At 46.7% G+C, this 57,671-nt stretch carries 47 protein-coding genes and 1 riboswitch (2 of these 48 only partly in view); of the genes, 6 read left to right on the top strand and 41 right to left on the bottom strand.

Annotated elements, in window-relative coordinates; all coding sequences use genetic code 11:
* From JNUCC31_RS09800 to JNUCC31_RS09820, 6 genes are all read right to left on the bottom strand, one after another.
* A protein-coding gene (locus JNUCC31_RS09800; protein WP_192270797.1) for an ABC-F family ATP-binding cassette domain-containing protein crosses the window boundary here: on the bottom strand, positions 1-174 show its start. It extends 1,452 nt beyond the left edge of the window; only the first 174 of its 1,626 coding nucleotides appear in the window; it begins with the start codon at positions 172-174; its stop codon lies beyond the left edge, outside the window.
* A gap of 214 nt (positions 175-388) precedes the next feature.
* Positions 389-1,390, bottom strand: a complete 1,002-nt coding sequence (locus JNUCC31_RS09805) for an MBL fold metallo-hydrolase (protein WP_192270799.1) — start codon at positions 1,388-1,390, stop codon at positions 389-391.
* A gap of 71 nt (positions 1,391-1,461) precedes the next feature.
* On the bottom strand, positions 1,462-1,671 hold the full coding sequence (cydS, locus tag JNUCC31_RS34070) for a cytochrome bd oxidase small subunit CydS family protein (RefSeq protein WP_379385812.1): 210 nt from the start codon (positions 1,669-1,671) through the stop codon (positions 1,462-1,464).
* Complete coding sequence (locus JNUCC31_RS09810; protein WP_192270801.1) at positions 1,668-2,702, bottom strand: cytochrome d ubiquinol oxidase subunit II; 1,035 nt, start codon at positions 2,700-2,702, stop codon at positions 1,668-1,670. Before JNUCC31_RS09810 ends, cydS begins: the two co-directional genes overlap by 4 nt.
* Positions 2,699-4,045: a cytochrome ubiquinol oxidase subunit I gene (locus JNUCC31_RS09815; protein ID WP_192270803.1), complete on the bottom strand. Its 1,347-nt coding sequence runs from the start codon at positions 4,043-4,045 to the stop codon at positions 2,699-2,701. The genes JNUCC31_RS09810 and JNUCC31_RS09815 overlap by 4 nt, the downstream gene beginning before the upstream one ends.
* A gap of 326 nt (positions 4,046-4,371) precedes the next feature.
* Positions 4,372-7,182, bottom strand: a complete 2,811-nt coding sequence (locus JNUCC31_RS09820; protein WP_192270805.1) for an ATP-binding protein — start codon at positions 7,180-7,182, stop codon at positions 4,372-4,374.
* Positions 7,183-7,566: 384 nt separating this feature from the next.
* Between JNUCC31_RS09820 and JNUCC31_RS09825 the strand changes: the two genes are divergently transcribed.
* Complete coding sequence (locus tag JNUCC31_RS09825; protein ID WP_192270807.1) at positions 7,567-8,268, top strand: response regulator transcription factor; 702 nt, start codon at positions 7,567-7,569, stop codon at positions 8,266-8,268.
* On the opposite strand, the gene JNUCC31_RS09830 is transcribed toward JNUCC31_RS09825, so the two are convergent.
* Positions 8,262-8,732, bottom strand: a complete 471-nt coding sequence (locus JNUCC31_RS09830) for a hypothetical protein (RefSeq protein WP_192270809.1) — start codon at positions 8,730-8,732, stop codon at positions 8,262-8,264. The genes JNUCC31_RS09825 and JNUCC31_RS09830 overlap by 7 nt on opposite strands.
* Positions 8,733-8,959: 227 nt before the next feature.
* On the opposite strand from JNUCC31_RS09830, the gene JNUCC31_RS09835 reads away from it, so the two are divergent.
* Both JNUCC31_RS09835 and JNUCC31_RS09840 read left to right on the top strand, forming a co-directional pair.
* On the top strand, positions 8,960-10,102 hold the full coding sequence (locus tag JNUCC31_RS09835; protein ID WP_192270811.1) for a virulence factor: 1,143 nt from the start codon (positions 8,960-8,962) through the stop codon (positions 10,100-10,102).
* Positions 10,103-10,243: 141 nt separating this feature from the next.
* A riboswitch (Lysine riboswitch) is annotated at positions 10,244-10,463 on the top strand.
* Positions 10,464-10,587: 124 nt separating this feature from the next.
* The gene (locus tag JNUCC31_RS09840; protein WP_192270812.1) at positions 10,588-12,054 is read left to right on the top strand and encodes an amino acid permease; all 1,467 of its coding nucleotides are present in this window, start codon (positions 10,588-10,590) and stop codon (positions 12,052-12,054) included.
* A 140-nt stretch (positions 12,055-12,194) separates the two neighbouring features.
* On the opposite strand, the gene JNUCC31_RS09845 is transcribed toward JNUCC31_RS09840, so the two are convergent.
* The 8 genes from JNUCC31_RS09845 to xylA all read right to left on the bottom strand — a co-directional run bounded on the left by JNUCC31_RS09845 (position 12,195) and on the right by xylA (position 24,419).
* Complete coding sequence (locus JNUCC31_RS09845) at positions 12,195-13,322, bottom strand: transglutaminase domain-containing protein (protein WP_192270813.1); 1,128 nt, start codon at positions 13,320-13,322, stop codon at positions 12,195-12,197.
* A 205-nt stretch (positions 13,323-13,527) separates the two neighbouring features.
* Positions 13,528-15,927 (bottom strand): YcdB/YcdC domain-containing protein, encoded by a 2,400-nt coding sequence (locus JNUCC31_RS09850; protein ID WP_192270814.1) that lies wholly within the window; start codon positions 15,925-15,927, stop codon positions 13,528-13,530.
* 201 nt (positions 15,928-16,128) lie between these two features.
* Positions 16,129-17,079, bottom strand: coding sequence for an alpha/beta hydrolase (locus JNUCC31_RS09855; protein ID WP_228469600.1), 951 nt, complete (start codon positions 17,077-17,079; stop codon positions 16,129-16,131).
* 173 nt (positions 17,080-17,252) lie between these two features.
* Positions 17,253-17,885, bottom strand: a complete 633-nt coding sequence (locus JNUCC31_RS09860; RefSeq protein WP_192270815.1) for a bifunctional 4-hydroxy-2-oxoglutarate aldolase/2-dehydro-3-deoxy-phosphogluconate aldolase — start codon at positions 17,883-17,885, stop codon at positions 17,253-17,255.
* A gap of 260 nt (positions 17,886-18,145) precedes the next feature.
* Positions 18,146-19,216 (bottom strand): glycosyltransferase family 2 protein, encoded by a 1,071-nt coding sequence (locus JNUCC31_RS33910; RefSeq protein WP_192272910.1) that lies wholly within the window; start codon positions 19,214-19,216, stop codon positions 18,146-18,148.
* A 974-nt stretch (positions 19,217-20,190) separates the two neighbouring features.
* Positions 20,191-20,907 carry a glycosyltransferase gene (locus tag JNUCC31_RS09870; protein WP_228469602.1) on the bottom strand — a complete coding sequence of 239 codons (717 nt, stop codon included), beginning with the start codon at positions 20,905-20,907 and terminating at the stop codon, positions 20,191-20,193.
* 277 nt (positions 20,908-21,184) lie between these two features.
* Complete coding sequence (gene xylB, locus JNUCC31_RS09875) at positions 21,185-22,678, bottom strand: xylulokinase (protein WP_192270816.1); 1,494 nt, start codon at positions 22,676-22,678, stop codon at positions 21,185-21,187.
* A 424-nt stretch (positions 22,679-23,102) separates the two neighbouring features.
* Positions 23,103-24,419, bottom strand: coding sequence for a xylose isomerase (xylA, locus tag JNUCC31_RS09880; protein WP_062325883.1), 1,317 nt, complete (start codon positions 24,417-24,419; stop codon positions 23,103-23,105).
* Positions 24,420-24,618: 199 nt separating this feature from the next.
* On the opposite strand from xylA, the gene JNUCC31_RS09885 reads away from it, so the two are divergent.
* On the top strand, positions 24,619-25,785 hold the full coding sequence (locus JNUCC31_RS09885; protein ID WP_192272912.1) for an ROK family protein: 1,167 nt from the start codon (positions 24,619-24,621) through the stop codon (positions 25,783-25,785).
* A 144-nt stretch (positions 25,786-25,929) separates the two neighbouring features.
* On the top strand, positions 25,930-26,127 hold the full coding sequence (locus JNUCC31_RS09890; RefSeq protein ID WP_053779005.1) for a hypothetical protein: 198 nt from the start codon (positions 25,930-25,932) through the stop codon (positions 26,125-26,127).
* Positions 26,128-26,407: 280 nt separating this feature from the next.
* Here the strand turns inward: JNUCC31_RS09890 and JNUCC31_RS09895 are convergent, their stop codons facing one another.
* The 3 genes from JNUCC31_RS09895 to trxB all read right to left on the bottom strand — a co-directional run bounded on the left by JNUCC31_RS09895 (position 26,408) and on the right by trxB (position 28,413).
* Positions 26,408-26,896, bottom strand: coding sequence for an NUDIX hydrolase (locus JNUCC31_RS09895; RefSeq protein WP_192270818.1), 489 nt, complete (start codon positions 26,894-26,896; stop codon positions 26,408-26,410).
* Between the two features lie 285 nt (positions 26,897-27,181).
* A complete protein-coding gene (locus tag JNUCC31_RS09900) occupies positions 27,182-27,412 on the bottom strand; it encodes a glutaredoxin family protein (RefSeq protein ID WP_056693307.1) in 231 nt (76 codons plus the stop codon).
* 59 nt (positions 27,413-27,471) lie between these two features.
* Positions 27,472-28,413, bottom strand: a complete 942-nt coding sequence (gene trxB, locus JNUCC31_RS09905; RefSeq protein ID WP_192270820.1) for a thioredoxin-disulfide reductase — start codon at positions 28,411-28,413, stop codon at positions 27,472-27,474.
* Between the two features lie 253 nt (positions 28,414-28,666).
* On the opposite strand from trxB, the gene JNUCC31_RS09910 reads away from it, so the two are divergent.
* Positions 28,667-29,398 (top strand): ZIP family metal transporter, encoded by a 732-nt coding sequence (locus tag JNUCC31_RS09910; protein ID WP_062325905.1) that lies wholly within the window; start codon positions 28,667-28,669, stop codon positions 29,396-29,398.
* Between the two features lie 286 nt (positions 29,399-29,684).
* Here JNUCC31_RS09910 and JNUCC31_RS09915 read toward each other — a convergent pair whose 3' ends face one another.
* The 23 genes from JNUCC31_RS09915 to cyoA form a co-directional block, all read right to left on the bottom strand.
* A complete protein-coding gene (locus tag JNUCC31_RS09915; RefSeq protein ID WP_192270822.1) occupies positions 29,685-31,697 on the bottom strand; it encodes a heavy metal translocating P-type ATPase in 2,013 nt (670 codons plus the stop codon).
* Positions 31,698-32,068: 371 nt separating this feature from the next.
* Positions 32,069-33,376, bottom strand: coding sequence for a homocysteine synthase (locus JNUCC31_RS09920; RefSeq protein ID WP_192270824.1), 1,308 nt, complete (start codon positions 33,374-33,376; stop codon positions 32,069-32,071).
* 247 nt (positions 33,377-33,623) lie between these two features.
* Positions 33,624-34,469: a sugar phosphate isomerase/epimerase family protein gene (locus JNUCC31_RS09925; protein ID WP_192270826.1), complete on the bottom strand. Its 846-nt coding sequence runs from the start codon at positions 34,467-34,469 to the stop codon at positions 33,624-33,626.
* A 35-nt stretch (positions 34,470-34,504) separates the two neighbouring features.
* Positions 34,505-35,257, bottom strand: coding sequence for a 2-dehydro-3-deoxy-D-gluconate 5-dehydrogenase KduD (gene kduD, locus JNUCC31_RS09930; protein WP_192270828.1), 753 nt, complete (start codon positions 35,255-35,257; stop codon positions 34,505-34,507).
* 82 nt (positions 35,258-35,339) lie between these two features.
* Positions 35,340-36,098 carry a DeoR/GlpR family DNA-binding transcription regulator gene (locus JNUCC31_RS09935; protein ID WP_192270830.1) on the bottom strand — a complete coding sequence of 253 codons (759 nt, stop codon included), beginning with the start codon at positions 36,096-36,098 and terminating at the stop codon, positions 35,340-35,342.
* 37 nt (positions 36,099-36,135) lie between these two features.
* On the bottom strand, positions 36,136-36,975 hold the full coding sequence (kduI, locus tag JNUCC31_RS09940) for a 5-dehydro-4-deoxy-D-glucuronate isomerase (RefSeq protein WP_192272913.1): 840 nt from the start codon (positions 36,973-36,975) through the stop codon (positions 36,136-36,138).
* A gap of 229 nt (positions 36,976-37,204) precedes the next feature.
* Positions 37,205-37,873 carry an ABC transporter ATP-binding protein gene (locus tag JNUCC31_RS09945; RefSeq protein WP_323374370.1) on the bottom strand — a complete coding sequence of 223 codons (669 nt, stop codon included), beginning with the start codon at positions 37,871-37,873 and terminating at the stop codon, positions 37,205-37,207.
* Positions 37,870-39,138 (bottom strand): ABC transporter, encoded by a 1,269-nt coding sequence (locus JNUCC31_RS09950; RefSeq protein WP_228469603.1) that lies wholly within the window; start codon positions 39,136-39,138, stop codon positions 37,870-37,872. The genes JNUCC31_RS09945 and JNUCC31_RS09950 overlap by 4 nt, the downstream gene beginning before the upstream one ends.
* Positions 39,139-39,194: 56 nt before the next feature.
* The gene (locus JNUCC31_RS09955; protein ID WP_228469604.1) at positions 39,195-40,220 is read right to left on the bottom strand and encodes a hypothetical protein; all 1,026 of its coding nucleotides are present in this window, start codon (positions 40,218-40,220) and stop codon (positions 39,195-39,197) included.
* A gap of 86 nt (positions 40,221-40,306) precedes the next feature.
* Positions 40,307-40,717 carry a hypothetical protein gene (locus tag JNUCC31_RS09960; RefSeq protein WP_192270836.1) on the bottom strand — a complete coding sequence of 137 codons (411 nt, stop codon included), beginning with the start codon at positions 40,715-40,717 and terminating at the stop codon, positions 40,307-40,309.
* 658 nt (positions 40,718-41,375) lie between these two features.
* On the bottom strand, positions 41,376-42,359 hold the full coding sequence (locus tag JNUCC31_RS09965; protein WP_192270838.1) for a zinc-dependent alcohol dehydrogenase family protein: 984 nt from the start codon (positions 42,357-42,359) through the stop codon (positions 41,376-41,378).
* Between the two features lie 120 nt (positions 42,360-42,479).
* Positions 42,480-44,123, bottom strand: coding sequence for a glycoside hydrolase family 13 protein (locus JNUCC31_RS09970; protein ID WP_192270840.1), 1,644 nt, complete (start codon positions 44,121-44,123; stop codon positions 42,480-42,482).
* A gap of 58 nt (positions 44,124-44,181) precedes the next feature.
* On the bottom strand, positions 44,182-44,883 hold the full coding sequence (gene pgmB / locus JNUCC31_RS09975) for a beta-phosphoglucomutase (protein WP_192270842.1): 702 nt from the start codon (positions 44,881-44,883) through the stop codon (positions 44,182-44,184).
* Positions 44,884-45,099: 216 nt separating this feature from the next.
* Positions 45,100-47,295, bottom strand: coding sequence for an alpha-L-rhamnosidase-related protein (locus tag JNUCC31_RS09980; RefSeq protein ID WP_192270844.1), 2,196 nt, complete (start codon positions 47,293-47,295; stop codon positions 45,100-45,102).
* Between the two features lie 64 nt (positions 47,296-47,359).
* The gene (locus JNUCC31_RS09985) at positions 47,360-48,202 is read right to left on the bottom strand and encodes a carbohydrate ABC transporter permease (protein WP_179265769.1); all 843 of its coding nucleotides are present in this window, start codon (positions 48,200-48,202) and stop codon (positions 47,360-47,362) included.
* Between the two features lie 14 nt (positions 48,203-48,216).
* A complete protein-coding gene (locus JNUCC31_RS09990; protein WP_179262973.1) occupies positions 48,217-49,113 on the bottom strand; it encodes a carbohydrate ABC transporter permease in 897 nt (298 codons plus the stop codon).
* Between the two features lie 59 nt (positions 49,114-49,172).
* Positions 49,173-50,459, bottom strand: a complete 1,287-nt coding sequence (locus tag JNUCC31_RS09995) for an ABC transporter substrate-binding protein (RefSeq protein ID WP_192270846.1) — start codon at positions 50,457-50,459, stop codon at positions 49,173-49,175.
* A gap of 27 nt (positions 50,460-50,486) precedes the next feature.
* On the bottom strand, positions 50,487-52,817 hold the full coding sequence (locus tag JNUCC31_RS10000) for a glycoside hydrolase family 65 protein (RefSeq protein ID WP_192270848.1): 2,331 nt from the start codon (positions 52,815-52,817) through the stop codon (positions 50,487-50,489).
* A 162-nt stretch (positions 52,818-52,979) separates the two neighbouring features.
* Positions 52,980-53,996, bottom strand: a complete 1,017-nt coding sequence (locus tag JNUCC31_RS10005) for a LacI family DNA-binding transcriptional regulator (protein WP_192270850.1) — start codon at positions 53,994-53,996, stop codon at positions 52,980-52,982.
* A gap of 207 nt (positions 53,997-54,203) precedes the next feature.
* Positions 54,204-54,533, bottom strand: coding sequence for a cytochrome o ubiquinol oxidase subunit IV (gene cyoD / locus JNUCC31_RS10010; RefSeq protein ID WP_192270852.1), 330 nt, complete (start codon positions 54,531-54,533; stop codon positions 54,204-54,206).
* Positions 54,534-55,154 carry a cytochrome o ubiquinol oxidase subunit III gene (gene cyoC, locus JNUCC31_RS10015; RefSeq protein ID WP_192270854.1) on the bottom strand — a complete coding sequence of 207 codons (621 nt, stop codon included), beginning with the start codon at positions 55,152-55,154 and terminating at the stop codon, positions 54,534-54,536.
* The gene (locus JNUCC31_RS10020) at positions 55,154-57,124 is read right to left on the bottom strand and encodes a cbb3-type cytochrome c oxidase subunit I (RefSeq protein ID WP_192270856.1); all 1,971 of its coding nucleotides are present in this window, start codon (positions 57,122-57,124) and stop codon (positions 55,154-55,156) included. Before JNUCC31_RS10020 ends, cyoC begins: the two co-directional genes overlap by 1 nt.
* A 21-nt stretch (positions 57,125-57,145) precedes the next feature.
* Positions 57,146-57,671, bottom strand: the 3' portion of a protein-coding gene (gene cyoA / locus JNUCC31_RS10025) for a ubiquinol oxidase subunit II (protein ID WP_192270858.1). The gene runs 440 nt beyond the window's last position; the window shows 526 of its 966 coding nt (coding positions 441-966); its start codon lies beyond the right edge, outside the window; it ends in the stop codon at positions 57,146-57,148.

Genomic DNA, 57,671 nt, shown 5'->3' on the forward strand with positions numbered 1-57,671 from the left:
CACCTCTCCCGAGTTTGCTTCAATTTCACCGGACAAAATTTTCAAGAATGTTGATTTGCCGGCTCCGTTGGCGCCGATCAGACCGTAACAGTTGCCTGGCGTGAATTTGATATTCACATCTTCAAAAAGTGCACGTTTTCCGTAGCGGAGCGTGATGCCGCTTGTACTAATCATTAAGCATACCATCCTTTATTAAATATTCTGCATACTGCATGAATAGCAACTAATTCAATCATGGATTCAATATCCCGAAGCCTATTCTGGCACCATATTATAACACAAAAAAGCGGCAAATTCGAAAATTGGCCGCTTTTTAATCGTTAAAGATTTGGTAAATGTACCGTTCATGCGGGTATACCCTTACATTAGCATATCTGGCTCACTTTTGTTAGTCTTGTTTACTTTCTTCGTGACGAATGCGGAGCGTCTCGCCATGTCCCAGTACCCGAATGCGTTCTGCGTTGATTCCCAATCGTTCTCGTTCCACTTCCATTCGATCGAGTGCTTCCTTCGGTGTGTCATCCGCCAGCTTGAACGTTCCATAATGCATGGGGACCATAAGCTGGGAACCCGTTTCTACAAAGCCTTGCAATGCTTCTTCCGGGGTCACATGTTGGGAGGTCATAAACCATTCCGGCTCGTACGCGCCAATCGGCATCAAAGTAACACCGATGTCGAACCGTTCACCAATCGTTTTGAATCCCTGAAAGTATCCTGTATCCCCTACAAAATAAATCACTGGCGGACCGCCAGGAGGACGAACATCCGACGAATCTAATGAATCATCCGTCCTTGCTACGGGGTGATTCTGTTCCAACACATAACCGCCCCAATGGGACGTGTTGGTGTCAAATAAGGTTCGGCGCGTCCAGTGCTGCGCAGGTACGAAGGTTATTTTGACCCCGCCAAGCGTAGTATGTTCCCACCATTTCATCTCATGACACCGATGGAATCCTTTGCGCATCATTTTGCGCTTCAGCCCATCGGGAACGATAATCAGCGTCTTGGCCGTTACCAATTTTCGCAGCGATGCGAGATGCAAATGATCATAATGGGAGTGTGAGATCAGAATGATATCCAAAGGTGGAATATCCTGAATCGGAATGCCAGGGGCACCGAGTCTGCGTTGAAATCCCATTTTTTCGGCCCAGACCGGGTCTGTCACGATATTTAATCCATGATATTGTATAAAAAACGTGGAATGCCCAATCCAGGTAATCGTGGTTTCCGCCCGGTTGGCGTGCAGATAATCCAGTTCAGGTGGGTGCTTGGGCACGGAGTAGGAATAATCCTTAACCTTACTGCGCCGCTGCTCCCTCCATTGCTTGAATTCCTTCAGCGTTTTGTCCGTACTTACATTATCAATATTGTTATAACGGATTTTCGGCATGAAAGGGCCCTCCTCCCCTCCTTGTATCTTAACAAAAGATTACCCCGAATTGGAAAGTGCGTACCAACGAATCAGTCCTTTGGATTTTTGCACTTTGCCAAATAAATGAACAAAAACGCAATTGCAGCCACAATGATCAGTGGTGGGGCATACATAATGGTAAAGGTCTCAAAAAAACTCAACCCTGTTATACCGGGGATACCTGTCACTCCTGCAGGCGAAATAAAAAACAAACACGAAAAGATATTAAAAAGCATGTTGGGAAGCATGAACGGTCTCATCCTTTCTTTTTGCCAGCATTACCCCGTACATAATTGGCATCAAACAGAAACAGCTTCATAATGAGCACGAGTGAAGGAATGAGCACCAGCAGTCCCAGGCTGAACGCCGTAATGAGCGCAATACCCATCGTCTTGTTGGTGAAGCTGTCGTAAACATTAATGTAGGGATACAGAATGTATGGAAGATGCGAGCGCCCATAACCGTACCAGGCAAAGGCGAACTGCAGCATGACGGCGATAAAGCACCAGCCCATATATTTACGTTTCCATACCAGCGAGACGGCGATCACAAAACAAACAAACGATGCGATGAACATCCATGAGATATTCAACATCTGCTCAAAGTGTGCGGGATTCTGTTTGTTGATTTGCAAAAACGCCAGAAAGCTGGCAAAGATGGTAGGCAGACTCCATAGAAGCGCATACTCCCGCAGGACTTCAAATGCTGTCTCATCCTCTGCCCGCATGGCATAGTAGGAAAGAAACATCGCTGAAATATATAGCACGCTTACCAAAGCAAGCAATACAACAGACCAGGTGTACGGATTTGTCAGAAACTCACGCCAGCGAAAAAATACCTGATCGCCCACCTGCTCAATAATTCCACCTTCGGATATTGCCAAAATAGTGGAAAACACCGCTGGGATCAACAATCCGGTCGCCCCGTATAGTGCCATATAGATCCGGCTGTTCTGCCCATGGTTTCCATAGGTATTATAGGCGTAATACACGCCCCGAATGGCAAGCAGTACAATCGCCAATGATCCTGGAACAAGCAATGCTGTCCCATAATAAAAAGCGCTATCCGGATAAAATCCGACCAGCCCGACAACAAAAAAGATCAGAAACACATTCGTCACTTCCCATACAGGTGAAAGATAGCGCTGAATAATGTTATGAATTTTGTTCTCGTGTCCGGTTAATATGCTGTAGAAGCTGAAAAATCCAGCGCCAAAATCAATCGAAGCCACGATCAGGTATCCAAACAGAAACGTCCATAAAATCGCAATGCCTGCAATTTCAAAGCTCAATGGAGGATCCCTCCTTCCAGGCCAAGAGACTCCAGTTCCTTCTCTGCTTCCTTGTTACGGAACAGCTTGCTAAGCACCCGAATCGCCGAAAAGCAAAGGATCAGGTACAGCAGGATAAACAGAACCAGCATCCAGCCTACGGACGTAGACGTTGTCGCCGCTTCCGACACTTTCATGTAACCGCGCAGTATCCATGGCTGTCTGCCAACTTCGGCGAACATCCATCCCAGCTCAATCGCAATCATCGCGAGCGGCCCCAGAAACACAATCCCGAGCAGCAGCCATTTGGGATAAGGCTTGCGCCCTGGCAGCCAGCGGCGGAATACATAGAGCACCGGGATCAGCAGTATGATCACGCCGGTCGTTACTTTCAGGTCAAACATATAGTGAATGGACAACGGCGGCCTCAGATCAGCCGGAAATTCTTCAAGCCCTTTCACTTCCGTGTCTGGTCTATTCCCGGCCAGTATGCTCAGTGCATAGGGAATCTCAATGGCGTATTTGACTTCATTGTTCTCGTCAAGAATCCCCCCATAAACCAGCGGCGCCTTCGTCATCGTTTTAAAGTGCCACTCTGCCGCTGCAAGCTTCTCCGGCTGATACTTCGCCAGAAATTTACCGGAAGAATCTCCGATCATAACGGTGCTGACCGCAAATACGAGCGCACATACCGTTGTGAGTTTCAGTGCTTTTTTGTAATAGACATGATCCCGACCCCGAAGCAAACTGAACGCGGCGATGCCCGCCAAAATACCTGCGCTTAATGTATACGACGAGGCGAGCACATGAGATACCTTGGTTGGCGTAGCCGGATTCAACATAGCAGCAATCGGATGGATGTCCTTCATGATGCCATTAATCAGGGTAAACCCTTGAGGCTGGTTCATGAAAGAATTCACCGTTGTAATGAATATCGCAGAAGCGGAGGATCCCAGAGCCACCGGAATCAGCAGCAGCATATGCGTATATTTCTTTTTGAAACGGTCCCATGTGTAAAGGTAGATCCCAAGAAAGATGGCCTCCACAAAAAAGGCGAACGTCTCCATGAACAGTGGCAAGGCAATCGCCTGCCCCGCTACTCGCATAAACATGGGCCACAGCAGGCTGAGCTGCAAACCAATCGAGGTGCCTGTAACGACACCAACGGCAACGGTGATGACAAAACCACGCGCCCATCTGCGCGCCAGCAAGGTGTAATGAATATCATTGGTGCGCAGTCCGCGCCATTCAGCCAAAGCGATCATGAGTGGAACACCTACGCCGATAGAGGCAAAAATGATGTGCACAAACAGGGTAAGACCGGTCAGTATCCGGCTGAGCAGAACAGGGTCCAGGGATGACATGGGTTACACTCCTCTTTCACATAATCGTTATGTACGACTTCAATCGCCTGTGTGATGATATGCCTCAATAACTCATGATCCGAATAATACTTTTGACAACGGCATACAGCACGATTACGGCTGCGACCAGGCAGACGATAATAAGGGTTTTCTCTTGTTTACGGAACATAGACCTGCCGTCCTCCTTTTGCATGTAATGCAAATTATGGCTCTATAGACAGTTTGCAAAAGAACCTGTTTTTTTATCCGGGAAATTCTGAAAAAACAAAAAAAGGCCTCTATCTTTTAAGATGCAAGCATCCTATCCAATAAAGACCTTTCTTGCCTTATACCAATTCATCCAGCTTGGGCAGTCGAACCTTAAAGGTACTTCCTTTATCTGGCGCAGATATAAAAGTGAGGGTACCGTGATGATCCTCTACAATGTTGCGAGAAATGTAAAGCCCTAGACCGGTTCCACCAATCTGACGATGACCCGAATTGTCCACACGATAAAACTTCTTGAACAGCATGTCCTGTGCGTTCTCGGGAATACCTATTCCATAATCACGCACGTCGATGCATAACCATTCCTGTTCTTCCCATAGTGTAATGTCAATTCTCTCCGCTCCAGGTGAATACTTGACAGCATTGCCGATCAGGTTATGTAACACCTGAATCATCCGATTCCGGTCGGCATAAGCAAAAAAGTCCCCATTAAACGCATGCACATGGATGCGCTGAATGGATGTCATGTTCCATTGCTCAGCCACCCCCTCAACCAGTTCAAGCAATGGCACATATGTCATGTGGTAGGTCATGCTTTCGTTATCCAGACGCTGGATATCCAGCACATCATCCAGCAGGCTGCTCAGTCGTGCTCCTTCCGAAGAAATGGTATCCATGAATTCCTGACGTTGCGAGTCCGGGAGATCATACATCATCATTAACTCCACATAACCCATAATGGTCGCTACAGGCGTACGAAGTTCATGCGACACCACACTGATCAGTTCGTTTTTCATACGATTCAGACGTTCTTCCTCTGTACGATCACGGAACACCAGGAGAAATCCATGGTTCTTACCCGGGACGTCCATTTGTTTCATATACAAGGAAAATACGCTTTTCCCGGCGTCATTAAAGATAAACTCAGTCTCAACAAAGGCCCTTTCTCCGTTCAGAAATGCGCGAGTCTGTTCTGCCAAATTAAAATCAGCAGTTAATACTCTGGTATCAATAACTTGAGCCAAGTCTTCAATCGATCTGCCCGAAAAATTCCCAAGGCCAAACATCTCTTCAACTCTTCTGTTGACGATTGTGATTGTACCTGAACGATCTGACATGACCAAGCCTTCTCGAACAGATTCAATGAATTGCTCGCTAATATCTCGCTGTTCCTGAATAGCTACTTTTTCATTAAGCAGCTCTGCATTCAGTTTTTCCAAAGCAAGGGCATGACGGACACGGTCTTCCTCGGCCCTTGTACGCTCGGTAATGTCCTTAATAAACAAGTTATAAAGCGTTTCGTTGTTGCCTAACTGAATTTCCACAATTTTGTATTCTATTGGAAATACGGAGCCGTCCCGGCGAATACCTGAAATCTCCTCGACAATAACATGCCTTTTGCCACGAATATACTCGAATTGATTCAGCATTCCCTTGATTTCGACGCAACTCGCTCCCTGAAAAAGGGATGGGGCTTCCTTCTCGAATACAACCTCTTCCCTTTTCAGTCCAAACATTCTTTCGGCTTCGGGATTAAACTCTATAATCAACCCGTTTAAATCCACAGCAATAATGGCATCAATCGATGAATCAATAATGGCACGTTTAATTTCCTCACTATTCTTCAACTCTTTGGTCCGTTCTCTGACCCGGTCCTCCAGCGTGAGCTTGTCCTGACGTATCTGCTCGAATTGTCCAAGGAGCACATCGGCCATTTTACGCAAATTGCCTATCAGAATCTGCACTTCGGTTACGTGGCTGGTCGGCCAATCCATCTTGCCATTCCGAAATAGCAGCCGAGGAAGAGAACCCGTCATCCGGGTAAGCCGTTTCAAAGGACTTACGACTTTTTTGCTGAGCGGAGCAGCCACGATCATGGAGGCCACAAAGATAACAAACAGAGATTGAAGCGTAGTCAGATAAATCGACTCAATCCGCGTGTAATAATTGGCTGAGTTGGTCTCAACCAACACCCGATATGGGGTACTTGTTGTCCTATCTGCTTCATACATAAACGAAGCCTGCCTCCAATGCGTTAGGACATCGCTATAATAAACATCCCCGGAACGAAATAGGATGGTGCTTTCTCCCGGCTTCAGTATATGGTATCTGTTCATATCCAGATGCTCCCCGACTTGAAGAGTATCCAGTCCTGAAATAATTACGTTATCATATTGATCGAGAATAATGACGTTTACATCGAGCAGATAACGATAGCGTTTCATACTTTGATGCATGTTTTCATTGGTTAGATATTGTTCATTCAAGTCCTGGATAACCGCATTCGCGGCATGCTTCAGATTGAATAGTATCGTATCGTTCATTTGACTTAGTTGTCTGCGGCTATCCGCCGATAACAGGGCAAGGGAAACAACGACTACAAAGGCAACCACATATTTGAAAGCAATCCTTTTGAGCGGGATGGTTCCAGTCCGCTTCGACTTTTGCTCCCCGTTTGTGATCCAGAAATCCACTACAATGCCTGCAATCAGCGCGTTGACCATGCTGATCACAGCGATATGCATATAAGCATACTTTATTTCTTCGAGCTGCATGCCCATCATGAAATACCCATAACAGGTTACAGGCAGTAACATTACAACCCAGAACGATGTATTGGCTTTCATGATACTCCCGTTTTTCCAGCGCAGCTGCCATCCCAGCATCCAAATCAATTCAATGAAGTGAGCACCTAGGATAAACAAGCTGTTCGGGAGCAGACCCGTGCATAATATATTCAATGAAGCAATCGCTGCCATGGCGATGAATCCGTATACACCTCCATGTAAACGCAAAGCAATCAGTGCGGCTGCACTGCCAAACATCAGTTGGACTCCGTAAAATAGAGTCAGCGGATAAATACTTCCCATAGTCCCAAGAACAATAAGTATCGCAGTAGAGAACCAGGGTATCCGAAGTTTGAAGACCATCCACTCCAACACCTTTTTTGCCTTTATATGGAGCATAAGCAGTTGCCCTCGTGACTGGTTTCTAGATTAGCATTCAACAAAACGTTGGTTCCTCCTATGAATTAAAGCTCGTAAATCTACTTTTTTCCCCTTAAATCGTTCTGATACATTATACTGTAATTAACACCCCATGTAGCTTTGGGAAATTTTGAATGATCGGCAAATCAGCTACATTCATGGTAATATACTGAAGTTTGGCTCAACCATTATAGTTCAAACTACATAGCATCCTATATTTTGGAATACAAACATTAAAAAATTAAAAATTTGCAGTATTTCTAAACAAATTACGACATTTATATAAAAGTATCTTAATAAATTCTTTTCATCAGGAGTGTGACCCCAATGTCTATCAAAGTACTTCTTATAGAAGATGAGAAAAATCTGGCCGATATGATTGCTTTCTTTCTTGAGGAGGAAGGTTACATAACTGAACGGGTTCATCATGCAGGCGAAGCACTAGAGCTTTTCCCACGATTCCAGCCCGATATAGTGGTGACTGATCTAATGCTGCCTGAGACGGACGGCAATGATCTGGTTGAAGCGTTTCGTCAACACTCGACTGTACCCATACTGATGATATCGGCCAGCACCTTGTTGAATGATCGGCTGCGAGCATTACACAATGGTGCCGATGATTTTCTATGCAAACCTTTTAGTCTTAAAGAGCTTGATGCACGAATGAAAGCATTGCTGCGAAGATCAGCCATTTCCTACCCGGATCAACCTGCCAAAATGGATAAACCTGCTGAGGTCGCCGGGCATGTCAGTGTGAATGAGTACAGAAGAACCTTATTTGTCGATGGCATTGAAATCGAGGTCACTCATATTGAATTTGAAATTATGAAGGAATTGTACAGGAATCCAGGCAAAGTATTCACCCGTAACGAACTTATGGATCGAATCAAAGGCTCCGAGCGGGCGTATCTGGATCGTACAATCGATGTGCATATTTCCAGCCTGCGTAAAAAAATTGAATCCGACCCCAAAAACCCGAGATATATCAAGACGGTTTGGGGAACGGGATATAAATATGTCATTCAATAATTGAAGGGCCCTGTCCTCTCTGTCATTGTCGCATCGATAGGGTTGAGGATAGGGCTGTTTTTTGTTTCATATGCACAGGAATGCAGCCACCGCTGTATTTCCATGACCAGCTTTTGAGGCTCTTTTTCTTGCCATAGGACCATCTTCATTACACCTGTACCCGTAATACGCTGCAAATGACGCTTGCGAATCAGGGATTTAAAATCCGTAATCACCAGTAACGGAATATGGGGCATAAATGCCCGGATTGCATTTGCTGCCGAGACGGCTTGCCCGGCGTCCTGATAATCAATAATACAGTAACGGGATGCGCCCCACTCCGACCAGGCCATCTCCCTTGTGTTCTTTCTTATGTTGATTGCCGAATCGCCTTGCTTGTCTGACATGTATTCATAATACATTTGAATAATAGGGTCATAGGCAATACTACGGTTTCCATCCGAAAGTACTGTAATTGGTTCCATCGATTATAACCTCCAGTTATTTCTTTCTTTTTAATTATGTCAGCTTCCGTTTAAAAATGTTTGTGCGTGAACATGAAAGAAGTGTTAACTACCTACGTATTTCTTCACATAACGTGTAAATTTCGCCCAACTATTTCGTAGTTTCAACACAATCATGTAAAATAGATAAATACCCGTGCGATGACGGGAAGTTTATGGATGAATCCGGTACAGGAGGTTATGAACCGATGAATATTGTTTCCATTGAACCAACACCCAGTCCAAATACGATGATGCTGCATCTGGATGAGCGTCTGGAGGACGGGATCCGCAAAACATATACGCTGGATAATGAGCGATCTGCTCCAGCATTTATTCGGCAGATGCTTCATATCCCCGGTGTAAAGAGTGTATTTCATACCACCGACTTCGTAGCCCTGGACCGCAAGGGAAATGCGGACTGGTCCGTTATCCTTGGCGAAGTCCAGAGCCGTCTGGGTCAGCAAGGCATGGATCTGGACTGGATCGAATCGGAAGATGCCTCTGGTGAGCACTTCGGAGAAGCCCAGGTATTTGTTCAATTCTTCAGAGGTGTGCCTATGCAGATTCGGGTCAAAGCGGGCACAAAGGAAGAACGAATCTCGCTCTCGGATCGGTTCGTCAAGGCCGTGACCGAAGTTGCCAGCGCAACGCTGATCAAGGAACGGAAACTAAGTGATTACGGCGTTCGTTACGGAGAGTTGCCTGATATCGCAAGAGAAGTCGAACAGGAGTTAGAGGCAGCGTATCCACCGGAGCGACTGGAGCGAGTGATTCAACAAGCCATCGAGCATGGAACCAATACGGAAGAATTCGTGGAACGTCGCCGCCAGTTAGATGGCGCTGAGCTTGAAGTGGCCCTGCAAAGTGAAGACTGGAATGTTCGCTACGCAGCATTGGATGGCATGGAGCCTACAGCGGAAAGGCTGCCACTCGTTGCCCGTGCCCTGCATGACAGTAAAATGCAGATCCGCCGCCTTGCTGTCGTATATCTTGGTGATATTCGTACACCGGAAGCCATGGAGCTACTGTACGAAGCGCTGAAGGATAGTTCACCCGCTGTTCGTCGCACTGCCGGGGATACCCTCTCCGATATCGGTGACCCTAAGGCAACGGCAGCCATGACAGCCACGCTAACCGATAAAAGCAAGCTTGTACGCTGGCGTGCTGCCCGTTTCCTGTACGAAGTGGGAACGGAAGAAGCAGAGCAGGCATTGCGGAATGCAGCCGAAGACCCTGAGTTTGAAGTCAGCCTGCAAGCCAAGATGGCCCTGGAGCGGATTGAATCCGGGGAACAGGCCGCTGGAACCGTGTGGCAGCAAATGGCTGGACGTAACAAGAAGTCCGAATAGGCCTTTTGATTCACATCCAACAATTGTTATTGCACTGGAATACCATGAGCGTTATACTGATTGTCTGTTTACTATACAGAACATGGAGTGTTACGTTCTGTTATTTAATTTCATAGACAATAGATACACCTCATCCATTGATGGTGAGGTAGAGGTCGCGGGTGCGATCAGTACGCTGAAGGAGGCGCTAAGGAGCCGCTTATGAATTCAGCCGAAAGGTGCACCCGCCGAAGCCCGCAGGACGGTTCCTTACGTTGTCCAGCGCGGCTGGGGCTGTTGCCGAAAGGCGCAGAACTGTCACGGAAGAATAAGATGCCTTCTCCGGAGGGTATGAATTCTTCTGTGTTGAGCTATCTTAAACATTTGGGACAAGGTGCGGGCGATTGATATAGAGACCGCGGGCTTATGCCTGCGGTCTTTTGTGTTATATCGTTATATCGTCATAGATCTGATATTATCAGTACGCTGAATGAAGGAGTGTTTCCATGCAAGACCGCAACAACCAAACAACAAAAGGACCTTCCTTGAAAAAAGGGCTACGCGCACGTCATATGACCATGATTGCCCTGGGTGGCTCCATCGGTACAGGACTGTTCCTCGCCAGCGGCACCGCCATCTCCACGGCTGGACCCGGCGGTGCACTGATTGCATACGCGGCTGTCGGCATCATGGTCTATTTCTTAATGACCAGTCTCGGGGAACTGGCTACCTTCATGCCCGATTCCGGTTCATTCAATACGTACGCTGCCCGGTTTGTCGATCCAGCTCTTGGGTTCGCCATGGGTTGGAACTTCTGGTACAACTGGGCCGTTACCATTGCGGCTGAGCTTGCTGCCGCAACCGTGCTCATCAAATACTGGTTCCCTGACAGCTCATCGATGTTGTGGAGTCTGTTGTTTCTTGTTTTGATCTTTGCCTTGAATGTGCTGTCCGTTAAAGGATACGGCGAATCCGAATACTGGTTCGCTATTATCAAGGTCGCGACGGTCATCATCTTTCTGACTGTTGGCGTGCTCATGATCTTCGGTATTATGGGTGGAGAAGCAGTTGGGTTTAGCAACTTTACGATAGGAGATGCACCCTTCCATGGCGGATTCTTCGCGGTTCTTGGGGTATTTATGGCCGCCGGGTTCTCTTTCCAGGGAACAGAGCTCATTGGTGTTGCAGCCGGTGAAAGTGAAAACCCGCGTGAAAATGTTCCCCGTGCCATTCGGCAGGTGTTCTGGCGTATTCTGATTTTTTACATTCTGGCGATTACAGTCATCAGTCTGATCATTCCTTACACCCATCCGAATCTGCTCAAAGGGGACCTGAATAACATCGGGGTCAGTCCGTTTACTCTTGTCTTTGAAAAAGCAGGTTTGGCCATTGCTGCTTCGGTCATGAATGCTGTTATTCTGACTTCTGTGCTGTCTGCCGGGAATTCAGGCATGTACGCTTCCAGCCGGGTCCTGTACGCTCTTGCCCGTGACGGCAAGGCACCTCGCTTCCTGGCACGGCTGAACAAAAAGGGCATTCCAATGAACGCCCTGCTCTTGACTACAGCAGTGGGCATGCTGGCATTTCTGGCCTCCCTGTTCGGTGATGGTATTGTATACACATGGTTACTCAATGCATCCGGTATGTGTGGCTTTATCACCTGGCTTGGCATTGCCATCAGCCATTACCGCTTCCGCCGTGCCTATGTGGCTCAGGGACGTGATCTGAACGACCTGCCCTACCGTGCACGCTGGTTCCCGTTTGGTCCGATCTTTGCCTTTGTACTCTGTATCATCGTGATCATCGGGCAGAATTATCAGGCATTCACAGGCGATCAGATTGATTGGAGCGGAGCACTCGTTGCTTACTTGAGCGTACCCTTGTTCCTTGTGTTATGGCTGGGTTATAAATTTATTAAAAAAACCAAAGTCGTTCCGCTTCAGGAATGTGACTTTACACCGTCAGCGGAATGATGATCCACGGGCAGCATTCTTTCCAAAGGAGAGCATGTTGCCCGTTTGGTTTGCCCAGGCTCCATCTGCTCACCAAAAAGGACGCTCATCCTCTGAGCGCCCTTGTTCAACGTTATATACAATCATGACACAACCTGCTACTACATGGTCCAGGTAATCTTCACACGCAGATCGACGGTGCCCTCTATTTTGGACACGTAATACGATATCGATTTCATGCCAAGCTGATACAAATTCTGCAAGTCCTCCACCAGTCCCGTCTCGGTGCCTTTGTACCTGAACGTCAGTGAAGTTCCTCCATCCTTGAGCACACCCTGCACTTTGGTCTTGAGTGCGGAATGGCCACTGACAGCATCACTCTCGTCATAGAGCGAGTATTCCAGGGTATGATACAACTTCTGATACACAGCTGCTTTGCTTCCACTGGTCTTCACCAGATTTTGCAAAGCTTCCCGATAAGGATCAGGTGCAGCAGGATACCTGCTTTTGGCCGTCCAGACATGGTCTCGTGCCATCTCCTCATCACTGAGTAAATAGTAACTGTGACTTACCTTCCCTTTGCGGTCAGGAGTAGGATCATCCCACGTCGTGTCCATATGGTACCACTTACCATCCAGCTTCACGAGATTCCAGGCGTGCAGTTGCCCGCCAGCCGTTCCCTCCACGATCCGATTGTCTATACCCACCTGCTCCAGCATGCGATAAGCCAGCAATGAATATCCCTGACATACGGTGCTGCCAGTAACAAGCCCGTCATACGCAGTATATTTCTTCAAGGATGTATCGTAGGAAAGATGAAGCACAATCCAGTCATGAATGGCTTTGACCTTCTCATGATTGGTCATGCCAGGCACGATGATTTCTTTCAGCACATTGGTTACTTTACGGTTGACATAATCGGTCTGTTCCTTCGTTTCCCGATATGCCAGTTTCACATGTACCTCAGCGGATACGTTGGAGCCTTTATAGTTAAATGCATAGCTTTTAACGGTATATTGAATGTAGGGATCGCTGGTCATCGCTTCGTCAATGGAACTCTGCAACTGCTTCTTGAGGCCTTTCACATTGCCTTTGTATGTAAAAACAAGTTCCTCCGTTCGCTGTGACATCGCGGTAAGCAACGTCTCTCGAAGATCGGTATTCGTGGATATATCTGATGTTCCCGACGCCGCATATAGCTGATCCAGATCAATCGCATGCGGCAGCGCCACAGCAACCAGACAGCCAGCCAAAAGCAGGGTTATCACTCGTTTTCCATGCTTGCCCATGAAAGGATACCACCTCTCTTCGCAAAATTCTCATGCCTCATTGTATCACAAAACGGTATGACGGCAGGGTTCTAGTTTTGTCGAAAAGCATCAAAAGAGACCTTCCGCAGAAGGTCCCCCTTGTCTTCAGCAAAATAAACTGAATCTGCCCGTTATTCTCATCTTATGATCGTTCCGGGCAAATATGCTGCTCGCTTCGATTCACTCAATACAGGCGATTTCCGTTCATAAAGGTATCCGTCTTGCCTTGAAGCTTGGCAAGTCGTTCCAATACCTGTGCCGCTTCGGCAACTGTCACTTTACGCGCAGGCATAAAGCGGCCATCGATCGAAGGCAACAATCCCAGCTTGATACTGAGGGAGACAGCTCCCTTATTGTTGACCGCGCTGGCATCTGCCAGGTTCGGAAGATCTGAAGGCAACGTGTAGAATCCGGCTAATTTCTCATAGCGCAATATGCGCACGAGCAATACTGCCAACTCTTCACGAGTCATCTCCTCTTCTGGATTCAACTTCGACTTGGGATCGGCACCCGCTAACCAGCGCTGATCGATCAATGTACGAACAGCTTGGTAATATGGGCTTTCCGGGGTGATGTCAGCATACAGATTGCCTTCCCCGTCTCCGCTGTAATACACATCCAAATTTGGATTAACTGCTCTTGCCAGATAGGTGAACCAGTCTCCCTTGGTAATGACTCGGTCCGGGAAAACACGTCCCTGTTCATCTGCAATAAGTACACCATGCTGTATCATATTCTGAAGATCAGATTCGGCGGCATGCCCCTTAATATCGCTGATTGTAACCTGGACTGTCCCACTTGTGCTGCCGTACATCGGTTTCCATTCTCCTGTGTTGGCATCAAGCACTTCATACGTGATGCCAGTCAACGGACTGTCGGTACGAGTAGGCATGTAAGCAAGCTTCACACCCACAGGAACGGCTTCACCATTGCCCATGCCGAACCCTCCATAACGTGAGTAGGCCAGTACCAATTTGAATTCTTCAAGGTAGGTCGCCCTGGCCTTCTCATAGCTGATGGCCGGTTTGACATCCGTCGGCAGTTGCTCTGGCGCTGCAGCAACCATCGAATAATATTCAGTGATCGTTCCATCATTGGAAACTTGTACCTGAACCGTATCATCCTTAACCACAATTCCGTTTAGGTACCGCTGGAATATAAACGTGCGTGCATCGTCCAATTCAAGCACCGTTGAAAGTCGGAATTGCTTGCTTGCATCCGGCACAAGGGAGATGACTGTATTGACAGCCAATTTCTCCGCCTGAGATTTGGTCACGGTCTTGCCCTTCACTTCCGTATCGGACTTCTCCTGCTCCATGCCGGGCATTATACGCTGATAAATATTCACACTGTAGATCTGTCCGGTTGCCGCATCCACTTGTGCTGATATGTCTCTCATGAACATATAAGACGCACTTGCATTGCGATTGCTCCAGCTTAGGCTCCAGACCTGATGGTTAGGGCTTGCAAAACTCCCTTTGGTTAACTGGCTATACTCTAATTTATAACTTTCCGGAATATTAAAACTCTTTTTGACCAGCTTCTCTGCCTGCTGAGCATTCAGTTTCGATCCCGTATTCGGAGTAAAAGCAGCTACACTGCCTTTCAGAGGTTTGTCCTCCTGGGAAACGTCCTGGACAATGGCGTCACCTGTCATACTGTTGATCCGATCCAGTGTATTCGCATCAAGTGCATTAACAGTTGAGTTCTTCGGCGTGTATCCCAAGTAATACTTCTGGCCGTTGCGAGAAGAAAAACGCTCTTCGCTAATATAGGCCAATTGAATATCGAACTCTTCCTCGAACTTCTGCTGAGCCTGATCCGCTGGAATTACCGCCTTTGATGAAGGATATTCAGCTCCAATGGTAGTTCGTGAATAGCCCGTCACCAATCCGCTCTGATCTACACTTATGTAGGCTGTTTCAGCCTCGGATACCAAGCCTTCATGCTTCAACTGATAGCTGTAGGTATACTCTGTTCGGCCAAACAGGGATTGCTGCACACTGTTCGCATACGGCTCAGCAACGGCAACAAAACTATCTTCCTTCAGATTCGGGATAGCCTTGTACAGAAACTCATCTGCCTGCTTTTTCGCTTCGGTCTTTGTCAATTTCTTCTCTGAATCGGAAAACTGTTTTTCCAACAACTCCGAAGGCAAATGTACACTCAGCACTTCCCCTGTGACTGCATGTACTGTTGCGCTGAATCCGGTGGAACGGTTTCCTTCACGCAGTTCAAATCCAATATCCCATGCCTTATAATCCGGTGGCGGAAAAGAATTGGGTGAATCAAATCGTGCGGATGAGATCGTCGCCTTTTCTAGCAACGGAAATAATTTCAGTATATTCTCGCTCGCTTGCTTGGAGGAGATGTTGGCTCCTTCAGGCACCTCGTTGTCTAATAGTCCAAGTTGTTTTTCATTTTCCCCCGCTGCGGCTTCTGTCACCTGTTCCGCTGTCGCTGCCGACACACTGCCTGAAAACCCTGGTGTCTGTGATGCCAGGAGCAATGTGGCCATGGCTGCTGTAGCCGCTTTGGCTGTAAACATTTTGAATCGCACATTAAAATTCCAATCAAAGCTCAAATCTGGACCTCTCCCTTCAATTTCATACAAGGATGCATGAAAATAACCTCGCATGAATATTGCCAGTCTATTCTATGATACCATAAGCTTCCTTTTTAATCGTCGTTTTCCCAACAATTTTACAAATGAGAATTTTTGCAAATCGTCCTGAACAGCAAAAAAACGCCAACCGGGTTGGCGTTTCAACAATCAGCCTGAGCATCAAGTGGGCTGGATTTTCTCTATATTGACGTTCGGTATAACCAATTCATTTGACTGAGACTGCACCTGAACATATTTTTTCAAAAATGGAATGACTGCTTCCCAGAATGCAGGATCTTCTTCAGAACAGCTATGTCCTCCACTATTGACCCACAAATGTTCCACAGGCGGATCGGCCTTGGACATAAAATATTCAAGTTCGCTCGGGGGAATAAAATTGTCTCCTTTGGAATGAACCATAAGCATCGGCAGCTGCACTCCCTTACGCCGCTCATTCAGCATCATCACCGGATCGCGCTGGCGATACGTTTTCAGAGATTCACCAAGCCGCCAGAACCAGATTCGCGGAATCAACTGGGCCAGCGGAAACAGAGGCAGGCGCCGCCGTCTCAGCTCCGAACTGACGATAACCTCGAATTGGGATGGCATCGAGTCTGTAATCACCGCTGATACAGGAATACCCTCGGTCACCGCGAGAATGGTGCCCAGCCCGCCCAGAGAATGCCCCAGCACACCGATTGCCGCAGGGTCAATCTCCGGACGAGACGTCGTATACTGTAAAGCGGATAACAGATCGTCACGAAACAGGTAGGCTGAGGCTGCTTTGACTGGATCACTGGCTCCATGGCTGCGAACATCATACATAAACAGGGCATACCCTGCTTCCCAGATGGGACGTGCATAACGAAGGACTCGGGAGCGATTGGAGCCCCAGCCGTGGGCAATAATGACCAGCGGCCATGGTTTCGGGACACTAGCCTCAGCAGGAATAAACCAGCCGTGTACCCGACCACCACCACTGTCAAAGGTTACGTCTTCAAAAGGCATGGGTGGTGTGAGCGTAATCGGAATCTTTTTCGGTGTCTGACTCTTTACGGCCGCCTTCCATAAACCACCCGCCGTAACTGCTGCAACAGCAATCATGCCGCCAATCATTGTTTTAGCTTTCACTGGGTTTCACTCCTCTCCGGTGTATGGCATAACTCCATCATACGACAGCATGATCAACAGAACGTTAATCCACATCACTTCTTATATAATGTATGGATTCAGGAGCATCTCATATATACCCTTATACCCTGATATATATGGTTGGTTAAGTCCAATTCCGTTAATTCCCTTCCTCACCCTTCGATTTGAGCTATTTCAACAAATGCACGTGTACAAGCGGCAATCTGCTCTTTATTGCCTGCTGCAAGTGCTTCTCGTGGCAAAAGTGCACTTCCAAGGCCCACTGCTGCGGCACCCGCGGTATAATAATCTGCAATGTTATCCAGAGTGGCTCCTCCTGTTGCAAGCAGCGGGATATGATTCAGTGGAGCCTTGATTTCACGTAAATACGGAATACCCAGACTTGCCATGGGGAACAACTTCACCACTTGTGCCCCTGCTTCATATGCAGCCACAATCTCCGTTGGCGTCATCGCCCCGGGCCAGATCTCCACGCCATGTTCTACAGCATATTCAATAACGGACAGATCGACATTTGGAGACACCAAAAATTGAGCCCCTGCTGCGACCGCTTCTTTGGCCATCTGCACGTTCAGTACCGTACCTGCTCCGACATAAGCCTTACCCTCATGCCGTGAACGCCAGTCTGCAATAATATCATGTGCTCCAGGTGTGTTAAGGGTCACTTCCATCAGACGGATTCCTCCATCTGTCATCCCCTGCCCTGCTGCCAGAGCAGATTCCCGGCTAATACCACGAACGATAGCCACCAGTCTCGATTGTAATAATACTTCCGTCAGATTCATGCCAACTTCCCCTTGTTTCATAGATTCGGCAGCCGAAGACAAGTACTTGTTATCACCGCTTTTCCGTTAGTTACTATTGTAAAGCATATCGTCCCCGGGATGAAATCATTTGATCCAATTTTCTATGAGGATAAGTGGTGATCGATATCGGGTATCCAGATACATCGCAACATGAAAACCTCTCCATGGAAAAGGGTTAAATTCACCCATTCAATTCCATTAGAGAGGTTTGATATGCCTACAACGGGCATGAGTATACGCTATGCCTTTTCCAGAATACTTTCCTTCTCCAGATCCTTAAAATACTTGTCATTATACAGCATGCTCGGATGTGTGGGATGGTACGTCATAGCAATATCATTGTGCTCTTTCGCTTTCACCCTATTGCCTATCCGGTCATAACAAACGCATAACTGTAGGTGTGGCATCCATGTCCAAGCAGCTTCATTCAATACAACCATTGGATCTGTCGGGCGTATCGCCCGGGTCGCCAGTTCATACCAGAATATGCCTTTGCGATAATCTCCACGATCGGCAAAATAACCTCCCAAACGACAGCAAATCTCTGCCCTCGGCAAATCATAGGCAAAGGATTTCAGCAAGGCCGAAACTTCCTGCTCCGAACGTCCAAGCGCAGCTTCGCAATCAGCTATTTTTTGGCAAGCTGCAATCTGATCCTCCACCCAGCCCAGCCCCGTGTCCAGGAATTTCTCATAATAGTTCACCGCATCCGCATACTCTGCATGATCTTTCAGCTCGTTTCCAAAATAGTACAAATCACGCGGGGGGAACTCCTCTCCGGCCTTTTCCCGTTTGCGGTATATCTTTAGATTGCGATCTGTATATTCCTTATCCTTCTTATGTGTAACGGCCACGTCACTATGCATCAGATGTCCTGCCACTTCCAGATATTCATGCACCGCACCAATCCAGCGAAAATTCCGATCCCGCCGGACCAGCCGATTTCGCCGCAAACTGTAGGCCACTTTCCCCTCCGCTGTAAAGGACAGATGATAATCCATGGTGACACTGTCTACTGCTGGATCAAGGGAACGTTTCAATTCAATAAGCTTCAACCGGTCCTCCGGTTCGAACACATCGTCGGCATCCAGCCATAATATATATTCACATGTCGCTTGTTCAAAAGCAAAGTTCCGGGCCGCCGCAAAATCATCCACCCACTCAAAATCGATAATGCGTTCCGTGTAGCGTGCTGCGATCTGTCGGGTCTGATCCGTCGAGCCCGTATCGACAATCACAATCTCGTCTGCGATCCCGTTAACCGAATCCAGACATCTGGCGAGGGAAGCTTCTTCATTTTTCACGATCATACATAGCGAAATACTAACGGTCTCTTCTCCACGTCTCGCCTTGCGATTATAAGCAGCCACGCCAGGCAACTCGGATAGTCGATAGATGTGATAGGCAGGAAAGTGTGTATCCACGTATAATTGAAATCCTAGGGCTTGGGCTCGAATGCAAAAATGACGATCTTCCCCCCAGAACGATACATTCGGAATCTGATCATAGGACACCCCGGAATCCAATACATTCTTACGAATAAGAGTACATGCCCCCAGACCCCCTACCTCGTAACAGCCCGGGATTCGCAATTGCCTCAGAAAAGCATCCGTCTGTGTAGTTTCATCCTCTGCCTCCTGCCCGGTGATGGCTTTGCCTCTCTTGCGATATAGGGCGTACTCATCCTGCAACCAGACCTGCGGCATCTCCCTTGTACCCGGCTGCCAGCGCGTCCAGAAGATATTGGATACAATCTCCTTGCCAGTGGAAACTAGCTGCTCCAGCGAGCGGGGATGCAGGACAAGATCGGAATCAATCAGGAATACGGCATCGTACTTCTGTTCACGGGCATAAGTCAGAAGACGATTTTTCAGCCCCGCAACACGCCAGATCTGTGCATCCCGCCAATAATGTCCTCCTTCATCCTTAGTGTATTTTCCCTTTTCCGGGCTACCACCTTCGTCATCGCTATCTGCTCCAAGAATGGTGCCTTGATACTGGAGTACAAATTCTTCGAGCATATGGGATGCTGCTTCCTCTTCATTATCGTCCACAAACAAATAATCAGTCTCTACCGTTGTTCGCTCAAGGGCAATTAGAGAGTCAAGAAACTCACGGAGCACAAGAACCGTCTGTCGAACAGGACTTGCAATCAGAATCCGTTCTTTCATTGGTTCCTGCTGATCCTTACGTTCACGGGATTCTAAGGATTCCTGAGTTTCTTTGGACTCCCGGCTTGGTTTGCGTAGCTGGTCATCTCTCAACGTATTCCATCCCCCTCTCCTTATTCCGACCACGGTAACAATCTAGGCTCGCTATCCAGAATGGATTCATACTGTTCCTTCCAACCGTATCTGGCATCCGGGTCAAGCGCCTGATAGCGCTCAAACTTACGTACCCGATCCTCCAGGCGTGCCCAGCCATAATGCTTCACTCGAGGAGCATGGCATCCATAGGCAAAATGTTGAATGGTTAGTGGAAAACGGCCGCAATGCTGTGGAGTTTCCTTCCACTCATAGCTCCACTCCGGGCGATATCGGACCAGAAATGGCCGATAATACGCATGGGCCTGCCAGTACTCGTCTTCCCGATAATGGGTCTCACTCCACATATCGAACAGCCTGAAATAAATGGCGTCCTCACTTCCGCTCAACAGTTGGTTCCGATCAGCCTCAAAATCAGTCGTCAAGATTTCATCGGCATCCAGATTCAAAATCCATTCCGGTTCGGTAGCCACCGTCTCCTGCCATTGCTGCTTCCTGAGGCTCACCTCGTCGGAAAAACGCGAAGCCGGGTTCTCTATCAATACGAGTGGGATGCTGCTCAACAGTTCACGGCACATGGCTACGGTTCCGTCCGTACTTCCATCATCTATGATTACTGCCCGGTCTATCCAGGACCGATGCGTTTCCAACGCCTGTTTGAGATATCTGTGCTCTTCATTACGGACGATCATGGACAAAGTAATATGCGGCCTTTCCGCTTCCTCTCGTTCATCCAAAGTTTCACCTCCATGCTTGCATGGATACCCAATCGTTTTATACGCCTAATCTTTAATGGGTTGAAACATATATCTGTTGAACTATTCGGTATCAAAGCATCTGTCTGGACGGATTACGATCCTCTATATCCAATGTATGCATATCCAGATTATGGTTATGTCAGACGTCCAAACCTTTCACGTCGCTTATCACATTTTCGTTGTGACCATCAAGCATCTTCCCCATAAAAAAAGCACCCGCTTTCGCGGATGCTTTTGCTCTGTCTGAATATTTAAATTAACGATACGCTGCCAAACGGTCATTCAAGCTGCGTGTGTGCCCGTACACCTCTTGGTACAATGCAAACAGTCCATCATACACCTTCACTGCTTCCGGGTTAGGCGTATAGGATTTGGCCGGACGAATGAACGCTGCTGCACATTCCTGCAAGGTTGGGAACCAGCCACAGCCATAAGCCGCCAGCATCGCCGCGCCCATCGCAGGACCCTGCTCACTCTCCAACTTCACAATGGTTGCATTGAAGACATCGGCCTGCATTTGCAGCCAGGCTTCATTTTTGGCACCGCCCCCAATGGAGATAACCTCATTGACCGTTTTGCCTGCTCCACGCAGAATATCGATCGATTCCCGCAGGGAGAATGTGATTCCTTCCATCACAGCACGTCCAAAGTGCTCCAGCTTGTGCCCTGCATCCATACCGATAAAGCTGCCCCGAATATTTGCATCAGGGTGCGGCGTACGCTCGCCAACGATATATGGCGTGAATAACAATCCGTTGCTGCCCGGAGGAATGGCATCAATTCCCTGTAAGAGCACATCAAATGATTTGTCCGCAGCAAATGTATCCTTGAACCAAGACAAGCTGTATCCTGCCGCAAGGGTTACCCCCATAATATAGAAGGCATCTTTCTCACCATGGTTAAAAAAGTGAACTTTGCCTTCAAAATCGAGATCTTTCCGCTCTTCATAGGAAAGTACAACGCCAGACGTTCCGATGCTGCACATCGTCTGTCCTTCACTCAGAATGCCTGCGCCAATGGCTCCGCACGCATTGTCCGCACCACCGGCATATACTTTGGTTGATGCTGCAAGTCCTGTTTGATCGGCAATCCCAGGCAGCAACGTGCCCACTTCCTCAAATGATTCGACCAATCGCGGACACAAGGATACCGGCAGTTCAAAAGCTTCCGCGATCTCCTTGCTCCATTGCTTGCCAGCAACGTCCAGCAGCAATGTGCCAGCTGCGTCTGAATAATCCATGGCATAATCACCTGTCAGGCGATAACGTACATAGTCCTTCGGCAGTAGGAACAAGGCCGCTTGTTGCAGCAGTTCAGGTTCATTCTCCTGTACCCACAGGATTTTCGGCAATGTAAAACCTTCAAGCGCTCGGTTTCGGGCAATGCTTAACAGCTTGCCATCCAGCACTTTTTCGATGCGGCGGCACTGCGCCGTTGTGCGTGTATCGTTCCACAAAATGGCGTTACGCAGCGGTTTACCCTCAGCGTCCACCAATACCAATCCATGCATCTGTCCGGAGAAGCTCAACCCTTCAATTTCCGAAGGATGTACGCCAGACACTTCCAGCAATTTGCGCAAGGAGACAATGGTCTGCTCTACCCAGTCCTCGGGATTCTGTTCACTGTATCCAGCCTTGGGCTGGTATAACGGGTATGCCTCAGATGCTTCAAACGCCACTTTCCCTTCACGGTTAACCAGCACTGTTTTGACTGCGCTTGTTCCCAGATCGACACCAATTACGTAACTCATGAGTTAACTCCTCTCGTTTGTAACAGGATTGTATAAATGAAACCTTGATGCTCATGTCGGCACTCCGTGATCAGAAAACCCTCGGATCGCCGTTACCCCCAGATTTCCTTTATACCCTTTAGCAAGGGAGAAATCCGGGGATAAATGCGAACGCTCCGCTTCCTCGGGTCCTTTCTGCTCACTCCGTTCTGCATGCAACATCTTAGACAAACATTTATATCAGAAACTAAAAAACCGCGTTGTTTGTTTAATCAAAAAAACCGCCCCCGCCTTCCCAGGGGAAAGTCGGGGACGGTCCGAATGTCATGCTTGTTCAGGCGTTCCGTAGTACAAGCCTTGTGTTAGGCTGGTGTGAATACTTCACTATATACGCCTACACACGCCTAACTCATGGATATACATCCATTAAACCGCCTAACCGGTATTAGTCAGCCAGAATGTACTGGTTAAGTTTGGCTCTCAGCAATTCCTGACGTCCGGATTGGTTTTTGCGTGGGCTTTCGTTGTTCAGTGCATACTCAGCAAGGGAAGCCAGTGTTGCTTTACCTGCAACCACATCTGCGCCGATACCTTCGCTGAAGCTGCTGTAACGTTTTTCGATGAAGTCATCGAATACACGATCTTCAATCAATTTTGCAGCCACTTTCAGACCTTTTGCATACGTATCCATACCCGCGATGTGTGCCAGGAACAGATCATCTGCTTCGAAGGAACCACGGCGTACTTTGGCGTCAAAGTTCACACCACCACGGCCGATACCGCCGTTTTTCAATACTTCATACATCGTCAATGTCGCATCGTACATATCAACCGGGAACTCATCCGTATCCCAACCAATCAGCATGTCGCCTTGGTTAGCATCGAGGGAACCGAGCATGCCGTTTGTGCGGGCAACGCGGATTTCGTGATCGAATGTGTGACCAGCAAGTGTAGCATGGTTCGCTTCCAGGTTCAGTTTGAAGTGTTTGTCCAAACCGTATTTTTGCAAGAAGGCAATGGAAGTTGCTGCATCATAGTCATATTGGTGTTTAGTTGGCTCTTTTGGTTTAGGCTCAATCAGGAATTGTGCATCAAAGCCAATTTCCTTCGCGTAGTCTACTGCCATGTGGAACATGCGGGCAATGTTGTCTTGCTCCAGCTGCATGTCTGTGTTGAGCAATGTGTCATAACCTTCACGACCGCCCCAGAACACATAGTTTTCTGCGCCCAGACGTTTACCCACTTCCAGACCTTTCTTGATTTGGGCTGCAGCATGAGCGTATACGTCTGCGTTGCAAGTAGAAGCTGCACCAAACATAAAGCGTGGGTTGGAGAACATGTTCGCTGTATTCCAGAGCAGCTTTTTGCCGCTGGATTTCATGTGGCCTTCAATCAGGTCAACGATTGTATCGATGTTGCTGTAGAACTCACGCAGGCTGTTGCCTTCTGGTGCGATGTCCACATCATGGAAGCAGAAGAACGGGAGATTCATTTTTTCCAAAAATTCAAATGCCGCTTCAACGCGTACTTTCGCGAGGTCCAGACCGGAGTAGTTATCCCAAGAACGAACAGCTGTTTCCGCACCAAACGGATCACTACCACCCGCTGTTAATGTATGCCAGTAAGCCATGCCGAAACGGAAATGCTCTTCCATTGATTTGCCGGCTACCACTTCTTCGGGATTATAATGTTTAAAAGCAAATGGATTCGTGGAATCTTTACCTTCGAATGAAATTTTATTAACGGATTCAAAATAGGCCATGGTAAATGCCTCCTCAATAGTTTTAAAAGTAATCGTTTACAACGTTATCCTAACACATCGGTTTTACTTTGTCTATTGGTTAAACAAAGTAAAAATTAAATTTTTTTTGCGGGTTTGTTTACGCTATAATAGTCGAATAGCTTGTTTACGGATAACGGGTCTGAACCCTTTTATAGAAGAATAGGAGTGCCTTATGGATATGAAAATTACCGGAGACCAGATGCTGGTCAAAAAAATAAACAAGTCGATCGTCCTGGATACGATTCGGCGTCATGCCCCCCTCTCCCGTGCACGGGTATCCGAGATTACAGGGCTGAACAAAGCCACGGTTTCCAATCTGGTTGCCGATCTGATCCATGATGAGCTTCTGCAGGAAATTGGCCCTGGGGAATCCAGCGGTGGACGCAAACCTCTGATGCTGCTATTTCGCGGGACAGCGGGATATGCCGTAGGTTTGGAACTCAGCGTCACCCATTTAAAGGGTGTACTTACTGATCTGGAAGGTCATATTATCACAGAGTACGCCGTTAAGCTGGAGCATCACGATGTGTCCTCTGTAGTTGAACAGTTAAAACTTGCAGCAGAACATCTGATTCATGCAGCCCCTCCTTCCCCTCACGGGGTGATTGGCATTGGTATCGGGGTGCCGGGTATGGTGGACGAGGAAGGAACGGTGCTGTTTGCACCCAACCTGGGATGGGAAAAGGTCCCCCTGCGTGTCCTGCTTGAGGAAGCATTCGATCTGCCTGTGACAATCGATAATGAAGCGAATGCTGGTGCTCATGGAGAGTTAAACTTTGGTGCGGGCATCGGAGTTCGTCATCTGATCTACATTAGTGCAGGCATCGGGATTGGTTCAGGTATTATGGTGGATGGCGAGCTGTACAAAGGCGCTTGGGGATATGCAGGAGAAACAGGCCATATGTCCATTGAAGCAGAAGGCAGACCTTGCTCCTGTGGCAATCGTGGCTGCTGGGAGTTATATGCTTCGGAGAAAGCTTATGAGCACCCCGATCATCAGTTGCTTTTGCCGGCACATACCACACGGGAATTGATTGACCATGCACAGCAAGGACATGAAGATGTATTGAAACTATACCAGGAAATCGGCCGCAAACTGGGGATTGGCATCACCAATATTGTCAACAGTTTCAATCCTGAGCGCATCATTATCGGCGGCCCTCTCTCTGAAGCAGGACCCTGGATTGAAACGGCGTTGAAACAAGTGGTGGAGGAACGTACTTTGCCCTATCACCGCCGCAGTTTGCAAATTGAATGGGCTGCTCTCGGCAGTCGGTCCACACGTGTTGGTGCCGCTTACTCAGCAATTTCCCAATTTCTAGGTAAAATAAGAGTGTCCGTCTAATAATCAATGAAAATTGACATCATTTTGCCCCATTTCCTCCCTTTTTGTTAAAGAAATCCAGAGGTATAATAGGGTTATGTGATTTTTGTCATGGCGACATCAATGTCGCCGTGTTAATCCGATAACGAAACGGAGTGAAAATTCGTGACCTACGTGGATACTTCAGATATCTCGGCGCAAATGTTTGTCACCGTACTCCTGTTCCTGATCGTGCTTGCGCCCCTGTTCAGCCTTGGCATACTTCGACTGTTTCAGAGCAAAAAGAAGGCTGGTTTCATGTACATGCTGTCAGGCGTACTGGTTTATGTTGTATTTCAGACCTTTATGAGTATCTTTTTTTAGATAAAATATGTTGGATTTTAACACCAAATCCCCTTTTACATCCACAAAAGAGTTCATGAAACATGTGCTCTGTTGTAGCTGCGATAGGGGATTTTTATAATGCAGACTAGCTGGAATTTGGTGGACAATTGAGTGTGTGGTCCCTTCTGAACATAACCCCTAAGGTTGCCAAAATGCACACTTATGCTTCCAATACGTATGGATTACTATAATCACAAACGCAGCTAGTCAACATTAAAATAACGTTTCCCATTAGTTCAATACACGATCCCTCGTACAACTAAACACTCCTTTGAAGCTTGACATTAAATTCTGTCGTTGTCGCAGTGACATACTCCAAATAATTCACAGAGCCGTTAAAGTTCAAATAAGCTTCATAACGCATACGGATTCCAGGTAAAGTAATCAAATCCAGGACATTTTCCTTTGGAACCCACCTGCATTCGCTCGTTTCATTAGAAGTAGCTAACTCTCCACCTACAGCTTTACACACGAAATCAAACATGACCTTTGTAGGGACATCCGTCACACCGTCATACCACTTATGGATTGCTGTATTCGAAACAACACTAATTAAATGGCTAACCGTGGCGTCTATTCCACTTTCCTCTTTGATTTCACGAATCACGCCATCAATCAGGTTTTCTCCCACTTCAGTTATCCCACCAGGATACACCCAACCATCGTCATGGGCTTTTACTAAAAGGATATTTCCAGTTCCATCTTCTACAATTCCGCCTGCAGATACAATATGTGTCGGAAACGCCATTTTACAACCTCCAAATAAGATGAATTTGTATATTTATTCCACATGGTTTCCGTACTTTCCTGCCTTTGTGAATTTCTATGAGGTACTCTCGACATGATTGAACTACTTTTCACCACACTTATGTAGTAAATAATTTGTCCACCTGATGAGTTAAGTCACAACTGCCTATCTCTACATAAAAGAAGCCTTAGTCCTGATCTGGACTAAGGCTTCTCAATATATATTCAAACGGCTCGCGCGAACCGGAATAGCTCATGTTACTTGAACTTACCCTATAGAGGGAAATTAAGCGTCCAGCGCTTTGGCAAATTGGGTTTTGTTCATTCCCAGAATGCGGTGTTCACCGATAACAGTCAGAGGTACGGCACGCACGCCCATATCCCACACTTGTTGTGCAAACTCATCGCTAGTCTCGATGTTACGTTCTTCATAAGCAATGCCTTTATCAGCCAGGAAACTTTTTACCGATTTGCAGTTTGGGCAGTTGGTTGATGTGTATACAATTACATTTTCCATGTTTATTCACCTCATATTGTTTTTAATATACTAATCTATTGATCAAAACAGCCTTTCCCTTACAGGACTACTGCGCTGTGCTCCAGACTTTCGATATATTTCTCTGTGTCCATTGCAGCCATACATCCACTACCTGCTGCTGTGATTGCTTGTTTGTAACGTGTATCCTGAACGTCACCACATGCGAATACACCTGGGATATTGGTTTCGGAAGTTCCTGGTGTAGTCAGAATATAACCGTGTTCGTCCGTAGTGATCTGTCCGCCCAGGAATCCGGTGTTTGGTGTGTGACCAATCGCTACGAACACACCGCTTGCCGGAATAATTTCTTCTTCACCCGTTGCGTTGTTCAATACTTTCAGTCCAGTAACGCCATTGTCGCCAGCGATTACTTCAAGCGGGGTACGGTTCAATGCCATTTCCACTTTCTCGTTGCTGCGTGCACGATCCTGCATGATTTTGGAACCACGCAGTTCTTCACGACGGTGTACCAAAGTTACTTTGGAACCGAAACGGGACAGGAAGCTTGCTTCCTCCAGCGCGGAGTCGCCACCGCCAATAACGATGATTTCTTTGTTGCGGAAGAAGAATCCGTCACATGTCGCACAAGTGCTTACACCACGGCCCACATTCGTTTCTTCGCCAGGAATACCAAGGTATTTCGCAGATGCGCCTGTAGACAGGATCAAGGTTTCCGATATGAGTTCACCCATGCCTTCAACCTGAATTTTGAATGGACGCTCGCTCATATCAATGTTGTTTACCCAGCCTGTACGGAATTCTGCACCGAAGCGCTCCGCTTGTTTGCGCATATTGTCCATCAGTTCAGGACCCATAATGCCATCAGGGAAACCTGGGAAGTTCTCCACTTCTGTCGTTGTTGTCAGTTGACCACCAGGTTGCGGTCCTTCAATAACGAGTGGGTTCAAGTTGGCACGTGCCAGATAGATTGCTGCTGTCAGCCCTGCAGGGCCAGTTCCAATAATAATTGATTTATACATGTATAGTTCCTCCCCCGGGTTCTGCAAAAAGGTCAGGCTCTCCGGCATCAAAAGCAAATGCTTTTGCATACACTAGAACGAAAGCCTATATCATGTCCACATGACCTGCCCGTTATGACAATTTACCTATGCAGAAACGGAATTCTAATTTATAATAATTCTAATCTGTTGTTCATTATGATCTCTTTTATGTACGGTGTCAATGCTCGGCAGCGATTATGAAGAAGTCTTCATCAGGAGGGAAAATGGAAGCATGAACGATGCACTCATTGGCAGCTTTATCTCAGCCATGTCTACCGGCCTTGGGGCCATACCTATTCTATTTATGCGTAAAGTAACCCACCGTCTGCGTGATATTTTACTTGCCTACGCAGCAGGCATCATGACCTCTGCCTCGGTGTACAATCTCATTCCGGAAGCGCTCGGGCAATCCAATCTGTTTGTACTTGCCCTAGGTATTATGCTGGGCAGCATGGTCCTGCTTGTGCTGGAGATGAAGATTCCACATGTGGATCTGGAGAATCCGGAGAAGATGCCTTTCAAAATTGAAGCCAAAGCCTTCATGATCATTGCAGCCATCACCATGCATAATCTGCCCGAGGGGCTATCGGTAGGTGTCAGCTACGCGAGCAGTGACGCAGGACTTGGCAATTTGATTGCCTTTTCCATTGGATTGCAGAATGCACCTGAAGGATTTCTGGTCGCCCTCTTCCTTGTGAATCAGAACATCGGTCGCTTCAAGGCGCTCGGCATCGCCACGCTGACTGGTGCAGTTGAGATTATTACAGCCATGATTGGTTACACGCTCAGTAGTCTGGTATCCGGTCTGGTCCCTTATGGTCTTGCCTTTGCAGCGGGTGCGATGATGTTCATCGTCTATAAGGAACTGATTCCCGAAAGTCATGGCGACGGCAATGCGCGGGCGGCAACGGTTTCCTTTTTACTTGGACTGATCACGATGATTGGCCTGACTGAACTCTTTTAATGGAAAGAACGGCCAGCCCATGAATAACCACAATGTACGGTAAAAGAACCTGTAAAGACAGCGGTTCGCTGACTTCCAGGTTCTTTTTTTGTTCACAAATGAAGATTCAATGAAATAGTTGGAATGATCTGTAAAGGTCGGTTGACACTCAAAATCAGGATTTGATAAATCGAATCAATTCCACATTGAATTTTTCCAATTCATCATATTATGACCCATGGTTCAAACGCAATGCGGCTCAACTAAATTAGAATTGTAATCCAACATAAGCCATTACCCAGCCTGTTTATCGAAGCAATCTCAGCCCATTTAGAATAACCAGAATCGTGCTGCCCTCATGGCCCACCACACCCAATGGTAATGCAACATCTTGTAAGAAATTGCCTGCGATTAGAACCAGAATTACCGTGATGGCAAAAAACATATTCTGCTTCACCGCCCGCTGTGCCCGGCGCGCCTGTTGGATCACCCAGGTGATCTCCTCAATATTGTCATTCATTAGTACGACATCCGCTACTTCCAATGCCGTACCGCTGCCTGATACACCCATGCCCATGCCAACCGTTGCCGCTGCAAGTGCAGGCGCATCATTCACACCATCCCCAACCATCAGCACTTGCCCATACTGTTCGCGAAGCAGACGCACCTGCTTCACTTTATCTTCGGGTAGCAAACCTGCGTATACCAGTTTCACGCCTGTTTCACGGGCGATCACTGCTGCCGAATCGGGACGATCACCTGTCAGCATGGCTACCTTCACACCCATAGCTTCCAGCTTTTTCACCGCTTCGGCCGCTTGTGGGCGTACCGTATCCCTCATCGCGATCAGACCCGCCATTTCCCCGTTCGCTATTATGGCTGACACCGTCTTGCCTTCTCCCTCTAATCGGGCACGTATCCCATGCCACACAGCCAGATTGTTTAGATCAGAAGAACCCCCTTGCCCTTCTACATCATTTGCGTTTTCTACCTCATTGGTATGATGTATATCCAATTCATCCGTTTTACCAATTTTCCAGAGAACGCCGTTTACTTTCCCCTCAATCCCCCAGCCCGTCAGAGCCTGAACCTGTTCAGCAATCGGAAGTACGATGTCCTCCTTGCTCGCCTGCTCCACAATGGCCCTAGCTAACGGGTGCATTGAAAGGTTCTCAATCGCGGCTGCTGTACCCAACAACTGTATCCGGTCATATCCGTCTGCCGTTATAATATCGGTCACCTGTGGCGTCCCCATCGTCAATGTTCCTGTTTTATCAAAAGCTACCACCCGGGTCTCGGCCATATTCTCCACATGAGCACCACCCTTGAAGAGAATACCGCGACGCGCACTGCTGGACATGGCTGATAACATGACCGGCATAATCGAAGAAACCAGGGCACAAGGTGAAGCTACAACCAGAAAGACCATTGCCTTGTAAAACGCCTCATTCCATGTCCAACCAAGCAGTAACGGTGTTCCCGCAATAACCAGCACCGTTACGGCGACTACAATACGGGCATATATCCCCTCAAATCGTTCCATAAAGCGTTGGGAATCCGGCACCTCCGTCTGTGCCTCTTCCACCAGTTTAATGATTTTGCCAAACAGCGATCCTTCAGCGGATTTGGTCACTTCCACATATAGAGCACCTTCGCCATTTACGGTACCAGCATATACTTCGTCACCAGCAACTTTGTCTACAGGTAAGGATTCACCTGTTATCGAGGCCTGATTGATATAAGAGCTTCCCCGATACACTACACCATCTGCCGGGACCAATTCGCCTGGTTTGACCAGCAACAGATCTCCCGGCTGCAACTCATCAATGGATACACGATTCATCTTCCCGTCCTCAATACGCAGCGCCGTTTCCGGTTTGAGCGCCAGCAGCGATGAAATATCCTTGTGACTACGCTCCGTTGCATAGCTTTCCAGCGCACCACTTAACGCGAAAATAAAAATCAGCATGGCGCCTTCATTCCAGTAGCCTATGGCTGCCGCTCCCAGCGATGCTGCAATCATGAGCAGATTAACATCCAGATCGCGTTCCTTGATCAGTGTCTCTATGCCTTCTTTGGCCTTGGTCCATCCACCTATGGCATAAGCAACAATATATAGCATTACGGATAACGGGTTAGACCAGGATGCCGTTGCCCAGGCGATAAGCATCAAAAGTCCACTGCCCAGTGCAGCTTGCATTTCCTTGTTACGCAGCATGGCCCGAAAATCTGGTTTGCGCCCCCGACCCGGACCAGGTGTGTTAGCAGTGCGCTGTCCAGCTTTCGCTTTGGTTTGAATAGGTTGATGTATCGCTTGCATATGAATCACAATCCTTTCTGATTGTCGGGTTGTGGATTGCATTTTGCTGCATCCATATCCCCTTTTTTTGAAGTCGTATTGAGAATGAGAGCCATTGTTAATGCCCTAAAAATGACACATGCTGCTGCGGGAATCCCGCAGCAGCATGGTTATTGAATGGTTGTTGAATGATTTTCAACTCATTTTGAATGAGAATGATAATCATTTTTGTACTTATGCAATTATTTTTACCCAATACAACTTTGGCTTCATTATATGCCTGTGCGATGCATTTGTAAATGGGTTTTTCACCTTAGCCGATGCAAATTAAAAAAAGCCACTCGTCCATAAGGACAAGAGGCTCGTGGTAATGAATGTATTAACGTTATGAATTAAACACTAACGCTTGATTGCTGGCTAGCCTTAATGGCTTGCTCCAGATCGTAGAGGATATCCTGAATATTCTCTGTACCTATCGATAGACGAATGAGCTCAGGATTAACGCCTGCTGCAGTCTGCTCATCTTCTGTCAGCTGTTGGTGCGTCGTACTAGCCGGGTGAATGATCAGTGACTTGGAGTCACCTACGTTGGCAAGGTGGGAGAACAGCTTCACATTTTCAATCAGTTTGCGTCCTGCATCCACGCCGCCTTTGATCCCAAAGGTCAGAATGGCTCCCTGGCCTTTCGGCAAATACTTCTGTGCCAATTCATAGGAAGGGTGACTCGGCAAACCTGCGTAGCTTACCCATTCCACATCTGCATGCTTCTCCAGATATTGCGCCACAGCCAGTGCGTTGCTGCTATGACGTTCTACACGCAGATGCAGTGTCTCCAGTCCTTGAATGAGCAACCATGAATTGAAAGGCGAGATCGTTGCACCCAAGTCGCGCAGCAATTGTACACGAGCTTTGATAATATAAGCAATCGGTCCAACTGCTTCCGTATATACAACACCATGATAGCTGGCATCCGGTTCTGTCAGTCCCGGGAACTTGCCACTCGCTTTCCAGTCGAATTTACCGCTGTCTACAATAACTCCACCAATGGAAGTACCGTGACCGCCAATAAATTTGGTAGCCGAATGAACGACAATATCAGCTCCATGCTCGATTGGACGAAGCAGATATGGACTTGGGAATGTATTGTCTACAATCAAAGGAATGCCATGTTCATGGGCGATCGCTGCCACAGCTTCAATATCCAGTACGTTGCCTTGCGGATTACCGATCGTTTCAGCGTACAATGCTTTGGTTTTATCCGTAATCGCCGCCCGGAAATTCTCAGGATCACTGGAATCTACAAACTTTACATCCAGGCCAAGTTTCGGTAGTGTGGTAGAGAACAGATTGTACGTTCCCCCATACAGACTCGCTGCGGAAACGATCTCGTCTCCCGCACCTGCGATATTTAAGAGGGAGAACGTAATCGCTGCCTGACCGGAAGCGGTAGCCAGTGCGCCCGCACCTCCCTCAAGTGCAGCAATACGTTGTTCGAACACATCCGTAGTCGGATTCATCAGACGTGTATAGATATTGCCAAACTCTTTCAATCCAAACAGATTGGCTGCATGCTCCGTATCACGGAATCCGTAGGATGTTGTTTGGTACAACGGTACAGCACGTGCATGGGTGGTCGGATCAATCTCCTGGCCGGCATGAATTGCCAATGTTTCAAATGAAAGCTCACGTTCGTTTGACATAAATCTGTTTCCTCCCTTAACTTATACGTTTGGCTATTCCCTAGATGTCATGACATGGTGGCGTATGTTTTCCATATTCTCTCACAAGATGTCGCTTTTGAAAAGAAGTATTTCCGATTTTTCCGATAAGAAATATTAATTATGTATTACGATGATCGTTATACCAAAAAAACCTCTGCTCCCGCAAAGGTTTTCCGGATTTTTGGGCAACCATTCAATCACTAGGCTGCTGCCGACTCTTTACCGTTTATACCCGAACGCCACTCCATATCTCACGTAAATGCTTGGCCGCCGGGACAGCTTCCTCCGCCGTAACCCCTTCTAGTGAAATATCGATGTGTGGTTTATACGTCTTCAATAGTTCAAAAAATAACGGATAATCCAGAATGCCTTCACCCGGCACCGGATTGAACTTCTCACCCTGTGCATTGAAAGCCACATCTTTGGCATGAATGACAATAATGCGCTGATACAGCGTTTCCATCACTTCACGCAGGAAGGCGGACTGGTCAGCTACATGCGGCTGTTTGATCAGATTACAAGGATCGAACAGCATGCCCAGACTGGATGAAGGAATTTCTTCAAACAGACGGATCATACGTTCGCGTGTATGAAGTGTATGAGTAGATACAGGCTCGATCGCCGCATGAACGCCCCACTTTTCCGCCTCTTCCGCCAGTTCCTCTACCGTCTCCCGCAGCACCGTCCACGCCTTTTCTTCATATCCGTCCGGATGAGAGTCGCGATACGTATCCAGGCCCCCCGTCTCCGTTGCCACCATGCTGCAACCGAAATCCCGGGCATAACGCAGATGCTCCTTGAATCGATCAATGTCTGCACGACGGGCCACAGGGTCAGGATCAATCGGGTTAATGTAGCAGCCCAGTACCGCAATCTTGACTCCACGTTGTGCAAATTGATCTCCGATCTCATTCGCCAGTCCAGGGCTCAGCTTGCCATTGGACGAGTCCACATCGGATAACGCCTTGGCTAATGCCAGCTGTACCGAATTGAATCCGTTATCCGCGATAGTCTGTGCAAGCTGCGCTGTAGGCTGTTTGCCAAACGTATGCGCAAGAATACCAAGTTTCATGTCACTGCCTCCTTTGCCATCGATCACTGACAGAATTAACGAGCCATCCAGCCGCCATCCACATTCAGTACGTGACCATTCAAATAGTCCGATGCCGCCGATGCCAGGAAAACAACCGGACCTTTCAGATCCTCAGGTGTTCCCCAGCGTCCAGCCGGAATCCGTGCCGTGATGTCACGATACCGATTCTCATCGGCGCGAATCTGAGTTGTATTATCTGTTTCCATATAGCCTGGTGCAATCCCGTTAATTTGGACACCTTTGCCTGCCCATTCATTTGCGAGTGCTTTCGTTAAACCGGCAACCCCATGTTTACTGGCCGTGTATCCCGGCACGTTAATTCCGCCCTGATAGGACAGCATGGATGCAATGTTGATGATCTTGCCGCTTCCTCGCTCAATCATATGTCTGCCAGCCAGCTGGCTCAGGAAAAATACCGTATTCAGGTTCAGGCCAATCACATCATGCCAATCCTGATGACCGTGGTCAGCTGCAGGTGTGCGACGAATAATTCCCGCATTGTTGACCAGAATATCAATTCTCCCCTGAAAGTCTAATGCCTTTTCAAACACCCCGGTCAATTCGTCCTCACGGCTCAAATCAGCTTCAATCACATACGCTTTCCGTCCGAGAGCCTCAATGGCACGTGCTGTTTCGGATGGATTGGAGTAAGACACCAGCACAACATCCGCCCCGGCTTCCGCAAGGCCAATCGCCATTCCTTGACCAAGGCCTCCTGATGTACCAGTGACAAGAGCAACTTGTCCGCTTAAATCAAATGGGTTCATGAAAGATTCCTCCGCATGGTTATTGGGTTGCAAACCGTATTCTTCAGCCTCGGCAGTCATGTAACCACTGTGAAACTGAAGATCAGCTCTGAGAATCCACTTCGATGCCATTTTGCCTGTAAAGGGATGCTGTCTCCTCATCCAAGCGACTATCGCTGATGATACAGTCCAGCTCCGAACAGTGTGCAAAAGTCCGAAGGGCAAATTGTCCGAATTTATAATGATCCACGACGCCATATACCTGCTGAGAGGCAGAGATCATCGCTTTTTTCAGCGGCACAAGATCTCCTGTATATATGGAGAGTCCAAATTCCGGATGAAGTGCCGTCGTTGAGATAAATGCTTTGTGAATGTTGAGACCGGAAATGAAAGCCGCCGTATCGTCTCCCACCAGCATATTGCGAACTCTTGCTCCGCCTGGGACAACCAGTCGCACCTGCTCCTTTTTGGTCAGCTCGGCAATGATGAACAGATCGTTGGTAACCACGGTAATGGGCTGATTGTCCATACGCTTCGCCATCTCCAAAGTGGTGCTTCCTCCGTCCAGTGCAACAATATCTCCTGGCCGGATATAAGCGAGGGCTCGTTCGGCAATCTCCGTTTTCTCGGATTGATGCTTTTCCGCTGCTCCACGACTCGTAAGAATGCCATACTGGTCGTTCTGGGCCAGCATCGCCCCCCCGTGGACACGTACGAGCAATCCCATGCCTTCCAGCTTATCGAGATCCTCCCGTACGGTCTTGCCCGTCACCTGCAGCAGTTCACTCAGATCACTGACGGTGACTTCCTGCCGTTCCAGCAGAGCCTCCATAATTTTTTCATGTCTTTTCAATGGATTCATCACAGATCAACTTCCTGTTTCTTTGGAATTTACGCGCCTATTTCAGGTCCTTCATCGCCACGCCGTCCATATCCTCGAACGTCTGGTTTTCACCAGCCATAGCCCAGCAGAAGGTATAGCTACTTGTACCGACACCACTGTGGATGGACCAGCTAGGAGAGATGATAGCCTGACGGTCACGTACAACCAGATGCCGTGTTTCGTTAGGCTCGCCCATCATGTGGAATACGACACCATCTTCCGGCAGGTTCCAGTACAAGTATACTTCGGAACGGCGGTTGTGGGTATGTGCAGGCATGGTATTCCACATGTTGCCCTTGTCGAGTTCCGTAATGCCCATCACCAGCTGGCAGCTCTGGATTCCGCCTTCTCCCTGGTGGATGTAGCGATAAATCGTCCGTTCATTCGAGCTTTCAATGCTCCCGAGATGGTTCGGCTGAGCTTGTTCTTGCGTTGCTTTTACTGTTGGATATGTGTGGTGAGCCGGTGTGGATACAAAATAAAATTGAGCCGGCTGATCCTTGCCGCTGCTCTTGAACACAACTTCTTTTACACCTCTGCCGATGTACAGACATTCCTTCGCACCAATCTCGTAGCCTTGACCGTCGGCTGTCACGGTTCCATGGCCTCCAACATTAATGATACCGATTTCACGACGCTCCAGGAAAAAGTTCGTTCCGATATCCTTCAGATTCACTTCAAGTGCAATATCCTTGCTCTGAGGTACAGCCGTCCCTACAATATAACGATCTACATGAGAGTAAACGGTTACCAATTCATCTGTTGCAAACAATTGCTCCATCAGGAATTCCTCGCGCAGACGGGAGGTATCATAGTTTTTCACTTCATTTGGGTGTGCAGCATAACGGTTTTGCATCATTCATCCATTCCTTTCGTTAGTCAGATAATGTTCATATAAGTTCATTTTAGTTCATTTTGTATCTTTTGTGTACCTTTTTTTATAAAAATTTGATTTTCAGATAAACCTGTCTCTTATACACGTTTGTTCAAAAAAAGCGTCTGGAGACCCATCCAGACGCTAGAGTATATATGAATTTCGACTAACACGATCTATTTATATGGCGCCAGTATGACTAATAAACGCCCTAAACAACTGTCCCCTCTTTAATATAGATAATTCTGTCGCAGACATCGGCTACCTGATGATCATGTGTGACAATGACAATGGTCTTGCCTCTTCGGTGCAATTCTTTAAAAATGCTTAATATTGATTGCTCTGTCTTCTCGTCAAGTGAACCTGTCGGTTCATCAGCCAAAATAATAGAGGGATCTTGGACTATTGCTCTCGCAATAGCGACTCGTTGCATTTCTCCGCCTGAAAGATTATTCACAGCCTCCTCGGATAAATGGTTTATTTCTAAAGACGACAGTGTCTCTTTAACTTTTTTATTTATAACTGATTTTGGTACTTTGCTGTATCTTAAAGGCAAAGCCACGTTTTCAAATACATTTTTAGCTTCGATTAACGCATAATTTTGTACAATAAAACCTATCACTTTCCTGCGGAAGATAGCGGACTCAGCTGATGTTTTGGATAGTACATCCTGATCCATATATTTGTATATTCCAGAATCAGCCTTCTCTAACCCAGCCATTATATTTAGTAACGTAGATTTACCTGAGCCACTTCTTCCCATAATTGCAGTCATTGAGCCCTCTTCTAAAGTGAGGCTCAGACCTCTCAATACTTCATTCTTTTTAGCTCCAGTTCCATAGCATTTATGCAAGTCGTTAATCTCAATCAATAAGATCACTCCATTCTTTTTAGCAAAGAACCCATATTTTCGTTTTGGATGCGCCTATATAAGGGAATAAGAACAGACAGTATGATTGTGGCTGAAAGAGTCAGCAAAATGAATAGATAGGCAACCATATTATGGCCAATAAACATTCCATACAGTATCAAACTGATGATTGCGGGTGATAACACTACAATTCCAATCTCAACTACATAATAGAGAAATATTTGATTAGGTACAGCTCCTGATATCAAATGAATTGACCACGCTTTGAGGTTATCTTCAAATTTATTTTTGAAAAAAATCCACATTGTCAATACAACGATTAACATTATCGTAATTCCTATTATGCTGAGGAGAAATCTATTTTCCTTCAGGGCTGATAGAACAAAACCAAAAGGTATAGCGCTAGCTCCTAAAAATCTAGTATCAACAAAGCCCGTCCTTTCTTTAGCTTCCTCTAGTTTCTTATTTACAATAAAATCTCCAGAAGCACTATATACTGAGCCGTTAATCAGTTGGAGATAATGCTTTTGTTGAAAACTGAAATCCTCCTCGCTTTGTGGGGCAGATACAAATTGTTGTGCGGGCATTACAATATAACGATCCAAATATAACTCCGGTTCATTAGAGCTAAAGATCAGGGAATTGGGCTTAAGAAAGCCTTTTACAACCAAGTTAAATTTCTTAAATAAATATTGTCCTTTTATTGTATCCCCTGGATTATAGAAATTTTTATACTCATGACCTAATAGTACGGGTATCCGATCATCCGCATTTCCCATATAATCATTTTCTGCGAAACTCTCACCATCGACTGCACTAACCGAAAACATATCTACCGCCTGCTTATTTAATTGTACTGCTTTGATAGCATTATATGGGCCCTCTCCATCAATATCAAAAGGTTCACTTACGAAACCCATTTCATAATCTCTGGTGAATTTTTCTTTCTCTGACTTAGTGAAGTCGAGTAACTCAATGGGCTGAGTGAATATATAAATATACTTTTCATTTAAATCCGTTTCCAAATAACTATAGAACTTTTTAATGGTTTCAAGAAAATGTACTTGTTTCATTAAACTTGATAATTGATCCCCATCAAGCAATGTATCAGAAAGTTGGTAGCTTTTCATATCTTCAAGAAGATTAATTTGATTTGATTTTTTCTCAAGGCTATTTAAACCTAGAAATACAACCATAGCTAAAAAAAACAGGAAGAGGATCTCAACTATGATTAGAATCGTAACCATTTTATTTTTACGGATACTTTCAAACACTTCCGTGTATATTCGTTCGTACATAGAAAAATCCTTTCTTATGATAAAAAATGATTCTACTTTAGCCTCTTGCTCAAGCTTTTCATAGACATTCTCAAGGATAAAAAAGATGTGAGAACTATAACTAGAAAACCAAAGCAAATATGAAGAAAATATTCATTGTAAAATTCTGGATTAATATTTAGAATAGCAAAACTACCGCCGGCTACTAAAACATAAGTAAATGAGGTAATCGTAAAATATTTAATCACATATCTAAATAACGGATATATAGGTTGAAATCCCAAAATCCAAAGTACACGAATCTCGGACCACTGTTTCTTGATCCAACTCACTGTAAAAACAATAATGGAAAAGGTTACCAGAATAAACACTATAATTTTCAAAATAACATTATAGATATCGGAATTTGCATAGCTTTGTGCTCCATATTCTCCTCGTTCAAACAAGTGAACAGGCACTTTAATGCCTCCCACATCCAGCATTTTACTTTTGGTAATGGAACTTAAATCCGAGGCATTTAATACAAAAATACCCGATTCTCTATTTTCCTCCCCACTCAATCCATTCATGGACAGTATTATTGTTTTATCTATTTCAGTTAGATGAGAGGCGCCCATTGTCCCAATAACTTCAAACTCATTGTTTTTATAAATATAGTATAACTTCCCATTTTTATATTTGAGCTCTGATCTCTGAATTTCTTTTCCTACAACTGCAAATCTCCCGTTATCGTAAAAGTCCTCTTTTCGAAAAAATCTACCGTCTACAATCGGCGGTACATAAGTCTGATTATCAAAGTATATGGCTCGAATATTTCTTGATCCCGTTTGAAGTTCCTTAAACAATGTAAACTGCTGACCAATGTTTATATCGCGCCAATTCCATAATACGGATTCATCAGGTATAAAAAAGATACTATTTTCATTATAGAGACCTCTTCCTAATGTATCCATTTCACTCTTTTTAATTTCATAGTAACTTATGGAAACGATCATGATGCTCAGCAAGATGTAAAGCAAGCAAATATGAAAAACCCCACCTCTATTAATTTTCTTAAACAGATCGCTCATCCAGTCCATTACCTTTCATAAATAGCGGCAAGTTCTCTTTTTTCAAGAAATCTTGCCGCTTTATTATTTAAGTACTAAATAAACTCACAATAGAATTATTCTTCGGTTCCCCAATATGTTTTAGAAATCAGGTCAATACTAGCATAATTTGTTTGCGCTTTTGTAGTACCGGTCCCCCATTGTCTCCCACTATCTTCTCTAACCCATATCCACTCCATCTGAGCTCTAGAGTAATGGCGCTGACCTGGCCAAACCGTTTTTGCAACAGCACGTTTTAATTTACTATCTGTTGTACTATACTCAGAATACCCTTCATGGGAATCAGGATATAATTTTACTTCCTGTGTTGTTATTCCTCTGTTTGGACTGGCGTTGGTGAAGTAGCCTTCACCTTCTACCCAACCTCCTCCAACACCGAATGGTTTGGCTGCATAAGCAGAGGAAGCAATGGAACCCAATATTGCTGTAATTGCCAGAGCTTTAATTACTTTTTTAGTTATTCTCATGAAATTTTCTCCTATTCTCTATTAATTTAATTTGAAAGCTGGCCAGCTAATCCAAATCATCCATAATCATACATGGAAATTACTTGAATTTAAATAGATAATAATGTCGTATAAACACTTATTTTGTATTGTTTTGTAATATAATATATGATTACTACTTTTTTTGACGAAATGAGAAAGAAACTGTTTCATATTGAACTGGATATCTTTGACTAGACAGCCCAGCCCATATTTGGGTGGAGAACTAGGATAGGAATGAAGACTAACAACTTCAAATTGTCATCATTTTATGGCTAGAAAATAGATTTGCACAGAGTTGATCTGTCCATGCAAGTCTATTTTTCCGCATCCATATACATATATGTTCACATCCACGAATCAAGTCTTTAAACAAACAAAAGAAGCCCGCTAACCGAATCTTCGAGCACGTCTATTATTACTGCTTATAATTCTCTAGGTTACTTAGTATTTCATTATTATTCGTCTCATAGTCGATAGGCTTAGTCTTCGCTACACTGCCGAACAGTGACATATTAATTTTGTTATATATCAATACCAAATTCTCCGATCTTAACAAAAAGCCTCCTATAGATAGTTAATACTAGTATTTTTATAATACATTTTTTATATTAAATATATAAAGTAAAATAATGGACTGTTACCTTAATAGAAGGACCTTTCCCTCGATGCTGGATTCCGCGGTTGAAACTGCCTGTTTCACATTTTCCAATCCAAACGTCGCCCCAATGTTTGCCATCAATAGCCGCCCTTCCCGAACTAACTCAATCACTTCATTAAATACCTGTTCCCATTGTGCTTGCGAACATCGCTCTACCCAATGCTTTAGCCAAAAGAGTTTAACATTAACTTGCGTTCCTCTAGTGGCTTCATGCCATATCGGAGTGATGCCTGAAAGAAGTCCGACGCTTATTACGGTGCCATGCGGTCTTATACAACTTACGAGTTGCTCTCCATCTGCCCCTCCGATGCAGTCGACGGCCGCATCAGCGCCACGCCCCTCCGTTAATTCTGCAATTCTCTCCTGTAACAACCCTTCCATCGTATTTACAACAGAGAACGCCCCAAGGCGATATAAATCAGCAGTATGGCGACCATTTCTTGTGAACGCAATCATACGAAATCCCAGAATCTTCGATAATTGGGCGAAGATTCGCCCAATCGCGGAACCACCGGCATTGACAATCAAGGTATCGCCGTACGTAAGATGCAGTGTATCCGTACAAATCAGCCAAGCTGTTATCGGGTTAATGTAGATCTGACTTGCCGATTGATCATTAATATCATCAGGCACAATGATCGCATGTCGATCCAAAGTCCTCACCATCTCTTGCCATGTGTTTTCACCTCTCAACGGCAGGACGCGCCGCCCTAACAGTTGATTGGATACTCCCGGCCCTACTGCTTCCACGATCCCCACTCCCTCGAACCCAGGTACAGCGGGCAATGCCGTCCGATGCGGATATGCGCCTCGAACGGGAATGACATCTGAGGGATTAATAGGCCGAGCGCACATCCTCACAACTAATTCACCGGGACCAGGAGGCACTAACTGCTTCTCCTCTATGCACAGCACTTCGCTCGGCTCTCCGAAACGATAATAACGTATAACCTTAGTCTTCATTGTTGCATCTCCTAAAATCATTTTTCTTAGATAGAATATAACATTAGTGCCCCCCATGTTGGGATAAATGAAAGAACCCGACGGGAAAATCCCCGCCAGGCTCAGGTAACTTGCGATGGTTTATATGGAGTAAATAAGCGCCTCATAAGGACGCAAACGAACGGTGCCGTTTCTAACCTCACCCGAGGTTGACCGATCCAGATTGCCAATAACCAAGCGGGCATTCATGGCTCGATCAGCAAATGAAGCAGGCAGACGATAGGACTGCTCCTGGTCCGAATGATTGAGCATGACAAGCCATGTCTCCCCATCCAAACTGCGGCTATATGCATATACATGCTCTTCCCCTGCCGATTGGTCACGATAATCTCCGTAAACCATAACTGCGTGCGATTTACGCAAGGCAATCAGTTGCTGATAATATGCAAATATGGAATCCTGCGCAGCCAAATCCCGCTCCACATTAATCTCTTCATAGTTGGGATTCACCTGCATCCACGGCTGCCCTTCGGTAAACCCGGCGTGCTTGCTGCTGTCCCACTGCATTGGTGTGCGGGAATTATCCCGGCTCAGCGGCTGAAGACTGTGGAGGACTTCATCTGGTGCACGGCCTTTACCGATTTCTTCCTTATATTTGTTCTTCATTGCAATATCGTGATATTCATCAATGGAAGAGAAACGAATACCCGTCATGCCGATCTCCTCTCCCTGGAATACATACGGTGTTCCCGGAAGAGTATGAATCATGGTCGCCAGTTGTTTGGCGGATTCCACACGGTATTGTCCATCATTGCCGTACCTTGAAACCTGTCGGGTGTGATCGTGATTGTTCAGGAACTGGGAGTTCCAACCTTCATGACGGAATGCTTCATACCAGCTCTCCTGAATTTCCTTGTACCGTGCCAGATCCCAAGTAGGCATGTCATCCGCCACCTGGAAATGGAATAACGTATGCAGCTCTTTCCGGTTATCCCCCACATACAGAAGGCCATCCTCTGGTGTGACAAACGGAATTTCTCCTACGGTCATGATGTCATAATGCTGGAGAACCTCCCGGTTCATTTCCTGCAAATATTCATGAATGCCCGGATTATTGCCCAGATAATCAATATGCTCGGGATGCTCCGCATCCGGGAAACCTTCCAGCTTGGCGAGCAGATTAATAACATCCATGCGGAAGCCATCTATGCCCTGATCCAGCCAGAAACGCATCATCCGATAAATCTCCTGACGCAGTTCGGGATGCTCCCAATTCAGATCAGGTTGCTCTTTCGCAAAGGAATGGAAATAATACTCTCCCGTCCGCTCGTCGTAGGTCCAGGTCGTCGGTTCAAAGTAGGAGCGCCAGTTGTTCGGCGGACCGTCCTGTTTACCCGGCTTCCAGATATACCAGTCGCGTTTCGGATGATCGACGGATGAACGCGATTCCTCAAACCATGCATGCTGCTCTGATGTATGATTGACCACCAGATCCATAATAAGCTTCATGCCTCGTTCATGGACCTTGTCCAACAGTTGCTTGAACTGCTCCATCGTCCCGGCCTTGGCCATGATGCGGTAATAATCCGCTATGTCATATCCGTTGTCTTTGTCTGGAGATTCATAAATGGGATTAAGCCAGATGACATCAATGCCCAGACTTTTGATATAGTCGAGCTTGAGTATCAAGCCTTCCAGATCCCCGATGCCGTCTCCGTTCGCATCCAGGAAGCTGCGCCAGTAGACCTGGTATACAACCGCTTCTTTCCACCACGCCTGATTCACGCTGCATCCCTCCTTTTTCCTTCGTGGTTCTGATCCTGTACTGGGATTTGCTTCTGCTTCAATAACTTTCCTTCAGCAAGTTCTCTCTCAGCGTGCTCTCCAGGAACGACAGCGTTAACTGTTTTGTATCCTTCAATACCACGTCTGCTCCTGAACCTTTGAGTACAGCTTCTTCACCAATACCTACGGCGACCATGCCTGCGGATTTGATGGCCTCAATGCCCGCCTGTGCATCCTCGATGCCGATGCAGGCCTTAACGTCAGCACCCACTTCTTCCGCTCCCCGCAGGAACAGATCAGGTGCAGGTTTGCCATGCGGAACGGAATCCGGATGTACCACATAGCTGAACAACGAGTCCAACTCCAGCGCCTTCAGAATTTGAGGCGCATTTTTGCTGGCCGAGGCGATGACCGCAGGAATGCCGGAGGCTTGCAGCTCAAGCAGCAACTCCCGAATTCCGGGATAGGTGTGCTCCGGTGTCAGTGAATCCAGCAACGAGACGTAATGTTCGTTTTTACGCTGTGCGAATTCTTCCTTTTCCTCGGCCGAAAAGGCATCTTCCTTGCCTCCCAGACGTAAAATGCGAGCCAAAGACTCTCCGCGGCTAATGCCCTTTAACTGCTCGTTGAATTCCCGATCAAACGGAATATCCAGCGATTCCCCCAGCTTCTTCCATGCAACATAATGGTACTCCGCTGTGTCAGTAATGACACCATCCAAATCAAAAATAACGGCTTGAAGTGCTCCGTTTCCTTTCATTTACCCGTTCCTCCCCATGTCATTGCTCTAGTTGAGTTCAACTAAAAGATATTTACACTGGTCACTCCGATGACAGAACAACCTTCCGATCGCTGTTATCCCCAGATTTTTTTTGATATCCTTTTCAGAAGGGAAAATCCGGGAATAAAGGCGAACACTGCGTTTCTTCAGGTTATTTCTACCCTCTCCGTTATCGTGTAAATGTTTAGTTGAACATTATAGCTGCCATTCAATTCGTTTCTCGTTGCTTTCCCGTCTCTCGCCCTTCCAGTCCAGAACAATCGTCCAGCCCGATTCGTTGGAAATGCTCGCATATCGAATGCCCTCACGGGATTCAACATGAATATCGAACGTTGCATTGCCTACCATCAGATGCTCCAGACTACACTTCTTGTCAGCCCACGCCTGTGGCAATACAGGTGATATCGTCACCTGGCGCTTGTGTGCTTCCGGTTGAACGCCAAAGAAATGTCGTACCACAGGTACAGCCAGTGCATAGATCGTCCATGCCTGTACTACACAGCCGTAGTCCGGGGACATCTCCGAGAATGAACCCGGCAGTACACGTGAGAAGCTTTTCCCCATCCGGCGCAGCAAATCGAGTGCGTGATCTGGATGCCCGTACGCCGCTTCGGCAACCGCATGTGCTCCCGTAGAGATCGTCATCGTTCCCTGTTGATACATGGCAGCAAGAAACGTACCGTATTCACCAATGAAGTCGCGGTTTCGCATTGCTTCCAGCGCACGCTGTGCCTTGTCCTGATCGGCAATTCCTGCTTCCATCGGAGTGACAATGACCCAGTTTTTGTTTAGCAGCCAACCGCGGTCTGTCAGATTCTCACCTGCATCGGCCAGCAATCCTTCCACGTACTCCCGGTAGTCTGTGATCCCTTGCTTTTCAGCGAGAGAAACCATGTAATCCACTTTGGGCACAATATCGGAAACAGGTGCAACGGCATCCGCATAGAGGCTGTCTTTTTCTGACCAATACACATCATTCACCGCTTGTACCGCTTGCTCAGCCAGCTTTTGATATGTCTGGTGACGCTCTGTTTCACCCAAATAGAGACTCATGTGCTCCAGCGCCTGAAGTGCCTTGGCTGTGTATACAGCACTATCAATCAGCTCCATATTCAATCCGGCAATCTCGATAATGCCGTAACCAGATGGGAACAGGTCTCCGTCCGGGTCCATCTCACCCAGCAGCCAATCGATGCCTTGAACACAGTAGTCATAATGCTCGCGCAGAAGTGCATCGTCTCCGGTCCACAGGAACATTTCCCACACAAAGGCGATATAGTGTGCCGTCTCCTGCGTATTGCCGCGATTAGACACGGCTCCTATCGTGGTCACTTCATGCACAAAACGTCCATTGCCGTTCGCCTCTTTGGATTTCTCCAGCAACAAATTCAGCGTATCTCGCACCAGTTGATGATCTCCCGTAGCAAGAACACCCTGAAGTGCATACGTACTGTCACAGCCGAACCACCATGGATACGTAGGCCCACCTGCTGTCAAACCACGACCGATTCCATCTACTTGCTGCACCAGCCACTGATTATTGCGCTTCACCCAAGCGAATTGCTCGTTCAGCTCATCTTCGCCTTCAATGGTAAGCACCGAACGCTGATCCAGCTTGTCATAGAACTGCTGCTTCTGCTCTTTCAAACGAAGGTGATCACGTTCGATGACTGCATAAGTCTGCTCACAAGCTTCACGGGACGACTCCGAACCGGCAACAAATAACCGGAAGCGGAACACATCCTTCTCCTCCAGCGTGCAATCTGTTACAAAAGAAATCCCTGTGCCCTTGCCTGCCGTCAGTTCCGGTCCGTAAATCTCAGGCCCAACCGTCATTTCCGTTCCAGGCAGGTCACTTCCAATCATGGCATACCAGTCTTGGGCATCATCTTTGACGATGACCTTGCGCGAAGACATAGCTTCTGCCGTTTCACCTACGCCCGGGATAATTCCAATCTCATCGGAATACCACACCGGACGGAGATCGGTACGTGACAGCAGCTCCAGCTTGAGCCGGGTTGTTCCTTTCCCGTAAGCGCTGATTTCGTATTCTACGATCATGCCCTTCTCATAATCGGGGGCAAACTGGCTGCGTTTGATGGATACCGGAATGTGGCTCAACCCATGATCATAATCGAACCGACTTCCTCCCCAAGACTCACTGGTGAATTCGTCTGCCCTTGCCCATACGGCAATGTTGCGATCCAGATCGGTTACCTTCAGCCAAAAACCGTCCAGCAGCTTGATTGGATGCAGCCATACTCCGCCCATTTCGTTAGCCATATGATGTCCGAAATCGGGAAAGTATCCGTCCTGGGTACCGCAAATTTTTACATATTCACCTGCGTTATAATACAAATTAAATGGATGTCTGCTTGTTAATGTGGCCATGGATGTCCTCCTCTGCGGTTTGGCTCAACGCTCAATCTCTTCTGTTAATATGGACCCTAGACCCTTAGCCCTTGATTGCAGAAGAGATGGAAATGCCTTCAATAAAGTATTTTTGTGCAACAAAGAATACAATGAGTGGTGGAAGCATAATCAGCATTGTTGCAGCCATTAACATGTTCCATTCCACGTTATACAACCCTTTGAACATGGACAACCCGAGAGCCAGCGTATACTTTTCACTGGAGTTCAAATAAATGAGCGGTCCCTGGAAGTCATTCCATACGCCCATAAAGGTAAAGATAGAAACAGCAATCAGCGGCGGCATGGACAGCGGCAGCATGATTCTCATGAAAATCTGCATTTTGTTTGCTCCGTCGACGAAAGCGGACTCATCGAGATCACGCGGTATACCCCGCATGAACTGACGAATCAGGAAGATGTTAAACGCTCCACCCCCGAAAAATGCAGGGATAATGAGTGGTAAAAATGTATCAACCCAGCCGATTTCCTTGAACATGATGAACATCGGGATCATCGTTACCTGTGAAGGCAGCATCATCGTCGCCAGCAGAACCAGGAACAGTGTGCGTTTGCCGCGGAAGTTAAACCGGGCGAAACCATACGCACATAGGGCAGACGAGAATACGGTACCGACTAATACCGGAATCAGAATAATCAGCGTATTTTTCAAAAATGTAAAAAACGGGATGGCCAGAACGGCATTTTTATAGTTGGACCACATCCATACAGCCGGGAAAAAATCATCTTTGAACACCTCGGCAGGTGTTTTAAGAGACGTTGCAAACGTCCATAACAGCGGGATCAGCACGACGGCCGCACCAGCAATAAGAATGAGCATAGAAAATAGTTTCGAGTATACCGGTTTCCGTGTCGTTGCTTGATTCATCATTTGTCCTCCTCTCAATCCTTTTCGTTATCGCCCTGGTAATAGACCCACATCGAAGAACTGCGGATGACCAGCAACGTAAACGCCAGAATGATGATGAACAATACCCAGGAGAGTGCCGAAGCATAACCCATTTCAAAATCGGTAAAAGCTTTATTGTACAGATACAAATTATAGAACAGGGTCGAATTAAGCGGTCCCCCGTTGGTCATGACAAACGCTTGTGTAAAATACTGGAATCCGCCGATGATACCCATAATCACGTTGAAGAACACTGTCGGGGAAATCATAGGCAATGTGATGTTGAAAAACCGTTGAAACGGTCCCGCGCCATCCAGATTGGCAGCTTCATACAGCTCTTCGGGAACACCCTGCAAGCCAGACAAATAAATGATGATTGTGTTTCCGACGCCCCACAAGCCCATGACAATCAGTGCACCCAGCGCATAGCTCGGGTCTTGAAGCCAGGCTGGCCCCTGCACGCCGAATAAGGCAAGCGCCCGGTTCAGAATGCCGTATTCCGGATTGAAAATCATAATCCACATCATCGACGCTGCTACAGCTGGAATGATGGATGGCATGAAATAGATCAATCGGAAAAATTTCATCCCTTTATTCCGCATATTCAGCAGCAAGGCAATCAGCAGTGATGCCACTTGATAGAGCGGTACAGATACCAGAGCGAAAATAAAGGTAACTTTCAACGATTGATAGAACAGCTCATCATGAAACATCGTTTTGAAGTTATCCAAACCGACCCATTCGATCGATTTTACGCCGGTAATAATATCCCATTTGCTAAAAGCCAGCAGCAAGGAAAACAACATTGGACCAATGGTAAAGAGCAACAAGCCTATAAGCCAGGGCAATATGAACCAATACCCGGCACGCTCGGATTTAGAATTACGCATAGCAGCCTCCTTGATGAAGAGGGTGAATCAGCATGGCCGCCGACTCACCCGCATGGTTTTTACTTGATTTTGCTGTCAACGTTCTTCGCAGCTTCATCCAGAGCGCCTTTGACATCCTGTTTGCCAAGCAGCACTTTTTCCAGCGCCTTGGTGAATTCTTCAACAAACACAGGTCCGTTTGTAGAACGCAAGGTTACCGGTTTTTTAGCATAATCCATCATTTCGATGACCGGTTTGTCTGCTACTTCTTTGGCTTTGACTTCGTCCAGTTCTTTCACAGTCGCTGGCAATACTTTACCGTTCGCAGAGCGAAGCTTCTGTGCATCTGTACCCGAGAGCCATTTTACCAGTTCGTAAGCTGCTTCTTTATTTTTACCGGCTGCGTTGATCGCCCAACCCGCACTTGCGATAATGCTTGAACGAGTACCGTCCGTATTTTGTGGAATCAGTGCAGAACCATATTGAACATCGGATTTGTCGAGATCACCTTTGATCCAACGACCGGTAATCATCATAGCGAGCTTGTCTGTCATGAACATCGATGAATCTCCGCCAAGCGTTTCGGAATCCAGTGGCGTTGGGGATACACGGCTATCTCCTTGAGACCAAGAGACGTATTTATCCATTGCCGCGATTGTTTTTTCACTGTTCATGTAGCCTTCTGCAGCGGTTCCATCCTCATTCGCGATGTCTGTACCGTAATCCCACAGGTACGTATAGATCGGATATTCCCATTTACCTGCGTTGAATCCGAATTGAGTATATTTATTGCCATCTTTTTTAGTCAGTTTTTGTGCAGTTGCAATCATGTCATCCCAAGTCCATTCATCTGTTGGATAAGGGATTCCAGCTTCATCAAACATGCGTTTGTTGTACCACAGCGCAAGTGGGTTGAAATCTTTAGGCAGGTAGTATTGTTTGCCTTCGATTTTCATATTTTCAATGAGATCCTTTTGGAAAATATCCAGATTAAACGAAGTGTCTTTGCTCAAATAATCGTCAAGTGGCTCAATTACACCTTTATCCACGTATTTGTAGTAGTCGCCTTCACCAACCAGGAATACGTCTGGTGCCTGTCCTGCTGCCAGGGAAGTAGTGAGTTTTGTGCCATACCCTTCACTTGGAATAGGCTCAAACTTCACTTCGATATCCGGGTGTGCAGCATTGAACTCTTCCGCAAGCTTCACTTCATCCGCACCGGAGTTGACATCTCCCCATACGGAGAAGGTGAGTTTTACTTTTTCTCCTTTTCCACCTTCTGCACTGTTGCTTCCACCTGAAGAACACGCGGATAATACGAATACCAAAATCAGCATCATGACCAAACTTGCGGACCCTTTTTTCATTTGAATGACCTCCCACATGGATTTATATTAAACCAAGGTTTGAAACCGTTTGCTGAAAGTAACTTGCTGACCGGACAGAAGGAGAGAAATTTCTTCCTCTGCATCACTCTCGATTAGAATGCCCTCTGGCGTGATTGTGATATGCAGCAGCTGATTATGCCAATAGAGCGGGAATTTCAGTCTGCTCCAGGACTCCGGTAGCTTCGGATCGAGATGAAGCTGGCCATCCAACATGCGAACTCCGGCAAATCCCATCACAACACATTCCCATATCCCACCCAGAGAAGCGGAATGGATGCCTGCATCCGAAGAGTGCATATGTGGCCCCAGATCAATCTCGGACGCCCGGCGGAACAGATCATATGCGAGCGGACGATTACCGAAGTCACTGGCAAGGATACTGTGCGTCGACAGGGACAATGAGGAATCATGCAATGTTTTTTCCTCATAGTAATCGTAGTTGGCACGTTTGATAGCGGGTTCGAATTTATTCTCAAGCAGGAAGAACAGCATCATGATGTCAGCCTGCTTCGAAATTTGCATTTCACCAACTTGATCCAGGTTGTAGTCATTGAAGATGCTGGCGACTTTCGTCTGATTTTTGTAAGGGGTAAGATCAATGACTTTCTTCTGCAAGTAGGTATCATCCTGTGGAATAAGTCCCTGTTCATTGGGCCCTGGCAGATACATCTGATCCAGCTTGTTCCACGCTTCCCGAGCGGAGGTCAGGTCAAGCTTCCCAGACAATGCCTTGAGCAACTCAGGTTTTTCCTGCTGAAGCTTTTCATAATATTGAATGGCCAGTTCCATATTGAAGTGAGCCATATGATTGGTGAATGCATTATTGTCTACATGTTCCTTATACTCATCCGGTCCAACAACCTCATTAATGTGATAACGGCCCTTGGCCTCATCCCACTCCAGACGGCTTGCCCAGAACGTTGCTGTATCAAAAATAATCTCGTAGCCATATTGATCCATGAACGCTTCATCGCCTGTCGATTGCACATAATGCCAAACGGCATAAGCGATGTCGGAGGTAATGTGCTGTTCAATAAAGCCCGACCAGATCTTCGTCTGTTCTCCGGTTACGATATCTACATCTCCCCATACCGGTGTAACTTCGCCATCTTCGATCCAGGCAGCTTCCCACGGATACATGGCTCCTTCGAATCCGTTCTCCTTGGCCTTGCTTCTAGCTCCATCCAACCCCTGATATCGATATTCCAGCAAGGATCTTGCGATTTGGGGATTGCTGTAGATGAAGAATGGAAGGATGAAGATTTCCGTATCCCAAAAGGAATGTCCCTTGTACCCTTCGCCACTTAATCCTTTTGCTCCGATTCCCATGCGATTATCATGAGCAGGTGTCATAATGACGAGATGATAAATGGCGAAACGGATGGCAAGCTGGTCATATCCGCTTGTGCTGTCCACTTCAATGTTGTACGTGGACCAAGTATTCGCCCAAGCGTTAGCGCTTTCACGAAATAGCTGGTCATACCCTTTTTGCGACTCTTGCTTCAGCTCTGTCAGCGCCGATTCACGCATTTTCTCCAGCGAATACTCACTGTTGTTGTAAACGAGATCGCGGCTGGTATGCACATTCGAGATTTTTTCCAGAGTTACCGATTGTCCGGCTTCCACGGTTACTGTGCCTTCGATGCCTACCTTGCGGCGCCCCATCGTTTGACGCAATTCCGGCTCAACCTTTGCACCATTCAGCTGCCAGTTGTGCACCGTATTGGTTACAAAATCAACAGCCGATTGTGTCGTCGTTGACGTCATTTGAATATAAGTCTTTTCAAATATGCGTTTTTCGCCTTCCGTGAAATGCTGCGCACCCGAGTTCGTCCATTGTCCATTAATACCGGATGCAATGTGAACACGTGCCTGACCATCCAGTGGCTTGATGGTCACGGATGAACCAACCAGATGGCGGTTGCTCAAGGAAACAAAGCGACGGAATTGAAGTTCAAAGCTTTCCCCTGTCGGGCTTTGCCATACCACATTACGAGTCAACTCACCGTTCTTGAGATTCAGTTGACGACTGTAACTGATCGTTCTTCCTTTTTCCAAATTGAACGTAACACCATTAAGCGTGATCGCCAGTTCAGTTACATCCGCAGCATTGGGAAGCTCGGTTACCTCATGCTCGTCAAATTTGTTAAAGGTCCCCGCCACGAACCAGTTTCGTACTTGTCCCACATAACTCTCATCTGTGGCGGAACGCAGCCCCATGTATCCGTTACCAAGAGAAAGAACCGCTTCGCCCTTTCCTTGATGAGCGGGATCAAACCCGGTTTCTGTGACCACCCAGTTGTTCCATTCCCCTATCCCCGCATCGTATTTCAGCAATTTGTATTCCCCCTATATCTATCTTTTGATGTATCCGAAACGTTTTGGATTAAAATGAAAATAATAACCGAAACGTTTCGGATTATAAAAAACATTCCGGTGCTTGTTTGTTTCATGTAAATCATTTTAAGAGCCCGTTTGAATCCTTCTGCGCATTGTAAACTAACGGCGCGGCTTAGCTGTTGAGGATCTCATAACCAATTCATTTTTCAAAATATTAAATTTGGGACTATCCTCCGATTTCAACATGCCCATCAGCAGATTTGCAGCTTCATTACCCAGTTGGTACATGTTCTGTCCGATGGTGGTAAGTGGTGGCTGGAAATAAGCGGCGGTTGGAATATCGTCGAAGCCCACAACAGACAATTCATCCGGTATGGCGATCCCCAATTCTTTCGCGGCCTTCATTACACCCAGAGCCATCATGTCGCTTGCACAGAAAAATGCAGTAATTTCCGGGTGAGCCTTCAATACTTCAGTAGCTTGTTGCTGTGCTTCCTCTTCCGTGAAGTTCCCGTTAACAACCCATTCGGTTTTCAAACTTAACCCGGCGTTGCTCATTGCATCGGAATATCCCTCATATCGCTCTTTGGAAACAAAAGCTTCCGGATATCCATTCACCATGGCAATCTGTCGATGACCCAAACCAATCAGATGCTCTACCGCCATCTGTGCACTTTCCTTGTGATTTGTTGACACAAAGCCTACGTACTGACTATGAATCGGGATATCAATTAGTACACAGGGGATGTCACTGTCCAACACTTCCTGCAAATAGGGATCATCCGTTTTCACACCTTGAAGAATGACACCATCCACTTTTCGCTCCCTGCATAGCTGGGTGTACGTTTTCATCTTTTGCTTCGCCGTATTCGTGCTGAACAAAATCAGATCATAATCCGAGTTGGCAGCGCTATCATTAATACCGCATAGCACTTCGAATACAAAGTTATTATCGATGTTCTTATACGTCATGCCTGATACGAGCAATCCCAGCGTTTTGGTTTCCTTCATGACCAGTCCTCTGGCCAGCCCGTTTGGACTGTAGCTCAAGGTTTCGGCGGCTTCTTTAATCAGCTTGCGTGTACTCTCGCTGACGTCCGAATATCCGTTCAGGGCTCTGGATACGGTCGTAATCGAAAATCCCGTCATTTGTGATATGTCTTTAATTGTAGCCAATTGCTTTCCTCCAAAACGTTTCGGATTACTTATATTCCTGAGTATACGGATTCATGAAAAAAAATCAAGACTTTTTTCGACATGATTTTTATGATTTATATGGAGCATCATACGGCAATATTTGGTTTCAATATGTATACTCTATATTTTATGATAAAAAAACTCCCGACCTTTATAAGCCAAGGTCGGGAGTTTTTCACTCTAAAATTAATGTGCAACTGCATTGTTCAACATGATCCAGATTGAACCAATCACGATGGTCAGCATCATCAACAGACCAAAAATCAGAGCCATTACATTCCAGCGTGGCTTCTCCGTTTCACGGATATGCATGAAGAAGAAGAGTTGAACCACAAACTGAAATGCTGCTGTTACCAAGACAACAGCTACTGTTCCTGTTCTGCCCATCATGTCATTCAGAACCACCACAAGTGGGATGATTGTGAGGACGACGGACAGAATGAAGCCGATGACATAGGACTTGAGTGAACCATGCTGCTCATGGCCATGGGATTCATGTGAGTTATGTTCTGCCATCTACATCACCCCCATCAGATAGACGATCGACAGAAGGAAAATCCAGACGACGTCCAAGAAGTGCCAATACAAGCTGATTACGTTGATTTTACCTCGAGTTACATCGGTAATTCCACGTTTTTTCAGTTGGAGCATCAAACCGATCATCCAGATCAAACCGAGCGATACGTGAAGTCCGTGAGTACCCACAAGGGTGAAGAATGCGCCGGAAGCAGCACTCGTCGTATAACTGAATCCTTCGTGAATCAATTCAATAAACTCCGTTACTTCCAGGGCGATAAAGCCCGCACCCAAAACAGCTGTAACTGCCAGCCAGCTGATTAATTGCTTCACCTTGCCCTGATTCATGGCAAGAACCGCAAGTCCACTTGTAAATGAACTTGTCAGCAAGATAAATGTCTCGGCAATAACGCCAGGCATTTTGATTAACTCAGACAATACGGGTCCGCCCGCCGTATTGTCACGCAACACAATAAAGGTTGCGAACAATACAGAGAACAGGATAACGTCGGAAATCAGGAAGAACCAGAATCCGAGTACTTTCAATTCTTGTGGATCATGGTGGCCATGATCATGACCATGTGCATGATTCTCACCGTGCTTAGCGGCTGCTTGAGCCATTATACCGACCCCCTTAACGACGCTTCGGTACGCTTAATTTCGTCGACCGGAATGTAATAATCCGTATCGTATGAGAATGAACGGGCGATCATGCAGATCCCTACGCCGGCGAGTCCAAGAATCGCCATCCATAGCCATCCGAATACAAAGCCGAAACCAGCGATAAACCAGAAGATCGACATAACGAACGGAATCGCGGAATTTTTAGGCATATGAATCGGCTCAAGCGGCTGTTCTGGTGGATAAATGCCTTTGGCACGACGTTCTTTCTCTTCCCACCACTCATCAACATCATCTCCGCGCGGTGTAATGGCGAAGTTGTATTCAGGAGCTGGTGAAGGAATCGACCACTCGAGCGTACGTCCATCCCATGGATCAGCCGAAGCTTTGAGTGATTTGTATTTACGAATACCGTCTGCGATTTGTGCAACCTGGAACAAGAATCCGACACCCATCAGGAATGCCCCGATTGTGGATACGAAGTTCAGCTCCCACCAGCCGGTATCCCAGCCGTAAGTGCTCAGACGACGCGTCATCCCCATCAAACCGACAGCGTACTGCGGCATGAAGCAGACATAGAAACCAATATTCCAAGTCCAGAATGCCCATTTGCCCAGTTTCTCTTCGAGTTGGAAACCGAACATTTTAGGCCACCAATAGTACAGACCTGCGAAGTATCCAAATACTACGCCACCGATCAATACTTGGTGGAAGTGGGCAATCAGGAAGTAACTGTTGTGGAACTGGAAGTCAGCAGGAGCTACGGACAACATAACCCCTGTCATCCCCCCGACAATAAAGCACGGGATAAAGGCTAACGTCCACATCATCGGGGTCGCCATTCGTATCCTTCCCCGATACATCGTAAACAGCCAGTTAAAGATTTTAACCCCTGTTGGAATAGCAATCAACATCGTGGTTATGGCAAAGAATGCATTAACGTCCGCTCCCGAACCCATCGTGAAGAAGTGATGCGCCCATGTAAAGAAGGACAGGAAGCTAATGATCAGCATCGCAAATACCATCGATTTGTAACCAAACAACTTTTTCCTCGAGAAGGTACTTACAATCTCGGAGAACACACCGAATGCCGGCAAGACTACAATGTATACCTCAGGGTGACCCCACATCCAGATCAAGTTGATATACATCATCGGATTACCGCCCAGATCAAGCGTGAAGAAATGCGCCCCGGCAAACCTGTCGAGGAAGAGCAGTGCAAGTGTCACGGTCAAGATTGGGAATGCAAACAGAATGATAATACAAGTGGAGAATACCGACCATGTAAACATCGGCATTTTCATCCATTTCATGCCTGGCGCACGCATTTTAATGATGGTAACCAGGAAGTTGATACCGGTAGCCAGGGAACCGATACCCGAAATCTGAATACCCCATATATAGAAGTTCTGTCCTACCCCCGGGCTATGCGATAGCTCCGATAAAGGCGGATAACTGAGCCAGCCTGCGTCCGGTGAACCACCGATAACGAAGGACAGGTTAAACAGCATTGCTCCCAGGAAAAACAACCAGAAGCTTAGCGCATTCAGGAACGGGAACGCAACGTCCCTTGCTCCTATTTGAAGCGGTACAATAACGTTAAACAAACCGAACATAAATGGCATCGCCATGAATAGGATCATGATTGTACCATGAGTCGTAAAGACCTGATTATAATGCTCGGGATGTAAGAAATCCATGTTTGGCATAGCTAGCTGAAGACGCATCATCAGTGCATCCACACCACCACGGAACAGCATGATGATGGAAGCAATGATATACATAATACCGATCTTTTTATGATCGACGGTAGTTAACCAGTTACGCCAGAGCCAGCCCCATTTTTTGAAATAAGTCAGCACCGCTACGATGGTAATCATCGTAATTCCGATCGCCACGTCCGCACCATAAATTAGCGGATCACCGGTTACGAAAAATTCAGATGCAAACTCCTTAAGTCTCTCTAACATTGGGGGCCTCCTTTCAAATCTTTAGTTAGCACTCTTGTCCACGTCCTGTGTAGTACTTTCTTTGGCGCCTGAAGCTTCATCCGCGCTTCCGCCATGCTTGCTGTGAGCACCTTGACCATCAATCACGTACTTGGTCACGATATCCTGGAACAAACCTTCTGGGAAAGATGAATAATAAGCAACATTGCTCGTTCCCGGTTCTGCCAGCGTGTTGTACGTCTCTTGTGTCAACGGCTGGGATTGCTGTTTCACATCATTCACCCATTTATCGAAGTCTTCCTCCGATGTAGCATTCACATCAAAACGCATTTGGGCGAAGTGTTCCCCGGTAAAGTTAGCACCTGAACCCCAATATTGACCTTCATGATCAGCTTGCAAGTACAAGGTCATCGCCATACCCGACATTGTATAAATTTGTCCACCTAGCTGTGGGATCCAGAACGAGTTCATCGGTGAATCCGCGGTGAGCTCAAATTTTACGGGCCGGTCTGCCGGGATATTCAACGTGTTGACCGTTGCAATACCTTGCTCCGGATACATAAACAGC

Origin of the sequence: Paenibacillus sp. JNUCC-31 (genome assembly GCF_014844075.1) — a bacterium.
Lineage (GTDB): Bacteria > Bacillota > Bacilli > Paenibacillales > Paenibacillaceae > Paenibacillus.

Excerpts from the sequence above, each read along its gene's own strand:
- JNUCC31_RS09805 (WP_192270799.1), bottom strand. The coding sequence starts at position 1,390 with ATGCCGAAAATCCGTTATAACAATATTGATAATGTAAGTACGGACAAA.
- cydS (WP_379385812.1), bottom strand. The coding sequence starts at position 1,671 with ATGAGACCGTTCATGCTTCCCAACATGCTTTTTAATATCTTTTCGTGT.
- JNUCC31_RS09815 (WP_192270803.1), bottom strand. The coding sequence starts at position 4,045 with ATGTCATCCCTGGACCCTGTTCTGCTCAGCCGGATACTGACCGGTCTT.
- JNUCC31_RS09820 (WP_192270805.1), bottom strand. The coding sequence starts at position 7,182 with ATGGTCTTCAAACTTCGGATACCCTGGTTCTCTACTGCGATACTTATT.
- JNUCC31_RS09825 (WP_192270807.1), top strand. The coding sequence starts at position 7,567 with ATGTCTATCAAAGTACTTCTTATAGAAGATGAGAAAAATCTGGCCGAT.
- JNUCC31_RS09830 (WP_192270809.1), bottom strand. The coding sequence starts at position 8,732 with ATGGAACCAATTACAGTACTTTCGGATGGAAACCGTAGTATTGCCTAT.
- JNUCC31_RS09835 (WP_192270811.1), top strand. The coding sequence starts at position 8,960 with ATGAATATTGTTTCCATTGAACCAACACCCAGTCCAAATACGATGATG.
- JNUCC31_RS09840 (WP_192270812.1), top strand. The coding sequence starts at position 10,588 with ATGCAAGACCGCAACAACCAAACAACAAAAGGACCTTCCTTGAAAAAA.
- JNUCC31_RS09845 (WP_192270813.1), bottom strand. The coding sequence starts at position 13,322 with ATGGGCAAGCATGGAAAACGAGTGATAACCCTGCTTTTGGCTGGCTGT.
- JNUCC31_RS09860 (WP_192270815.1), bottom strand. The coding sequence starts at position 17,885 with ATGAATCTGACGGAAGTATTATTACAATCGAGACTGGTGGCTATCGTT.
- JNUCC31_RS33910 (WP_192272910.1), bottom strand. The coding sequence starts at position 19,216 with ATGATCGTGAAAAATGAAGAAGCTTCCCTCGCCAGATGTCTGGATTCG.
- xylB (WP_192270816.1), bottom strand. The coding sequence starts at position 22,678 with ATGAGTTACGTAATTGGTGTCGATCTGGGAACAAGCGCAGTCAAAACA.
- xylA (WP_062325883.1), bottom strand. The coding sequence starts at position 24,419 with ATGGCCTATTTTGAATCCGTTAATAAAATTTCATTCGAAGGTAAAGAT.
- JNUCC31_RS09885 (WP_192272912.1), top strand. The coding sequence starts at position 24,619 with ATGAAAATTACCGGAGACCAGATGCTGGTCAAAAAAATAAACAAGTCG.
- JNUCC31_RS09895 (WP_192270818.1), bottom strand. The coding sequence starts at position 26,896 with ATGGCGTTTCCGACACATATTGTATCTGCAGGCGGAATTGTAGAAGAT.
- JNUCC31_RS09900 (WP_056693307.1), bottom strand. The coding sequence starts at position 27,412 with ATGGAAAATGTAATTGTATACACATCAACCAACTGCCCAAACTGCAAA.
- trxB (WP_192270820.1), bottom strand. The coding sequence starts at position 28,413 with ATGTATAAATCAATTATTATTGGAACTGGCCCTGCAGGGCTGACAGCA.
- JNUCC31_RS09910 (WP_062325905.1), top strand. The coding sequence starts at position 28,667 with ATGAACGATGCACTCATTGGCAGCTTTATCTCAGCCATGTCTACCGGC.
- JNUCC31_RS09915 (WP_192270822.1), bottom strand. The coding sequence starts at position 31,697 with ATGCAAGCGATACATCAACCTATTCAAACCAAAGCGAAAGCTGGACAG.
- JNUCC31_RS09920 (WP_192270824.1), bottom strand. The coding sequence starts at position 33,376 with ATGTCAAACGAACGTGAGCTTTCATTTGAAACATTGGCAATTCATGCC.
- JNUCC31_RS09925 (WP_192270826.1), bottom strand. The coding sequence starts at position 34,469 with ATGAAACTTGGTATTCTTGCGCATACGTTTGGCAAACAGCCTACAGCG.
- kduD (WP_192270828.1), bottom strand. The coding sequence starts at position 35,257 with ATGAACCCATTTGATTTAAGCGGACAAGTTGCTCTTGTCACTGGTACA.
- JNUCC31_RS09935 (WP_192270830.1), bottom strand. The coding sequence starts at position 36,098 with ATGAATCCATTGAAAAGACATGAAAAAATTATGGAGGCTCTGCTGGAA.
- kduI (WP_192272913.1), bottom strand. The coding sequence starts at position 36,975 with ATGCAAAACCGTTATGCTGCACACCCAAATGAAGTGAAAAACTATGAT.
- JNUCC31_RS09955 (WP_228469604.1), bottom strand. The coding sequence starts at position 40,220 with ATGGACTGGATGAGCGATCTGTTTAAGAAAATTAATAGAGGTGGGGTT.
- JNUCC31_RS09960 (WP_192270836.1), bottom strand. The coding sequence starts at position 40,717 with ATGAGAATAACTAAAAAAGTAATTAAAGCTCTGGCAATTACAGCAATA.
- JNUCC31_RS09965 (WP_192270838.1), bottom strand. The coding sequence starts at position 42,359 with ATGAAGACTAAGGTTATACGTTATTATCGTTTCGGAGAGCCGAGCGAA.
- pgmB (WP_192270842.1), bottom strand. The coding sequence starts at position 44,883 with ATGAAAGGAAACGGAGCACTTCAAGCCGTTATTTTTGATTTGGATGGT.
- JNUCC31_RS09980 (WP_192270844.1), bottom strand. The coding sequence starts at position 47,295 with ATGGCCACATTAACAAGCAGACATCCATTTAATTTGTATTATAACGCA.
- JNUCC31_RS09985 (WP_179265769.1), bottom strand. The coding sequence starts at position 48,202 with ATGAATCAAGCAACGACACGGAAACCGGTATACTCGAAACTATTTTCT.
- JNUCC31_RS09990 (WP_179262973.1), bottom strand. The coding sequence starts at position 49,113 with ATGCGTAATTCTAAATCCGAGCGTGCCGGGTATTGGTTCATATTGCCC.
- JNUCC31_RS09995 (WP_192270846.1), bottom strand. The coding sequence starts at position 50,459 with ATGAAAAAAGGGTCCGCAAGTTTGGTCATGATGCTGATTTTGGTATTC.
- cyoD (WP_192270852.1), bottom strand. The coding sequence starts at position 54,533 with ATGGCAGAACATAACTCACATGAATCCCATGGCCATGAGCAGCATGGT.
- cyoC (WP_192270854.1), bottom strand. The coding sequence starts at position 55,154 with ATGGCTCAAGCAGCCGCTAAGCACGGTGAGAATCATGCACATGGTCAT.
- JNUCC31_RS10020 (WP_192270856.1), bottom strand. The coding sequence starts at position 57,124 with ATGTTAGAGAGACTTAAGGAGTTTGCATCTGAATTTTTCGTAACCGGT.